Raw genomic sequence first — 57,671 nt, 5'->3', positions numbered from 1 at the left:
TTCGACGGCATCAAATCCCGCATCGATAACGGCGCCCACGTGCGCCAGCGCCTCTTCCGGCGTTATGCCGCGCAGAATTGCGATCAGCGGAAGCCTGGTTTGCCACTGCATATGCGATGCTCCTTATTTAGACAAAATCATTCAGAATGCGTCGGGACAACGAGCCCGGTCGCTGGCTAAATTCAGCGAGCAGGCGCGGCCAGTAAGGAGGCCGATTGAATGATGAACCGTATACCCGCCTGGAAAGCCGTATCGCCGGAAATAACCGTCGCCTGACGGCCAAATGCAGCCAGCGCCTGCTGATAGCGGTTCGCCAACGCCTCTCCGCCAACGATAGTAATCTGCTGGTCAATCACGCTTTCGCTCATGGTGGCAACCTCGGCGCCAATCAGCAGGCCGGATAAAAATTCGCTGACGTGCTCGCGCGGTAGCGTGCCCAGCACGTGCGAAGCGCGAACCTGAAAGAGCTGCGCTAAAACGGCGGGCGATGTCAGCCCGCGCTCGAGGCCGGCGGAAAATGCCTCCGCTGAGGTTTCCTGCTGCGGCAGGCCGGCGCCCACCAGCGAATGGTGCAGTAATAAATGGTGCAGTTCACCGGTCATCACGGTGCGAAAATCAAGAATTTGCTCGCGATCGGCCTGCACCCATTTGCAGTGGGTGCCGGGCATCACATAGACAGAGGAGGGAGCAATCGCGCGCGCGCCGAGCAGCTGCGTCTCTTCGCCGCGCATCACGTTGCGGTTATCGTCCCGGGAGACGCTAAGGCCGGGAACGATCCAGATATTGTCGCCAACGGCGGTTAACTGTTGGCAAATAGCCGAAAAACGAGCGGGAACCGGTAGGTAAGGGGCGATTTTCCAGCCCACGTTGCTGCCGACCATCCCCGCCATCACCGTTGGCGTGGCGTCATCGCGCCAGCTTTCGGTTATCTCACTAAACACCGCAGCCGGGGACCTGCCGTTGAGGCGGGTTACGCCAGCTTCCGACTGCCTGCTCTCCAGGCACCTGTCGCCCTGGAAAAGCCAGGCGCGCAGATTGGTCGATCCCCAGTCAATTGCGATGTAGCGAGATGTCATGTGATTTCCTTCAGCCTTCGTGTTGAGCTGGCGATCATGGTGAGCGCCGCCTGCTCCGCCGCTTCGCTATCCTGATGCCGGATGGCATCAAACAGCGCCTTATGTTCCTGGAGGGTTTTCGGCATGTTGCCTTCATCACCCATCCAGGTTCGTTCAAATACCGCTCTCTGCAGCGAGCTGATTGCCACGCTCAGCTGCTGTAACACCGGGTTATGTACCGACTGCAGCACCGCTTCGTGATAGCGAATGTCGGCTTCGTTAAAGGCATCCCGGTCCTGGTTATTGGCAATCATGTCGTTGAGCGCTTCTTCGATTTGCGCTAAATCGCTCGAGGTTGCGCGTTCAGCCGCCCAGCGGGCGATGGCCGGTTCCACCAGGTTTCGCACTTCGCTCATCGCGCCAATCAGGCGCGGGTCGTAATCATTCTCCAGCACCCACTGCAGCACCTCGGTATCAAGGTAGTTCCAGTGGTTACGCGGTGCGACGAAGGCGCCGCGATAACGCTTCATTTCTATCAGCCGCTTGGCCATCAGGGAGCGGAACACTTCGCGAATAATATTGCGCGAGGTTTCAAACTCTTCACACAGCTCCGCCTCCGCCGGCAGCGCCGAGCCGGGAACGTATTTGCCGCTGACGATCTGGTTGCCCAGCGTGATAACGATGCGATCGGTTTTATTGAGAGTCATGGAGAGTCCTTGTGCTCTGTATGTCCTGCTCTACTTTACCGTGACCGCCGGATTTCGCCTCAACTTTGTAGTACTAACGTGATAGCACTCATCATTACCGTGGCCTTAATGTAGTACAACGATATCGTGTTGTACTACAATTTAGATCACAAAAACGACAATTGATGATAAGAATATTGATGGCGGGGAAACGGCAGGCATAAAAAAACCCGCGAGGGTCGCGGGTTGGTTCCAGGGGAAGAGGGATTAATTCAGAACATACTTTTCAATGGCATACGCCACGCCATCTTCAAGGTTAGATTTAGTAATAAAGTTTGCCGCTTCTTTAACGGTCGGTATCGCATTATCCATCGCGACGCCAACGCCGGCGAACTCAATCATCGCAATATCGTTTTCCTGATCGCCAATCGCCATGATCTCTTCCTGCTTGATATTCAGCGCATCGGCCAGCGACTTCACGCCGGTACCTTTATTGACCCGCTTATCGAGGATCTCGAGGAAGTATGGCGCGCTTTTCAGCACGGTATACTTCTCTTTCACTTCTGCCGGGATGCGGGCGATCGCCTGGTCCAGAATCACCGGCTCATCAATCATCATGACCTTCAGCAGCTGGATGTTGGGATCCATATTTTCTGCTTCACAGAAGACCAGCGGGATGGTTGCAACGTAGGATTCATGCACCGTGTAGTAGCTCACATCGCGGTTGGCGGTATACAGGGTATTGCGGTCAAGCGCGTGAAAATGGGAGCCGACGTCGCGGGAAAGCTGTTCCAGATAGCGGTAGTCATCATAGCTCAGCGCAGTTTGCGCGACGGTGCTGCCGTCGCTTGCCTTCTGCACTAACGCACCGTTGTAGGTGATGCAGTAGTCTCCCGGCTGCTCCATGTGCAGTTCTTTCAGGTAGCTGTGCACGCCGGCATACGGCCGACCGGTGGTCAGCACCACGTTGACGCCGCGCGCGCGCGCCGCGGCAATCGCGGTTTTAACGGCAGGAGAGATGGTATGGTCTGGCAGCAGAAGCGTGCCGTCCATATCAATTGCAATCAGTTTAATGGCCATGAGATCCCCAGGTAAGATGAGTCCTGACTCATGCTAACGCGATTCCGCTCAAAAAACAGCAACAGAAGCCAGGGAAAACGAGGATAGGTTCGGCAGGGGCATTCCCCTTTTCCGGCTGAAAAAAAACCGGATGACGCCGTTGAGCGTGCGATCCGGGTTTATCAAACGGTTACCCCGGTCAGCGAAGCGCTATACCGGGGAATTCGCGGCTTAGATATCGATATTCGCCGCTTTCAGGGCGTTTTCTTCGATAAATGCGCGGCGCGGTTCAACGGCGTCGCCCATCAGGGTGGTGAACAGCTGGTCAGCGGCAATCGCATCCTTAACGGTGACGCGCAGCATACGGCGGCTATCCGGGTCCATTGTGGTTTCCCACAGCTGATCCGGGTTCATTTCACCCAGGCCTTTATAGCGCTGGATAGAGAGCCCGCGGCGGGACTCTTTCACCAGCCACTCCAGCGCCTGCTCAAAGCTGGCAACCGGCTGACGGCGTTCGCCGCGTTCGATAAACGCGTCGTCTTCAATCAGGCCGCGCAGCTTCTCGCCCAAGGCGCAGATACGACGATATTCGCCGCCGGTCACAAACTCATGATCCAGCGGATAGTCGGTATCGACACCATGAGTACGGACGCGAACAATCGGCTCGAACAGCTGCTGTTCCGTGTTTTCATGAATATCAAACTTCCACTGGCTGCCGTGCTGCTCATTTTCGTTCAGGTCGGTTACCAGCTTATTCACCCAGCGGGTTACGGCCTGTTCGTCCGCCAGTTCAGCTTCGCTGAGCGTTGGCTGGTAGATAAGCTCTTTCAGCATCGTTTTCGGGAAGCGACGCTCCATGCGGCCAATCATTTTCTGCGTTGCGTTGAACTCGGCAACCAGCTTCTCTAACGCTTCGCCAGCCAGGGCCGGGGCGCTGGCGTTGGTGTGCAGGGTGGCGCCATCGAGGGCGATGGAAATCTGGTACTGATCCATCGCTTCATCGTCTTTAATGTACTGTTCCTGCTTGCCTTTCTTCACTTTGTACAGCGGCGGCTGCGCAATGTAGACGTGACCACGTTCGACGATTTCCGGCATCTGACGGTAGAAGAAGGTCAGCAGCAGAGTACGAATGTGCGAACCATCGACGTCCGCATCGGTCATGATGATGATGCTGTGGTAGCGCAGCTTGTCCGGGTTGTACTCGTCGCGGCCAATGCCGCAGCCCAAGGCGGTGATAAGCGTAGCGACTTCCTGGGAGGAGAGCATCTTGTCAAAACGGGCTTTCTCAACGTTGAGGATTTTACCCTTCAGCGGCAGGATAGCCTGGTTTTTACGGTTACGGCCCTGCTTGGCAGAACCGCCCGCGGAGTCCCCTTCCACGAGGTACAGTTCGGACAGCGCCGGGTCGCGTTCCTGACAGTCAGCCAGCTTGCCCGGCAGGCCAGCCAGGTCCAGCGCGCCTTTACGACGGGTCATCTCACGGGCACGGCGTGCCGCTTCGCGCGCGCGCGCAGCATCGATAATTTTACCCACCACGATTTTGGCGTCTGACGGGTTTTCCAGCAGGTATTCGTTCAGCAGCTCGTTCATCTGCTGCTCTACCGCGGTTTTCACCTCGGAGGAGACCAGCTTGTCTTTGGTCTGCGAGGAGAACTTAGGATCCGGTACTTTCACGGAGACTACGGCAATCAGGCCTTCGCGGGCATCGTCGCCGGTCGCGCTGACTTTGGCCTTTTTGCTGTAGCCTTCTTTATCCATGTAGGCGTTCAGGGTACGGGTCATCGCCGCGCGGAAGCCCGCAAGGTGAGTCCCGCCGTCGCGCTGCGGAATGTTGTTGGTAAAGCAGTAGATATTTTCCTGGAAGCCGTCGTTCCACTGCAGCGCAACTTCGACGCCGATACCGTCTTTTTCGGTGGAGAAATAGAAGATATTCGGGTGAATTGGCGTTTTGTTCTTGTTGAGATACTCAACGAACGCCTTGATGCCGCCTTCGTAGTGGAAATGGTCTTCTTTGCCATCACGTTTATCGCGCAGGCGGATGGAGACGCCGGAGTTCAGGAACGACAGCTCGCGCAGGCGTTTTGCCAGAATCTCATATTCGAACTCGATCACGTTGGTGAAGGTTTCATAGCTCGGCCAGAAACGTACCATGGTGCCGGTTTTTTCGGTATCGCCGGTTACGGCCAGCGGCGCCTGCGGCACGCCGTGGGCGTACATCTGACGGTGAACTTTATTATCGCGCTGAATCACCAGCTCCAGCTTCTGCGACAGGGCGTTAACCACGGAAACGCCTACGCCGTGCAGGCCGCCGGAAACTTTATAGGAGTTATCATCAAACTTGCCGCCTGCGTGCAGTACGGTCATGATGACCTCTGCCGCCGATACGCCCTCTTCCGGGTGAATACCGGTCGGAATGCCGCGGCCATCATCCTGTACGGAGACGGAGTTATCGCTATGGATGGTGACAACGATGTCTTTACAGTACCCTGCGAGCGCTTCGTCGATAGCGTTATCCACAACCTCGAATACCATGTGGTGCAGACCGGTGCCGTCATCCGTGTCGCCGATATACATACCCGGGCGCTTACGCACCGCATCCAGCCCTTTCAGGACTTTGATACTGGAGGAGTCATAAGAATTCGACATCAACGTTTCTCGCTCATTTAATCTTGGGTTAATCCGTTATTTTACCCTTTTCCACGGTGAACATCTTCGAATTTTTGTCCGACATGTCCATTACGTGCTCAGCGCTTATTGCGCTGACGAAAACCTGCGACTGCGTGGCTTTTAAGCGGCTGGCAAGCAGCCCGCGCCGCGCGTCATCAAGTTCCGAGGCAAAATCATCTATCAGATACAGACAGCGTCTCCCGCTTTCGCGGGTTAAAAACTCTCCCTGTGCCAGCCGTAGCGCGCACATCAGGAGTTTGAGCTGCCCACGTGACAAAGTATCTTCGACCGGCGCACCATCGGCACGTATGCGGAAATCCGCTTTGTGCGGGCCGTGGGCGGTGTAGGTCAGCATGCGGTCACGCTCGAAGTTTCTCTCCAGTACCTCGGCGTAATCCGTGTCTTTTTCCCAGCCGCGCTGGAAGGAAAAGGTCAGAGAGAATTCAGGTAAAAACTGCTTACAGGTATCCGCCATGTCTTCGACGATAGCGGCGCTGTAATCGGCACGCCAGCGGCTAATTTGCTCCGCCAGCGGGATAAGCTCCAGATCCCAGGGCCGAATTTGAGCATAGCGGCCGACCTGACGCAGCGCGGCGTTGCGCTGCTTCAGCAGGCGCTTCAGGTTGCTCCAGGCGGTAAAAAACCCGCTCTCATTGTGAAAGCATCCCCAGTCAAGAAAGGCTCTTCTGTATTTGGGGCCGCCGTTGAGTAAAGTGAACCCTTCCGGCGTAATCAGCTGCATCGGCATTAAATGCGCCAGCTCAGCGACTTTGTGCCCATCGGTACCGTCAATACGGACCTTGCTGTCACCGAGCTTATCTTTAGTCAGGCCGATGGCGACCTCGCGCTCGTTATCCTGTAAGCGTCCGTGCAGGATAAACGACTCCTGCTCATGGCGGATAACGCGGCCAATTTGCAGGCTGCGAAACGCCCGGCCGTGACCGAGCGTATAGATGGCCTCGAGCACGCTGGTCTTGCCGCTGCCGTTGGCGCCAACCAGGAAGTTAAAGCCAGGAGATAAAGCGAGATCCGCATCTTCAATATTGCGGAAGTCTTTGATGAGTAATCGGGTCAGCGACATATCAACTCATAGCCAGGGCGTTATCGTCGCAGCCAGTTTCAACGCGGACTGCGCACAGGCACTGGAGCGTACACGAAGTACGTGACAGGGGCGAGCACAGCCCAGGTTGAAAATGGCAAGTAAGATAGCCCGATATTCTTTACAAGCGCATAGGCATGACAACGTAGGCTGCGGATTGCGACGCCGCATCCTCAATCTGCACGCTCGAAACCGAATCGGTCAGCAAAATACGCACGTTTTCGCACTTCAGCGCATTCAGCACGTCCAGCACGTAGCTGACGTTAAAGCCGATTTCCATTTCGCTGCCGGAGTAGGAAACGTCGAGGATCTCCTCCGCTTCTTCCTGCTCCGGGTTATTGGCGGTGATTTTCAGCTGATTTTCGCTCACGTACAGACGCACGCCGCGGAACTTCTCGTTCGACAAAATCGCCGCCCGGGCAAACGCCTGCTTGAGAATATCGCAGCCTGCATCCAGATGTTTATCCGGATTCTTCGGCAGCACGCGGCGGTAGTCAGGGAAGCGACCGTCAACCAGCTTCGAGGTAAAGATGAAGTCACCGACGTGGGCGCGGATATTATTGCTGCCAATCTGCACGCGCAGCGGCGTATCGCCGCCGTCGAGCATGCGCATCAGCTCAATCACCCCTTTACGCGGTACGATCACCGAATGGTCAGGCAGCGATTCCCCCAACGGCATAGAGCAGACCGCCAGGCGGTGCCCGTCGGTGGCGACGGTGCGCAGTTCGTCGCCTTCGGTTTCAAACAGCATACCGTTTAAGTAATAGCGGACGTCCTGATGGGCCATCGAAAACTGGGTGGCTTCAATCAGGCGCTTCATCGTCGCCTGCGGCAGCGTGAATTCAACTTCGCTCTGCCAGTCGTCGAGATTAGGGAAATCTGCGGCAGGGAGCGTCGATAGCGAGAAGCGGCTGCGCCCGGAGCGCACCAGCATCCGATCGCCTTCCAGCTGAACCGCGATCTCCGCCCCTTCAGGTAGGCCACGGCAGATATCAAAGAATTTACGTGCCGGAACCGTCGTTGCGCCCGTTTCATGCGGTTGCATCAGCGCAACGCGCGCCACCATTTCCATTTCCAGGTCCGTGCCGGTGAGCGACAGCGCGCCTTCCGAGACCTGAAGCAGCAGGTTACCGAGAATGGGCAGCGTCGGACGACCACCTAACGGGCCGCTTACCTGTTGCAGCGGTTTTAATAAATGTTCACGTTCTACGGTAAATTTCATAGCGTCACGAGGATAATGTTCTGATTAAATTGGAAAAATCTTCTTTGATATCGTGGCTTTCTTCACGCAGCTGCTCAATCTTACGGCAGGCGTGCAGCACGGTGGTATGGTCACGGCCGCCAAACGCATCGCCAATTTCCGGCAAACTATGGTTCGTCAGCTCTTTGGCCAGCGCCATCGCCATCTGACGAGGACGCGCCACCGAGCGGGAGCGGCGCTTGGAGAGCAGATCCGCTACCTTAATCTTATAATACTCCGCCACCGTCTTCTGAATATTGTCGATGGTGACCAGCTTTTCCTGAAGCGCCAGCAGATCGCGCAGCGCTTCGCGGACGAAATCGATGGTAATCGCCCGGCCGGTAAAGTTGGCGTTAGCGATAACGCGGTTCAGCGCCCCTTCCAGCTCACGTACGTTGGAACGTAAACGCTTGGCAATAAAGAAGGCCACTTCACCCGGCAGACGAATGTCGTTTTCGTCCGCTTTTTTCATCAGGATCGCCACGCGGGTTTCCAGCTCCGGCGGCTCGATCGCCACCGTCAGCCCCCAGCCGAAGCGTGATTTCAGACGATCCTCAACGCCGTTGATCTCTTTCGGATAGCGATCCGAGGTGAGAATGATCTGCTGATTACCTTCCAGCAGGGCGTTGAAGGTGTGGAAAAACTCTTCCTGCGAGCGCTCTTTATTCGCAAAGAACTGAATATCATCGATCAGCAGGGCGTCTACGGAGCGGTAGTAGCGCTTAAATTCTTCGATCGCGTTGTTCTGCAAGGCTTTCACCATGTCCTGAACGAAGCGCTCGGAGTGCATATAGACCACTTTGGCGTTCGGTTTGCGCGCAACAATGCCGTTACCGACCGCGTGCAAAAGGTGGGTTTTACCCAAACCGGTACCGCCATAAAGGAATAACGGGTTGTAGGCGCCACCCGGGTTATCCGCAACCTGACGCGCCGCAGCGCGGGCCAGCTGGTTAGACTTACCTTCGACAAAGTTATCAAAGGTATGCTTGACGTTGACGTTGGAGCGGTAGGTCGGTTCCGCCGGCGCCGGGACGTTATCCCAGCCCGGGCGCACGATCGTCGGCGCTACGCGCGTCATCTGAACCTGCGCGGCCGGGACGGTTGCCGCGACGTTATTTACCGCGCCGCGCTGCGGCTGTACTGCCGGTTTAGTGCCGACTTCAAACCGCAGCTGTGGGGCATCAGCACCGCAAAAATCATTGAGTAGTCCATTGATATTATTGAGGTATTTATCCCTTACCCAATCGAGCACAAAACGGTTTGGCGCATACAGTGCCAGCGTGTTATCGCTCAGTTCCGCCTGCAACGGGCGTATCCACATACTGAATTCTGTGGCTGGTAACTCATCCTGCAATCGGGCAAGACACTGCTGCCAAAGCGAAAGTGACACGGCGGACTCCACTCGAACGTAAAATCGATATAAAGAAAAAAAGAAACAATCGTGATTGTTGGCACACGTCGACAAGGCCCTGCATAAGCCGAAAGCCCCTGCACAAAAGGGGTGACGTGCGAACCGCTATCTGCGGTTTTTGTCCGATGCGGATCCGGGGATCGCGATCGGGACCGGGGATCATAGCCTAAACTGAAAAAGATATCTTGTGTTTCTCAACAGATTCTTCCCGTTTTATCCACAGGAAGGATCGAAGCCGGGTAAGTGTAATCGATCCAGGGAAAGGAGGGGCACGATTTCGCCCACATATTGGAAAAATTAATGAGCTATGCCAGTTTTGGGCCTAAACGATCTAACAAAGATCCCCTGCGATCCTTGCGCTTTACCCGTCAGGCCGTATAATCCTCCACCCGGTGCGTAATGCCCGTTTTCCGCAGCCTGTCTCAGCTCATTTTTTGTGCGACAAGGTGTGAGAAATAAGGAAAGAGAATTGACTCCGGAGTGTACAATTATTACAATCCGGCCTCTTTAATCACCATCGCTGAGGCGTTAGCCGTTCGAAGTTCGTTCGGGTATACGCAAAAGTCAGTGAAATTATTCAAGTTTAGGTAGAAACCGCCATGAAACGCACTTTTCAACCGTCTGTACTGAAGCGCAACCGTTCTCACGGCTTCCGTGCACGTATGGCTACTAAAAATGGTCGTCAGGTTCTGGCACGTCGTCGTGCTAAAAGCCGTGCTCGTCTGACCGTTTCCAAGTAATAAAGCTAACCCTGCGTGGTTAAGCTAGCATTTCCCAGGGAGTTACGTTTGTTAACTCCCAGTCATTTCACTTTCGTCTTCCAGCAGCCACAACGGGCTGGCACGCCGCAAATCACCATCCTCGGCCGCCTGAATTCGCTGGGGCATCCCCGCATCGGTCTTACTGTCGCCAAGAAAAATGTTAAACGCGCGCATGAACGCAATCGGATTAAACGTCTGACGCGTGAAAGCTTCCGTTTACGTCAGCATGAACTCCCGCCAATGGACTTCGTGGTGGTGGCAAAGAAAGGGGTTGCCGAACTCGATAACCGTGCTCTCTCGGAAGCGTTGGAAAAATTATGGCGCCGCCATTGTCGCCTGGCTCCCGGGTCCTGATAGGCCTTATACGGGTCTATCAGCGCCTGATTAGTCCGCTACTCGGGCCGCATTGTCGTTTCACTCCAACCTGCTCAAGCTACGGAATTGAGGCATTGCGCAGGTTTGGGGTGGTAAAAGGCAGTTGGTTGACAGTGAAACGCGTATTAAAATGCCACCCTTTACACCCTGGTGGTGACGATCCCGTCCCGCCTGGACCATTTGATACCAGAGAACACTAACGATGGATTCGCAACGCAATCTTCTTATCATCGCTTTGTTGTTCGTGTCTTTCATGATCTGGCAAGCCTGGGAGCAGGATAACAATCCGCAAGCCCAGCAACAGCAGACCACGCAGACAACGACCACAGCAGCGGGTAGCGCCGCCGACCAGGGCGTACCGGCCAGTGGCCAAGGGAAACTGATTACGGTTAAAACAGACGTGCTTGATCTGACCATCAACACCCGCGGTGGTGATGTTGAGCAAGCGTTGCTTCCGGCTTACCCGAAAGCGCTGAAGTCTACCGAACCGTTCCAGCTACTGGAGACCACTCCGCAGTTTATCTATCAGGCACAGAGCGGTTTAACCGGTCGTGATGGCCCGGATAACCCGGCGAATGGCTCTCGTCCGCTGTATAACGTCGATAAAGATGCGTTTGTGCTGGCCGACGGCCAGAACGAAATCGTCATTCCGCTGACGTACACCGACCAGGCCGGCAACGTATTCACCAAAACGTTCACCCTGAAACGTGGTGAGTATGCGGTGAACGTAGGCTATAACGTACAGAACGTCGGCGAAAAACCGTTGGAGATCTCCACCTTCGGTCAGCTGAAACAGTCTGCTAACCTGCCAACCGCCCGCGATACGCAAACCGGTGGCCTGTCTACGATGCACACCTTCCGCGGTGCCGCGTATTCAACTGCAGATGCCAAGTACGAAAAATACAAATTCGATACTATCGTCGATAACGAAAACCTGAACGTCAGCACCAAAGACGGTTGGGTCGCCATGCTGCAGCAGTACTTCACTACCGCATGGGTTCCGCATAACAGCGGCACCAACAGCTTCTACACCGCGAACCTCGGTAACGGTATTGTCGCTATTGGTTACAAATCTCAGCCGGTTCTGGTACAGCCGGGTCAAACCGATAAGCTGGAAAGCGTGCTGTGGGTCGGCCCGGCAATTCAGGACAAAATGGCTGCCGTTGCGCCGCACCTCGATCTGACCGTTGACTACGGCTGGCTGTGGTTTATTTCTCAGCCGCTGTTCAAGCTGCTGAAATGGATCCATAGCTTCCTCGGCAACTGGGGCTTCTCCATCATCGTTATTACCTTTATCGTTCGTGGCATCATGTACCCGCTGACTAAAGCGCAGTACACCTCCATGGCGAAGATGCGTATGCTGCAGCCGAAGATTCAGGCAATGCGTGAGCGTCTGGGCGATGATAAACAGCGTCAAAGCCAGGAAATGATGGCCCTGTATAAAGCGGAGAAGGTTAACCCGCTGGGCGGCTGCTTCCCGCTGATTATCCAGATGCCTATCTTCCTTGCGCTGTACTACATGCTGAGCGCCTCGGTTGAACTGCGTCATGCGCCGTTTATCCTGTGGATCCACGACCTGTCTGCACAAGACCCGTACTACATCCTGCCGATCATCATGGGCGCAACGATGTTCTTCATTCAGAAGATGTCGCCGACGACCGTGACCGACCCGATGCAGCAGAAGATCATGACCTTTATGCCGGTCATCTTCACGGTGTTCTTCCTGTGGTTCCCGTCTGGCCTGGTGGTTTACTATATCGTCAGCAACCTGGTCACCATTATTCAGCAGCAGCTGATTTATCGTGGTCTGGAGAAGCGTGGCCTGCATAGCCGCGAGAAGAAAAAAACCTGATTCTCTTCATTCTTCAAGCCGCAGATGCGTTGGCTTCGTTAGTTCGCCCCAGTCACTTACTTGAGTAAGCTCCTGGGGCCTCTCTAACTTGCCGCCTTCCTGCAACTTGAACTATTTCGAGAATATACGGTAAAGTTAATGCCAGAGAAGGCGGTCAATAGACCGCCTTTTTTACATTTACATAGAGAGTCATCATGAGCCATAACGACACTATCGTCGCCCAGGCAACCCCACCGGGACGCGGTGGTGTGGGCATCCTGCGCATCTCCGGCCTGAAGGCGCGCGAGGTCGCGCAGGCGGTGCTCGGCAAGCTGCCAAAGCCGCGCTATGCCGACTATCTACCGTTCAAGGACGTTAACGGAACGGCGCTGGATCAGGGCATCGCGCTGTGGTTCCCTGGGCCAAACTCCTTTACCGGCGAAGACGTCCTCGAGCTGCAGGGCCACGGCGGCCCGGTCATTCTCGATCTGCTGCTCAAACGCATCCTGACCCTTCCGGGCCTGCGCATTGCTAACCCGGGAGAGTTCTCCGAACGCGCGTTTCTCAACGATAAGCTCGACCTGGCTCAGGCCGAGGCGATTGCCGATCTGATTGACGCCAGCTCCGAGCAGGCGGCGCGTTCGGCGCTAAACTCGCTGCAGGGCGCCTTCTCCGCGCGCGTAAACCACCTTGTGGAAGCGCTGACCCACCTGCGTATCTACGTCGAAGCGGCAATCGACTTCCCGGACGAAGAAATCGACTTCCTGTCCGACGGCAAAATAGAGGCCCAGCTTAACGACGTGATCGCCGATCTCGACGCGGTTCGCGCTGAGGCCCGTCAGGGCAGCCTGCTGCGGGAAGGGATGAAGGTGGTGATTGCCGGGCGCCCCAACGCCGGGAAATCGAGCCTGCTGAACGCGCTGGCCGGGCGTGAAGCCGCGATTGTGACGGATATCGCCGGAACCACCCGCGACGTGCTCCGCGAGCATATCCACATCGACGGCATGCCGCTGCACATCATCGATACCGCCGGTCTGCGCGACGCCAACGATGAGGTTGAACGCATCGGTATCGAGCGCGCCTGGCAGGAAATCGCCCAGGCCGACCGGGTGCTGTTTATGGTGGATGGCACCACCACCGACGCCGTCGACCCTGCGGAGATCTGGCCGGACTTTATCGAACGCCTGCCGGCAAAACTGCCGATTACCGTGGTGCGCAATAAAGCCGACGTTACCGGCGAAACGCTGGGTCTGAGTGAAGTAAATGGTCACTCGCTTATTCGCCTGTCGGCGCGTACCGGAGAGGGCGTTGAGGCGCTGCGCAATCATCTTAAGCAGAGCATGGGCTTCGAGACCAATATGGAGGGCGGCTTCCTCGCCCGCCGCCGCCACCTGCAGGCGCTGGAAGCGGCAGCCAACCATCTGCAGCAGGGTAAGGCCCAGCTGCTTGGCGCATGGGCCGGCGAGCTTCTGGCAGAAGAGCTGCGGCTCTCGCAGCAGGCCTTAAGCGAAATTACCGGCGAATTTACCTCTGACGATCTGCTGGGGCGCATTTTCTCCAGCTTCTGTATTGGTAAATAACGTTTAGTCCGTAGTCGTGCGTAAACGTTCACTAACCCGCATTAACCGGCTGTTAATGCGGGTTTTTACTTATTAGCCCCCCGTTTTTCCTCCCAGGAAATCATTGTTGTCCAAATGGCAACTCGTACTGGCACGCATTCACCATTACTCTGTACGGCACTATTATCGCGAGGGGTTCTATGGCACGCTTTCTGATCTGTGGTTTTGCGCTGGTTTTGCTCTATCCATCCGGCATTGATATGTACCTGGTCGGTCTGCCGAGAATTGCGCAGGATCTGGGGGCCAGCGAGGCGCAGCTGCATATCGCGTTCTCGGTCTACCTGGCGGGTATGGCCACCGCAATGCTGTTTGCCGGGCGCATTGCCGATAAGTCCGGACGCAAACCGGTCGCCGTATTTGGTGCCTTTATCTTTATTCTGGCCTCCCTTCTTTGTTCGCTGGCGCATACCAGCACCCTTTTCCTGATCGGACGCTTTATTCAGGGCATCGGCGCCGGGAGCTGCTACGTGGTGGCCTTTGCGGTGCTGCGCGACACCCTCGATGACCGGCGGCGCGCCAAGGTGCTATCGCTCCTCAACGGCATTACCTGCATTATCCCGGTGCTGGCTCCGGTACTGGGTCATCTGATTATGCTTAGGTACCCGTGGCAAAGCCTGTTCTACACCATGACCGGCATGGGCGTGATGGTCGGTCTGCTTTCGATCTTCGTGCTGCGGGAGACGCGGCCGACCGCGCTGCCAGGCGAGTCGGCTCAGCAACCTGCCGGCTCCGAGTCGCTGCTGAACCGCTTTTTCCTCAGCCGGGTAGTCATTACCACCCTCAGCGTGACCGCCATCCTGACCTACGTGAACGTCTCGCCGGTTCTGATGATGGAGGAGATGGGCTTCGACCGCGGCAAATATTCGATGGCGATGGCCCTCATGGCGCTGATTAGCATGGCTGTGTCGTTCTCCACGCCCTTTGCGCTCACCCTGTTTAAGCCGCGCACCCTGATGCTAACCTCGCAGGTGATGTTCTTTATCGCCGGGGCGCTGCTCAGCCTCGCCACCAGCCAAACGGTGACCATGCTGGGCCTGGCGCTGATCTGCGCGGGCTTCTCCGTCGGCTTCGGCGTGGCAATGAGCCAGGCGCTGGGGCCGTTTACCCTGCGCGCCGGCGTCGCCAGCTCCGCGCTGGGTATCGCTCAGGTCTGCGGCTCTTCGCTATGGATTTGGCTGGCCGCTATCGTTGGCTTAAGCGCAATGAATATGCTGATCGGGATCCTCATTGGCTGTAGCATAGTCAGCATTGTGCTGATTGTGGCCGCTGCCCCCGCACGGGCCGCGCAAACTTATGAAGAAACCCCTGTCGAGTCTCGATCTTAATTTATTACTCTGCCTGCAGCTCTTAACCCAGGAGCTCAGCGTCACCCGCACGGCGAAACGAATGAACGTTTCGCCGTCGGCGGTGAGCAAGTCGCTGGCCAAACTCCGCGCCTGGTTCGACGATCCGCTATTCGTTAAAACGCCCCTCGGCCTGACGCCCACCCCGCTGATGACCAGCATGGAGCAGGATCTGGCGGACTGGATGCAGATGGGCAACCAGATCCTGGATAAGCCGCATCACGCCATGCCCAGCGGTCTGAAGTTCGAACTGGCGGCGGAAATGCCGCTCATGATGATCCTGTTTGATACCCTTGCCCGGCAGATCTACCAGCGCTATCCCCAGGCGCTGATCCGCCTGCGCAGCTGGGACTATGATTCGCTGGATGCCATTATTCGCGGCGAGGTTGATATTGGATTTTGCGGGCGGGAAACGCACCCGCGTTCACGCGAACAGCTGAGCCAGCTGCCGTGGTATATCGATTTTGAGGTGCTGTTTACCGATCTGCCGCAGGTGTGGCTGCGCGCGGATCATCCGGCCCTCAGCGAAGAGTGGAATCTGGAGACCTTTTTACGCTACCCGCATATCAATATCAGCTGGGAGCAGATCGATACCTGGGCGCTGGATGAGGTTCTGCACGATTTGGGACACAAGCGCACCGTCGCCCTGACCCTGCCTGGCTTTGAGCAATCGCTGTTTATGGCCGCTCAGCCGGATCACCACATGCTGGCGACGGCACCGCGCTACTGCCACCACTATAACCGCCAGCACCAGCTGCCGCTGGTGTCCCGCCTTCTCCCTCTGGAGCCCCAGCTGCTGGAAAAAGTCAGGGTGCCTTTCGTCCTGCTGTGGCATAAGCGCAACAGCTACAACCCAAAAATCGTCTGGCTCAGGGAAGCCCTGAAACGACTCTATACGGACCCGCTGTAGCGCTGTTATCCGTATCCCCCTCTCTTTGTTACGCAAGAATTTGTAAAATTCACATAATCCCCTTTTCAAGGGATGATTTCCGCATTAAAACCTATCAATTCCAGGCGATAATGTAATTCTCAATTTTTATCTCTGACCATTAATCACGGAGCGACGAATGGCAACGCATTTTGCAAGAGGGATACTGAGCGCAAGGGAGCCGCTATCGACACGCCTGTCGGCGGCCTGTCATCAAACCGCCCAAAGTTTGCCGGAGTACCGACAGACCCGCTACCGCGCATCGCGGTCGCTGCTCGCAGAGCTGCTGTTTATGCTGTACGGCATTAGCGAGCTCCCCGAAATCATCAGAGAAGCCGACGGCAGGCCCGTCTTTCGCGACCGCCATCTTCCCCGCTTTTCCATTTCGTATGCCGGAAATATCGTTGGCGTCACGCTGACAACGGAAGGCGACTGCGGCCTGGACATGGAGCTGCAGCACGCTTCGCGCGGCGTGCATCCGCTGCACGACGCCAATCGGTATGTTTTCAACAGCAACGAAAATCTATGGATTAACAACCAGCACGATCCTGATGAAGCACGCGCCCAGCTGGTCGCGCTGCGCCGCAGCGTCCTCAAGCTCACCGGCGAAGCGCCCGTGCGCCTGCAGCTGCTTCCAGGCTCAGGTCGGCTGCGTACCGCCAACATGCAGCCCATAGAGGCGCTCTGCGACGCCGAGACGGTGCTGGTCTGGTCCATCGCCGCCACTCCGGGTCTCGGCCAGCTTAAAGTCTGGGAGTACACGAGCAGCGACGGCTGGCGTAGCCTGCCGAACGCACAGGTACGCGCGAAAGAGCCCTCAGCCCGCCTGATGCGCTTTACCAGCCTGCCGGTGGAAAAAGCATTCTCCCTCAACTGACCGGTCCGTCCGGCCATCATGATGCAAAGGAGCAATCATGTCTGATACGTTGAAAGTTGTTACGTTACTCGGAAGTCTGCGCAAAGAGTCGTTTAATGGCATGGTCGCACGCACCCTGCCAGCTATCGCCCCTGCGGGCATGGCAATCTCGGCGCTGCCGTCGATTGGCAACATTCCGCTATACGATGCGGATCTCCAGCAGGAAGAGGGATTCCCACAAAGCGTGCAGGATATCGCGCGGCAGATTCGCGAAGCGGATGGCGTGGTCATCGTGACGCCGGAATATAACTACTCGGTTCCCGGCGGCCTGAAAAATGCGATTGACTGGCTATCTCGCCTGCCTGAACAGCCGCTCTCGGGTAAACCCGTATTGATCCAAACCAGCTCGATGGGCGCTATCGGCGGCGCGCGCTGCCAGTATCACCTGCGGCAGATTCTGGTGTTCCTCGACGCGATGGTGATGAACAAGCCTGAGTTTATGGGTGGGGTTATTCAGAACAAGGTGGACCCGCAGTCGGGAGTGGTGGTCGATCAAAGCACGCTCGATCATCTCAGCGGACAGCTGAGCGCCTTTGGCGATTATATTCAGCGCGTTAAAGCCTAAGTGACAGCCCTCTCCCTTTTGGGAGAGGGCTTCGTGCGGGCAAATCAGTGGGCGTCGATAAACACAATTTTCAGCACGAACAGCAGTGATACGATGATTACGCACGGGCTGAGGTCGCGCAGGCGGCCGGTACCAATCTTCATCACGCAGTAGGAGATAAAGCCGAGGGCGATACCTTCGGTGATAGAGAAGCTAAACGGCATCATGACCGCGGTAATGAACGCCGGTACCGCTTCCGTCAGATCGTCCCACTTCACCCGCGACAGGCTGGATGTCATCAGCACGCCGACGTAAATTAACGCGCCAGCGGCAGCGTAGGCTGGCACCATTCCCGCCAGCGGCGACAGGAAAATAACCAGCAGGAACAGAATGCCGACAACGACTGCCGTCAGGCCGGTACGTCCGCCGACGGAGACGCCGGAGGAGGATTCGATATAGGCCGTGACCGACGAGGTGCCGATAAAGGAACCCGCTACGGAGGAGATACTGTCCACAAACAGCGCCTGCTTCATGCGCGGGAATTTACCTTTCTCATCAGCAAGGCCGGCTTTATCCGTCACCCCAATCAAGGTGCCGGAGGAGTCAAACAGGTTTACCAGCATAAAGGAGAAGATAACGCCGGCCAGGCCAAGATTAAACGAACCGGCTAAATCGACATGACCCACAACCGTCATCACGCTCGGCGGCGCAGAAACAATGCCGGTGTAGTGAACATCACCCAGCATCCAGCCCAGCAGCGTTGTCACCACGATAGAAACCAGTACCGCCGCGTGGATGTTACGCGACGCCAGAATGGCGATGATAAAGAAGCCAAGGATCCCCAGCAGCACGCTGTGGGACGTCAGGTTACCGATGCTGACCAGCGTGTCCTGGTTGGCAACAATTACGCCCGCATTTTTCAGCCCCATCATACCGATGAACAGGCCAATCCCGCTGGTGATCCCCACGCGCAGGCTTACCGGAATATTGGCAATCATCCAGTAGCGTACGCGGAAAATCGTCAGCAGCAGCAGGCCAACGGCCCCCCAGAAAATAGCCCCCATCCCCACCTGCCACGGCAGGCCCATTGCCTGAACCACCACAAAAGCAAAGAAGGCGTTGAGGCCCATTGCCGGTGCCAGGGCGACGGGCAGGTTAGCAAACAGCCCCATCATAATACTGCCGAATGCCGCGATCAGACAGGTCGTCACAAACACAGCGCTGGTATCCATACCCGCCACGCCGAGAATTTGTGGGTTAACGAAAACAATGTAGACCATCGTCAGGAAGGTGGTGAAACCTGCGATCGCTTCGGTGCGTGCCGTCGTGCCATGTTCACGCAGCTTGAACACGCGCTCCAGCAGACCCTGGCCAGAAGACTGGCTGGTTTGTTGTTGACTCATTATCGGTTTCCGAACAAAGGAGGGAAAATTCGAGGCTATCCTATACCAAAATGCGACACCTGGTGCAGTTGTGTGTTAATTTTTTTTCATTGCTTTTGCTTATACGGCAACGATTGCGTCCCGCAAATCGGCATTACGAAAACGTTAAACTTGTTAAAATGGAAACAGCATGTCCCAAATAGAAGCCCTGTTTTTCGACTGTGACGGCACGCTGGTCGACAGTGAAGTGATCTGTTCCCGCGCCTATGTTCACATGTTCAAAGAGTTCGGCATTACGCTGGATTTAGAAGAGATCTTTAAGCGCTTCAAAGGCGTAAAGCTCTACGAGATCATCGATACCATAAATGAGGAGTACGGCGTCAGCCTGCAAAAGGCGATGCTTGAACCGGTCTATCGCGACGAGGTGGCGCGCCTGTTTGATTCAGAGCTGGAGGCTATCGCCGGCGCTGAAGCCCTGCTGGATGCGGTGACGGTTCCCCTGTGCGTGGTCTCGAACGGCCCGGTCAGCAAAATGCAGCACTCGCTCGGCAGAACCGGTATGTTGCACCATTTCCCCGACAGGCTGTACAGCGGCTACGATATTCAACGCTGGAAGCCCGATCCGGCGCTGATGTTCCACGCGGCGAAGGCCATGAACGTTAACGTCGAAAACTGCATTCTGATTGATGACTCCAGCGCCGGCGCCCGGTCGGGAATTGATGCCGGAATGGAGGTGTTCTACTTCTGCGCCGATCCGCATAACCTGCCGATCGTGCATCCGAAAGTGACGATGTTTACCGATTTGGCGCAGCTTCCGGCGCTGTGGAAAGCGCGGGGCTGGGAAATTACCCGCTAAGCTCCGGCATCGCTGCGCTCGGCCGGGCCTGGGTTGCGCAAGATCCTGTCACCCCGGCCAGCGTCGCGCGGCCGGGGAACGGTCGTTTACTCTTTCGGATCTTTACCCGCCAGCAGCTTGTCCAGCTCGTCGCCGCCAACGTGGCGGAAGTCCTGGCCTTTAACGAAGTAGAAAATATATTCGCAGATGTTCTGGCAGCGGTCGCCGATGCGCTCAATAGAGCGGGCGCAGAACAGGGCGGTCAGCACGCTAGGAATCGTACGTGAATCTTCCATCATATAAGTCATCAGCTGACGCACGATGCCTTCATACTCCTGATCCACTTTCTTATCTTCACGATAGATACGCACGGCTTCGTCCAGATCCATTCGCGCAAAGGCGTCCAGCACATCATGCAGCATCTGCACGGTGTGACGGCCGAGAGACTCCAGGCTCACCAGCAGCGGCTGATGCTGCTGGGAAAACTTCTCCAGCGCCGTGCGGCAAATTTTATCCGCGACATCACCGATACGTTCCAGCTCGGCGATGGTTTTGATAATCGCCATCACTAAGCGCAGGTCGCTGGCGGTAGGCTGACGTTTGGCGATGATGCGCACGCAGGCTTCATCAATGGCCACTTCCATCATATTGACCTGCTTATCACCATCGATAACGCGCTTTGCCAGCTCGCTGTCCTGGTTGTGCATCGCGGTGATCGCATCAGAAAGCTGCTGCTCCACCAGCCCACCCATCGTCATCACCTGGGTGCGGATATACTCCAGTTCAGCGTTGAACTGGCCGGAAATATGTTTATTAAGATTTAGGTTATCCATCGTTCCTCCAGATGCCCAAAAGATTTCTGGCCATAGCGAGGCGGCAACAGCGCAAATCCCCGGGTGCGTAGATATACAGCTACGTAACCGGGGTGAGCAAAGGCAGCCAGCGCGGGTACAGCCTGAAAGCTGAGGAGCATATCAACCGTAGCGGCCGGTAATGTAATCTTCAGTTTGCTTCTTAGCGGGCTTCGTAAACAGATCGTCCGTGTTGCTGAATTCAATCAGCTCGCCAAGATACATAAATGCCGTATGGTCAGAACAACGCGCAGCCTGCTGCATGTTGTGAGTAACGATAACGACGGTGTAGTCCTGCTTCAGCTCGGTGATCAGCTCTTCAATGCGCCCGGTCGAAATCGGGTCCAGCGCGGAGCACGGTTCATCAAGCAACAGCACTTCCGGGCGAATCGCGATACCGCGCGCAATGCACAAACGCTGCTGCTGACCGCCGGAGAGAGAGTAGCCGCTCTGATGCAGCTTATCTTTGGTTTCGTTCCATAATGCGGCCTTGGTCAGCGCCCACTGCACACGTTCATCCATATCGGTGCGCGACAGCTTTTCAAACAGACGAACGCCAAAGGCGATATTGTCATAAATCGACATCGGGAACGGCGTCGGCTTCTGGAAGACCATTCCGACCTTGGCACGCAGCAGGGCGATGTCCTGGGTGTTGGTCAGAATATTATCGCCATCCAGCAAAATTTCGCCTTCCGCACGCTGCTCCGGATACAGCTCAAACATTTTGTTGAACGTACGCAGCAGGGTCGACTTACCGCAGCCTGACGGGCCGATAAACGCCGTAACCTGGTTTTTGGTAATATCCAGGTTGATGTTTTTCAGGGCATGGAATTTTCCGTAGTAGAAGTTCAGGTTACGAACTGAAAGTTTACCCGGGATAGCATTCACCATACTCATCAATCTCTTCCTCATTCGGCGCCGCGTTTCGCCGCGCCGCAAAAAATTAACCGTGTTTATTCTTCGCGAAAACCACGCGCGCCAGAACGTTCAGCAGCAGTACGCACAGGGTGATAATCAATACCCCGGCCCATGCCAGTTGCTGCCACTCCGCAAACGGACTCATGGCAAATTTGAAAATCGTTACCGGCAGGTTGGCGATCGGCTGCATCATGTCGGTACTCCAGAACTGGTTGGAGAGCGCGGTAAACAGCAGCGGTGCCGTCTCCCCGGCGATACGCGCGATAGCCAGCAGGATGCCCGTCATAATGCCGGAAACCGAGGCTTTCAGGGTGATCGCGGAAATCATTCTCCATTTCGGCGTACCCAGCGCGTAGGCCGCTTCACGCAGGCTGTCCGGCACCAGCTTCAGCATATTCTCCGTGGTACGAATCACGATAGGCACCTGCAGCAGCGCCAGGGCAATAACTCCCGCCCAGCCGGAAAAGTGCTGCATCTGCGCGACCACGATGGTGTAAACGAACAGGCCAACCACGATAGAAGGAGCGGAGAGCAGGATATCGTTAATAAAACGAATCACTTCCGCTAGCGCGGATTTACGGCCATATTCCGCCAGATAAATCCCCGCCAAAATGCCCAGCGGCGTGCCGAAGATCGTTGACCACAGGATCAGCAGGCCGCTGCCCGCGAGGGCGTTAGCCAGGCCGCCGCCAGCGGTGTTCGGCGGCGGAGTCATTTCGGTAAACAACGCCAGGCTCATGCCGTCAATGCCGCGGGTCACGGTGGCCATCAGGATCCAGATAAGCCAGAACAGACCGAATACCATTGTTCCCATAGAGAGGCCCAGCGCGATCCGGTTTTTCAGGCGCCGCTTAGCCTGCATTTTACGGCGGGATTCCGCCAGCTCAGCGGTGGTTTGTAGTTCAATCGTCGCCATTAGCGTGCTCCCTCATTCTTCGCCAGGCGCATCACCATGAACTTAGATGCGGCCAGAACAATAAAGGTAATAACGAACAGAATCAGCCCCAGCTCCATCAGCGCGGCGACGTGCAGGCCAGACTCGGCTTCGGCAAACTCATTCGCCAGCGCAGAGGTGATACTGTTACCAGGCATATACAGCGAAGCGCTATCCAGCTGGTAGGTGTTACCGATAATAAAGGTCACCGCCATGGTTTCCCCCAGCGCACGCCCCAGACCGAGCATCACGCCGCCTATCACCCCGTTGCGGGTAAAGGGCAGCACAATGCGCCAGATAACCTCCCAGGTGGTGCAGCCGATGCCGTAGGCGGACTCTTTCATCATCACCGGCGTCTGCTCAAACACATCGCGCATAACCGCTGCGATATAAGGGATGATCATGATGGCCAGAATGACGCCGGCCGCCAGAATACCGATACCAAACGCCGGTCCCGCAAACAGGGCGCCAACGAAAGGAATTGTCGACATGATGTTGCCGACCGGCTCCTGGAAGTAGGTCGCGAACAGCGGCGCAAAGATAAACAGACCCCACATGCCGTAAACGATACTCGGGATAGCCGCCAGAAGTTCGATCGCAATACCGAGAGGACGCTTAAGCCAGGCAGGGGAGAGTTCGGTCAGGAACAGCGCAATACCGAAGCTCACAGGAACGGCGATCAGCAGCGCAATAAATGAGGTAACCAGCGTACCGTAGATCGGAACCAGCGCCCCGAAGACTTCGTTCGGCGCATCCCACTCTTTAGTCCACAAAAAGGAAAAACCAAACTTTTGAATGCTTGGCCACGAAGAGATAATCAGGGAAACGATGATGCCGCCCAGCATCAATAGCACAATCAGCGCCGCCAGTTTGACCAGCACGCCGAAAAATATGTCACCCTTTTTCCCCGGAGGGTTGAATGCCGGCTTGGTTGCAGCCATAGGTTACTCTTTAAGTTCGGGTCCGAAAGGCCGCTATATTACTGACCTGTTAGACAAAGGTAATGCTATACCCAAAATAATTCGCGCCGCAGCAAGATGGCCTGCAGCGCGAAGTATAACAAGTATTAGTACAGCGCTTTACCGCTGCTGTCTTTCACGTTGGTTTTCCATGCAGCGCGAACCTGCTCAACCACGCTTTCCGGCAGCGTTGCGTAATCCAGTGCGTTAGCTTCTTTACCGCCGTTTTTATATGCCCAGTCGAAGAACTTCAGCACTTCAGCCGTCTGCTCAGGCTTGCTGGAAGCTTTGTGTACCAGGATGAAGGTGGTTGAGGTGATCGGCCATGCATTTTCACCTTTCTGGTTAGTCAGGTCCTGTGCAAAGGACTTGCTCCAGTCGATACCTTTCGCGGCGTTAGCGAAGTTATCTTCCGTTGGGCTAACCGGCTTGCCGTCAGCAGACAGCAGTTTGGTGTAGGCGAGGTTGTTTTGTTTCGCATAGGCGTATTCAACGTAGCCAATTGAACCCGGCAGACGCTGAACGAAAGCGGCGATACCGTCGTTACCTTTACCGCCCAGACCGGTCGGCCAGTTAACGGTAGAGCCTGCGCCGATTTTGGATTTCCACTCTTCGTTCACTTTCGCCAGGTAGCTGGTGAAGACGAAGGAAGTACCGGAGCCATCAGCGCGACGAACTACGGCAATATTCTGTGCCGGCAGCTTCTTGCCTGGGTTGAGTTTGGCAATCGCTTCGTCATCCCATTTCTTAATTTTGCCCAGGTAGATATCACCCAGCGTTTTACCATCCAGCACCAGCTCGCCGGATTTCAGGCCTGGCAGGTTAACGGCCAGCACCACGCCGCCGATAACGGTTGGGAACTGGAACAGACCTTCCTGAGCCAGCTTGTCATCAGCCAGAGGAGCATCAGAAGCACCGAAATCAACGGTGTTGGCAATAATCTGTTTTACACCACCGGAAGAGCCGATGCCCTGGTAGTTCACTTTATTGCCGGTCTCTTTCTGATAAGTATCAGCCCATTTGGCATACACCGGCGCAGGGAAAGTTGCGCCTGCGCCTGTCAGACTTGCTGCTGCAAATGCAGAAAAAGCGCTCATAGATAAGGTCGCGGCGACAACTGTTGCGACGGTGGTACGCATAACGTTCATAATGTCTCCTGCTGGATTCGTAAATCGTTGTTTCGAGGCTATGGTGAGCAAAATAGGACAAAGAGGTGACAGTAAAATGTACGAATTATTACAGTTTTATGACAAGGAATTATGCGCAGAATAATGGTAAATAAAATCCATTTTAATCATTTAGTTAATCACAATAATGACAATGAGTTTACGGAAAAATTTTCTTTTTATGACAGGAAAATTTAGCGCTAAAGCGGGTCAGTTGTCATAAAAGCCAGGGGACGCGCCTTTTTACTTCATGCGGAAAAAGCGACCAGCGAACCGACAAAAAAGGCCGCCATCCGGCAGCCATTCATGCTTATTTAACCGCCATTCAAAGCGGGTCCGCGCTTTTCCGTCCGCAGACGGCAAGGGAAAAAAAATCCAGGGAGCTTCATCAGCCCCACCGGATGTTTTAACTGACTCGCGAGTTGCGAAAGCGCATCGCTTCAGCAAATTCGCCTTACTCTACGGTAACCGATTTTGCGAGGTTACGCGGCTGGTCAACGTCGGTGCCTTTAATCAGCGCGACGTGATAGGCCAGCAGCTGCAGCGGGACGGTGTAGAAGATTGGCGCAATCACCTCTTCAACATGCGGCATCTGGATGATGTGCATATTATCGCTGCTGTTAAAGCCAGCATCCCCATCGGCAAAGACGTACAGCTGGCCGCCGCGGGCGCGAACTTCTTCGATGTTGGATTTGAGCTTCTCCAGCAGTTCGTTGTTCGGTGCGACAACAATAACCGGCATCTCGGCGTCAATCAGGGCCAGAGGACCATGCTTCAGCTCGCCTGCAGCGTAGGCTTCCGCGTGGATATAAGAGATCTCTTTCAGCTTCAGCGCCCCTTCAAGAGCAATAGGGTACTGATCGCCACGGCCGAGGAACAGCGCGTGGTGCTTATCAGAGAAACTTTCCGCCAGCGCTTCAATACGCTTGTCCTGCGACAGCATCTGCTCGATTCGGCTCGGTAACGCCTGCAGACCATGCACGATATCGTGCTCAATCGCCGCATCCTGGCCCTTCAGGCGCGCCAGTTTCGCCACCAGCATCAGCAGCACGGTCAGCTGAGTGGTGAAGGCTTTGGTGGAAGCCACGCCGATTTCGGTGCCCGCTTTGGTCATCAGCGACAGATCGGACTCGCGAACCAGCGATGAGCCTGGCACGTTGCAAATAGCCAGAGATCCAAGATATCCCAGCTCTTTCGACAGGCGCAGGGCGGCCAGCGTATCCGCCGTTTCGCCGGACTGGGAAAGAGTGATCATCAGGCTGTTGCGGCGTACTGCCGATTTGCGATAGCGGAATTCAGAGGCGATTTCGACATCGCAAGGCACGCCGGCCAGCGCTTCAAACCAGTAGCGAGAAACCATCCCGGAGTTATACGAAGTGCCGCAGGCGACAATCTGAATATGCTCAACCTGAGACAGCATCTCGTTGGCGTTGGCGCCCAGTTCGCTCAGATCGACTTCTCCGTGGCTAATCCGCCCGGTCAGGGTGTTCTTGATAGCGTTCGGCTGCTCGTAGATCTCTTTTTGCATGTAGTGGCGGTAGATGCCCTTATCGCCCGCGTCGTATTGCAGGTTGGATTCGATATCCGGGCGTTTAACCTCCGCGCCTGACTTATCAAATACCACCACCGAGCGGCGGGAGACTTCCGCAATATCGCCCTCTTCGAGGAAGATAAAGCGGCGGGTCACCGGCAGCAGCGCCAGCTGATCGGAGGCGATGAAGTTCTCCCCCATCCCCAGACCAATAACCAGCGGGCTGCCTGAACGAGCGGCCAGCAGGGTGCCCGGATCGCGGGTATCCATGATGACGGTACCGTAGGCGCCGCGCAGCTGTGGGATGGCGCGCAGAACGGCTTCCCGCAGGGTTCCGCCCTGCTCCAGCTCCCAGTGCACCAGGTGAGCAATCACTTCCGTATCAGTCTCTGATACAAAAATATAGCCACGCGACTGCAGCAGCTCGCGCAGCGGTTCATGGTTTTCGATGATGCCGTTGTGGACCACCACAATATGTTCAGAAACATGCGGATGCGCATTGCTCTCTGACGGTTCGCCGTGGGTCGCCCAGCGGGTATGGGCAATCCCCGTACCGCCGTGCAACGGCTGTTCTTCTACCGCCTGAGCCAGCATCTGTACTTTACCGAGCCGACGAACGCGGGACATGTGTCCTTCGTTATCAACCACTGCCAGACCGGCAGAGTCATAGCCACGGTATTCCAGACGACGTAAACCTTCGAGAAGGATTTCAGCAATATCACGCTGCGCGACTGCGCCAACAATTCCACACATAGTTAAATTTCCTGATAATGGCGTTATGCCATGCGTTGTCGCTGACCTGTGTTTACCCAACGCATTTACGTTGGATAATGCCCTTTCCGGGCGCCCCGAGCCTTGTAGAGAGTGGGGTTATTTTTATGGTTACTGCTATGGGGGGAGGATTATTTTATCCTCTCACCCCGGCCCTCATCCCGGAAGGATGAGGGGTAAATGACCTACTTTTTCTTCACCGGACGCTGCCAGCCCTGCTTATGGACCTGCGGCACGCGGCTTAATACTAATTCATTATCAGCAATATCGCGGGTAACCGTGGTGCCGGCGGCGATCGTCACGCCGTTGCCAACGGTTACGGGCGCCACCAGCTGGCTATCCGACCCGACAAACACGTCGTTGCCGATAATGGTTTTAAATTTATTGGCGCCGTCATAGTTACAGGTGATGGTACCTGCACCGATATTCACGTTATCGCCGATTTCCGCATCCCCCAGATAGGAGAGATGCCCCGCCTTCGAGCCTTTGCCCAGGCGCGCTTTTTTCATTTCGACAAAGTTGCCGACGTGCGCGCCTTCCAGCAGCTCCGCCCCTGGGCGCAGACGAGCGAAAGGTCCGATGGTGCAGGCCGCCTGCAGATGGGCATCCTCCACCACGGAGTACGGGCTGATTTCACAGTCATCACCGATGGTGCTGTTTTTAATCACGCAGCCGGCGCCAATTTTCACCCGTTCGCCCAGTACCACGTTCCCTTCAAGGATAACGTTAGTATCAATCTCAACATCGCGCCCATGCGCCAGCGTGCCGCGGAGATCAAAACGCGCCGGATCGCGCAGCATAACGCCCGCCAGCAGCAGTTTTTCCGCCTGTTCAGACTGATAGACGCGCTCGAGGCGGGATAGCTGCAGGCGGTTGTTGACGCCTTCAACTTCGCTTAAACGCTGAGGGTGGACGGCGACGATTTCCCGGCCTTCCTGATACGCCATCGCGATAATATCGGTAATGTAGTATTCGCCCTGGACGTTGTTATTCGTCAGCTTCGCCAGCCAGCGTTTTAAATCCGCGCCGCCGGCGATCAGGATCCCGGTGTTGATTTCCTGAATTTGACGCTGCGCTTCGCTGGCATCTTTATGCTCAACAATGCCGCTAACCCGGCCGTTATCACGCGTAATGCGCCCATAGCCGCTCGGATCGTCCAGCTTCACCGTCAGCAGGCCAATGCCGCCCTGCAGTTTGGCGGCGCGCAGGCGCTGCAGGGTATCGACGGAGATCAGCGGGACGTCGCCGTACAGCATCATGATATCTTCATCATCGGCGAAGAATGGCGCCGCCTGCTGCATCGCATGGCCGGTACCCAGCTGTTCCGCCTGCAGAACCCAGTTAAGATTGTCTTCATGCAGCGCCTGACGCAGCAGATCGCCGCCGTGCCCGTACACAAGGTGTACGGAAGAAGCGCCTAAATCTTTAGTCGCATCAATGACATGTTGCACCATTGGCTTCCCAGCCAAGGAGTGCAGCACCTTGGGAAGATCGGAATACATGCGGGTCCCTTTGCCTGCGGCAAGGACAACCACGCTCATCGCACTGTTTGACATACGCATCCTGACAGCTGTTAGAACGAAAAGTAAAAGCCTTTCACGTTGAAATTACTACATATTTTTCATCATGAAACGAGACGAGGATAAAACGCTCAGGCTCAACGCTATACACCATTTTATGGCGCTATTTTTAGTCACTGCAAATCAGTTTATCTCCGAAAAAACCTGATAAGAGAGATGAATATCTGCTATCCCACTGCTTTTCCTGTTTTTTCGACGCCTGAATAAAGCGAAAACACAAAATGAAACATGATTTTAATATTCATTTATTGTGACGCGGTAAATAGAAACACCGTTTCATTCCGATGATAATGCTGCTCATTATTTACTCTGGAGAAAAAAATGAATAAAAAAATCCCTTTGGCATTAGCCCTTTGTAGCTCAATTATCGCATTGCCGCTGCACGCTGGCGAGGCTCGTGTCTGGCGAGGTATCGCTTTTGGTCAATCAACCGATGTGAATTTCTCCTCCAACGTACTGCCGGAAAAAATCGGGGTTAATGACGTCACCATCGCAGGCAAAAAGCTGACTCCCCAGGATACCGCCGATCTCAGCGCCCCCGTAACCATCGAGAGTCGGGGAGGCAAGATCGCGAATTCGCATGATGGCCTGACCTTCTTTTATACCACGCTGCCGGTTAGCCAAAATTTTATCCTGCAGGCAACGGTAACGGTGGATCAGTTCGGCCCGGAGAACGGCGCCCGTCCGGCAGCGCAGGAAGGCGCGGGACTGCTGGTTCGTGATGTTATCGGTCTGCCACGTCAGCAGCCTTTAAAGGTGGGCTATGAAGAGTTTCCGGCAGCATCGAATATGCTCATGAACGCGATCGTGACCCAGGATAAGAAAGATCATGCGCATATAAAACTGCAGGCGATTGGCCGGGAAGGGATTTCCCAGCCCTGGGGCAATGCCGGTTCTTCTATTACCAGGCAGAGCTACAAAGAGAATATCGATCTCCAGCAAACCCCAGCCTTTCAGCTCAAGCTGGAACGCACTAACGACGGTTTCATCACCTCATGGGCGCCGACGGGCAGCAGCGAATGGGTAAGCAAGAAGGTTCCCCGCAGCGACACGATTGCCCAGCAGGATAAAGACCATTACTACGTCGGCTTTTTCGCCTCGCGTAATGCCAAAATCACCATCAGCAACGCCTCGCTGACGACTTCAGCAGCCAGGACGCAGGCTTCTCCGCCCTATATTGCGAAAGCCTGGCCGGTTGTGATGCAGATTGCCTCTGGCGCCACAAGCCAAAGCGCGGAGTACATTCTGCAGGCGCGGGCTAACTATGACGGGCGTTTTACCGTCCGCCAGGACGAAGTCATCATCGGCAAGGACATAGCCGTCAAAGCCGGGGAGATGTTTACTCAACCCGCCACGCTCAAAGACAGGAACACCTTCGAGGTTCAGTTTACTCCGGCCACCAGCGGCAAGCCGGTAGCGCAAACGCTAACGGTTGAACGCAGCGCCGGCGTAGAAGGCCGTACCCTCTACGTCTCTGCGCAAGGGCAGGCAAACGCCAGCGGAACGGCTGACGCTCCGCTCACTCTCTCCCGCGGCGTGGAGCTACTGCCGGCTGGCGGCACGCTTATCTTAGCCGCCGGAGACTATCCGCAAACGCAGATCCCGCTCAGCGCCAGCGGGCTCAAAGGGCAACCCAAGACGCTGCGGGCCGACGGAAAGGCGGTCATTCACGGCCTGCAGCTCGACGCCAGCTACTGGCATATCAAGGGGATCGCCGTCACCGATAAAAGCCTGCGCGTGCAGGGCAGTCATAATCTGATTGAGAACGTCACCGCTTATCGCAACGATGATACCGGGATTCAAATTTCCTCTCCGCCGGACGTGGGGCGCCCGCTGTGGGCCAGCTACAACCGGGTGGTCAACTCCGAATCGTTCAGTAATGAAGATCCGGGCAAGATCAACGCCGATGGTTTTGCGGTAAAAATGCGGGTGGGTGAGGGAAACCGGCTCGAAGGGTGCTACTCCTACGATAATATCGACGACGGATTTGACCTGTTCAACAAGATTGAAGATGGCGCCAATGGCGTTGTGGTGATCGAGAATTCAATTGCCCGTAATAACACCAGCAATGGTTTTAAGCTGGGTGGGGAAGGGCAGCCGGTGGCGCATGAAGTGCGCAACAGCATTGCGATTGGCAATCACCTGGACGGTTTTACGGATAACTTCAACCCCGGCAGGCTGGTGGTGGTCAACAACGTGGCGGTGGATAATCAGCGCTTTAACTACATCTTCCGCGCCAGCCCGTACGGTAAACCCGAGACTCAGGGCTCGTTTAGCGACAATATCTCCCTGCGCAGCCAGCCTGGAAAATATGATGATGCCGTGGTCGGCAATATCGACGACAGCAACTATTTTATCCACGACGGTAAGAGCATCAACGCCCAGGGAAAGAGCATTAAGAGCGACGACTATCAAACGCTGGCGCTGCCGGACCCGCTGCTGCGCCATGCGGATGGCCGTTTCAATACCGGCGATTTCCTCAGCCGTAGCCAGCCTCGTTCCTGATACTGGCCCTAAAATACAAAGGTCGCCCGCGGGCGACCTTTTACTTTCTTTCCTGCTTCACACCGCATGTGTTGTCGTTTTAGTTAGCGGTACAGCGCAAATGCAGGCCGGAGAGCGGGCTTCTTAGTTATTGAAGGTACCGAAGGTCACGTTCATAGTGCTGAAGAAGGCGATGATTTTATTGAGCAGTTTCATGATGACTTCCTGAATAGAGAGACGTTTTGATAAATTATTTTTTGTGATGCACATCACAAAAAGAAGTCTACGCCTCATTTTTTGAGCGATCAACAAAAATGAGATTATCATCACAAAATTTTTAAAATGTCTTTTTAGTTTTGAAATTACTGAAACGAAACCATAAAAAAAGCCAGCCTGGAAACCAGACTGGCTTTTAACTTTCAAGCCGGTGTTACATCGCTTTTTTGGTCAATTCGATAACGCGCAGTTTGGCGATCGCTTTGGCCAGTTCCGCAGACGCCTGAGCGTAATCTACGTCGCCGTGAGAGCTGTTAATGTGCTCTTCCGCTTTACGCTTCGATTCCAGGGCTCGTGCTTCGTCGAGATCCTGGCCACGAATTGCCGTATCAGCCAGTACGGTCACGCTGCCAGGCTGCACTTCAAGAATGCCGCCGGACAGATAGATAAACTCTTCATGACCGTGCTGTTTAACGATGCGAATCATACCAGGCTTAATGGCGGTGAGCAGCGGGGCGTGACCCGGGAAAATACCCAGCTCACCTTCACTACCCGTTACCTGGATTTTCTCGACCAGACCAGAGAACATTTGCTTCTCTGCGCTGACGACGTCCAGGTGGTAAGTCATTGCCATATCACCCTCCGATTAAGGCGTTAAAGTTTTTTGGCTTTTTCCACGGCTTCGTCGATGGAACCAACCATGTAGAACGCCTGCTCCGGCAGGTGATCGTATTCGCCTTCCATGATGCCTTTAAAGCCACGGATGGTGTCTTTCAGGGAGACGTATTTGCCCGGTGAACCGGTAAATACTTCTGCCACGAAGAACGGCTGGGACAGGAAGCGCTGGATCTTACGCGCGCGAGCTACCACCAGTTTATCTTCTTCAGACAGCTCATCCATACCGAGGATGGCGATGATGTCTTTCAGTTCCTGATAACGTTGCAGCAGAGACTGTACGCCACGCGCGGTGTCGTAGTGTTCCTGACCAACAACCAGCGGATCCAGCTGACGGCTGGTGGAGTCCAGCGGGTCAACGGCCGGGTAGATACCCAGAGACGCGATCTGACGGCTCAGTACCACGGTTGCATCTAAGTGAGCAAAGGTGGTTGCTGGGGATGGGTCAGTCAAGTCATCCGCAGGGACGTATACCGCCTGCACGGAAGTGATAGAACCGGTTTTGGTGGAGGTGATACGTTCCTGCAGAACGCCCATCTCTTCCGCCAGAGTCGGCTGATAACCTACCGCTGAAGGCATACGGCCCAGCAGTGCGGATACTTCCGTACCGGCCAGGGTATAACGATAGATGTTATCGACGAACAGCAGTACGTCACGACCTTCGTCACGGAATTTCTCAGCCATGGTCAGACCGGTCAGCGCAACGCGCAGACGGTTTCCCGGCGGCTCGTTCATCTGGCCGTAAACCAAGGATACTTTATCCAGAACGTTGGAGTCGGTCATCTCGTGGTAGAAGTCGTTACCCTCACGAGTACGTTCACCTACGCCCGCAAACACGGAGTAACCGGAGTGCTCGATCGCGATGTTACGGATCAGCTCCATCATGTTTACGGTTTTACCCACGCCCGCACCGCCGAACAGACCGACTTTACCGCCCTTAGCGAACGGACACATCAGGTCGATTACTTTGATGCCGGTTTCCAGCAGTTCCTGAGAGCTGGAGAGCTCTTCGTAGGAAGGTGCCGCGCGGTGGATAGCCCAACGGTCTTCTTCACCGATGTCGCCTTTCATATCGATCGGCTGACCCAGCACGTTCATGATACGACCCAGCGTTGCTTTACCAACCGGGACTTCGATCGGGTGCTCGAGGTCTTTAACTTCCAGACCACGACGCAGACCGTCGGAAGAACCCATGGCGATAGCACGTACGATACCACCGCCGAGCTGCTGCTGAACTTCCAGCACCAGACTCTCGTTACCATTTTGTACCTCAAGAGCATCGTACACGCGCGGTACGGCATCCTGAGGGAATTCGACGTCAACCACGGCGCCGATTACCTGGACAATTTTTCCAGTAGCCATCTTGAATCCTCTACGAATTAACCTGGTTATACCGCGGATGCACCACCGACGATTTCGGTGAGTTCCTGAGTAATGCTGGCCTGACGAGCTTTGTTGTATACCAACTGCAGCTCTTTAATCAGGCTGCCGCCATTATCGGTAGCGGCTTTCATCGCCACCATACGTGCGGCCTGCTCGCTGGCCAGGTTTTCTACCACGCCCTGATAAACCTGAGACTCAACGTAGCGACGCAGGAGGGTATCCAGCAGCGCTTTTGGATCTGGCTCATACAGGTAATCCCAGGATTTACGCTTCAGATCAGCATCGTCTGACGCCGGTAGCGGCAGCAGCTGAGTAATGGTCGGAGCCTGAGACATGGTATTAATAAATTTGTTGCTGACAACGTACAGCTTGTCCAGACGGCCTTCATCATAGGCCTGCAACATCACTTTTACCGTACCGATCAGTTCGGACAGGGACGGGTTATCACCCATGCCGGTCACCTGAGCGACAATATTGCCGCCTACGGAATTAAAGAAAGAAACGCCTTTAGAGCCGATCATTGCGATATCGCACTGAACGCCTTTATCGGACCAGACTTTCATATCCGCCAGCAGCTTTTTGAACAGGTTAATGTTCAAGCCACCGCACAGACCACGGTCGGTCGACACCACCAGGTAGCCTACGCGCTTAACGTCGCGTTCTTCCAGGTAAGGGTGCTTATATTCCAGATTACCGTTCGCAAGGTGACCAATCACTTTGCGCATGGTTTCTGCATAAGGACGGCTGGCCGCCATGCGATCCTGCGATTTACGCATTTTGGAAGCGGCGACCATTTCCATCGCTTTAGTGATCTTCTGCGTGTTCTGGACGCTTGCGATCTTACTACGTATCTCTTTTGCGCCGGCCATGAACTTCTCCTCAATGCCGTGCGGCTTGCCCTAAGACAAGCCGCCAGACTTTACCAGGACTGGGTTGCTTTGAAGGAGTCGAGGATGCCTTTCAGCTTGCCTTCGATCTCGTCGTTATAGCCACCGGTCTGGTTAATCTCTTGCATCAGCGGAGCGTGGTCACGGTCAACGTAAGCCAGCAGAGCGGCTTCGAAGCTACCGATTTTCGCCAGTTCCACATCTTCGAGGTAACCGCGTTCAGCAGCAAACAGGACCAGGCCCTGCTGTGCTACAGACATCGGCGCATACTGTTTCTGTTTCAGCAGCTCGGTTACTTTCTGACCATGGCTCAGCTGTTTACGGGTTGCTTCGTCCAGATCGGATGCGAACTGAGAGAACGCAGCCAGTTCACGATACTGTGCCAGAGCGGTACGAATACCACCGGACAGTTTCTTGATGATCTTGGTCTGAGCAGCACCACCAACACGGGATACGGAGATACCCGGGTTGACCGCCGGACGAATACCGGAGTTAAACAGGTTGGTTTCCAGGAAGATCTGACCATCGGTAATGGAAATTACGTTAGTCGGAACGAATGCGGAAACGTCACCAGCCTGCGTTTCGATAATCGGCAGCGCGGTCAGGGAACCCGTTTTACCTTTCACTTCACCTTTGGTGAAGTTCTCAACGTATTCAGCGTTAACGCGGGATGCGCGCTCCAGCAGACGGGAGTGGAGGTAGAACACGTCGCCCGGGAATGCTTCACGTCCTGGCGGACGGCGGAGCAGCAGGGACACCTGACGGTAAGCAACGGCCTGTTTAGACAGGTCATCGTATACGATCAGCGCATCTTCGCCACGGTCGCGGAAGTATTCGCCCATTGCGCAACCGGCATACGGAGCCAGGTATTGCAGCGCTGCGGATTCAGAAGCGGTCGCCACAACAACGATGGTGTTGGACAGCGCGCCGTGTTCTTCCAGTTTACGTACCACGTTAGAGATGGTGGACGCTTTCTGGCCGATAGCCACGTAGACGCACTTAATACCGGAATCACGCTGGTTGATGATCGCATCGATTGCCATCGCGGTTTTACCGGTCTGACGGTCACCGATGATCAGCTCACGCTGGCCACGGCCGATTGGGATCATGGCATCGACGGATTTATAACCGGTCTGTACCGGCTGGTCGACGGACTGACGTTCGATTACGCCCGGTGCGATAACTTCGATTGGCGAGAAGCCATCGTGTTCAACCGGACCTTTACCGTCAATGGGTGCACCCAGGGTGTTCACCACGCGGCCCAGCAGGCCACGACCGACAGGAACTTCCAGGATACGGCCAGTACATTTAACCTTCATGCCTTCGGCCAGGTCAGCGTACGGACCCATCACCACCGCACCTACGGAGTCGCGCTCCAGGTTCAGTGCGATAGCGAAGCGGTTACCCGGCAGGGAGATCATCTCGCCCTGCATACAATCGGCCAGGCCGTGGATGCGGATAACACCGTCACTGACGGAAACGATAGTACCTTCGTTGTGAGCCTCGCTCACAACATTGAACTGAGCAATGCGCTGCTTGATCAGTTCGCTGATTTCGGTGGAATTCAGTTGCATGCTCCAGTCCCCTTAAGACTGCAAGACGTCTGCAAGGCGATCAAGACGGCCGCGTACGCTGCCATCAATGACCATATCACCCGCACGGATGATAACACCTGCCAGTACAGACTTATCGATTTTGCAATTCAGCTTAACTTTGCGTGACAAACGTTTTTCCATCGCGTCGGCAATCTTCGCGAGCTGTTCTTCACTCAGTTGGGTGGCAGAAATAACATCTACCTCTGCGGTTGCCTCACTGGCAGCGCGCAGGTGAATGAACTGCTCAAGAACATCCGGGAGCACCTTCAGACGACCGTTTTCAGCCATAACCCGAATCAGGTTCTGGCCGCTGTCGTCCAGCTGCTCGCCGCAGACCGCGATGAACGCTTCAGAGAGCGTTTCCGGCGCCAGGGCACCGGACAGAAGCTCTGCCATTTGTTCGTTTTTAGTCACTTCAGCGGCAAACGCCAGCATATCCTGCCAGCGCTCAACACCTTTGTGTTCGACGGCAAAGTCAAAAGCTGCTTTGGCGTAGGGGCGAGCTACCGTTACAAATTCAGACATCAGCCCCTCCCTCCTTACAGTTCAGCGACAAGTTTATCCACGATGTCGCTGTTAGCAGCTTCATCCACGGAACGTTCGATGATCTTCTCGGCGCCAGCAACAGCCAGGATTGCGACCTGCTTACGCAGCTCCTCACGAGCACGTTTACGTTCGGCATCAATTTCAGCCTGCGCCTGTGCGACGATTTTGGTGCGTTCCTGTTCTGCTTCAGCTTTAGTTTCATCCAGAATCTGAGCGCGACGCTTGTTCGCCTGCTCGATGATTACCTGGGCTTCCGCTTTCGCTTTTTTCAGCTGGTCGGTCGCGTTGGCCTGTGCAAGGTCCAAATCCTTCTTAGCGCGTTCTGCAGAAGCTAAGCCGTCAGAAATCTCTTTCTGCCGCTTTTCGATGGCAGCCATTAAAGGCGGCCATACGTACTTCATGCAGAACCATACGAAAAGAACAAACGCGATGGCCTGGCCGAGGATTGTTGCGTTCATGTTCACAGCACAATACCTCTTAAATTAACTCTGTGGCTTAGGTTTCTTACGTACAACTTACTACGCGACAGCAAACATCACGTACAGACCCAGACCTACAGCGATCATCGGGATTGCATCCACCAGACCCATAACGATAAAGAACTGAGTACGCAGCAGAGGAATCAGATCCGGTTGACGCGCTGCGCCTTCCAGGAATTTGCCCCCGAGGATGCCGATACCGATCGCAGCACCGATCGCCGCCAGACCCATCATCACAGCGGCAGCCATGTACAGCAGATCCATATTCAGGTTTTCCATGACAGTCTCCAGTTTATTTCAGTAAAAACGTAGTATGTTGGTAAAAATCAATGCTCTTCGGATGCCATCGACAGATAGACGATCGTCAGAACCATGAAGATGAAGGCTTGCAGCGTAATAATCAGGATGTGGAAAATGGCCCACGGCACATTCAGAATCCACTGTGACCACCACGGCAACAGACCAGCAATCAGAATGAAAATCAGCTCACCGGCATACATGTTGCCGAACAGTCGCAGACCCAGTGAAACAGGTTTGGACAGCAGGCTTACCCCTTCAAGGATTAAGTTGACAGGAATGAACGCCCAGTGATTGAACGGCTGCAGCGTCAGTTCTTTAACGAACCCACCCACGCCTTTCATTTTGATGCTGTAGAAAAGAATCAGGATAAACACGCCAAGCGCCATCGACAGGGTGATGTTTACGTCCGCAGACGGAACCACGCGCAGTGCAGGCAGGCCGAAAATGTGTTCACCGATATAAGGAATCAGGTCGATTGGCAGCAGATCCATCAGGTTCATCAGGAATACCCAGACGAACACGGTGAGGGCCAGCGGAGCAATCAGCTTGCTCTTGCCATGATACATATCTTTAACGCTGCCATGGACGAAGCCGATGGTCATCTCGATAGCCGTCTGGAGTTTACCCGGTACTCCGCTGGTCGCTTTCTTCGCAACGCTACGGAAAATGGTAAGGAACAACAGACCGAGCACCACTGAGAAGAACATGGAGTCAATGTTGAGCGTCCAGAAGGTGGCCGGGGGGTTGTGCGGATCCACCAGCGAGAAAGTACGCAGGTCCAGCTGAAGGTTATTCAGATGGTGTCCTATGTATTCCTGCGGCGTCATATTTTCTGCAGCCATGATGCCTTTTACCCTTTGTTGTTAATTACAGCTGGTGCCAGAATTTGTACCACCAGCACCAAAACCCACGTCACTATCAGCGGTAAAAATACCGCTTTGAAAACGGCCAGCGCCATCACGAGGAGGGCGAAGGTCAGCAACACCTTGGAGGCTTCGCCGATAGCGAAGGTCCAGGCCATTCGGCCTCTGGCTGGTGTATGCGCCTGATGACGCCAGGCAAAAATCATAAACATTATGTTTGGCACAACGACCGCCAAACCACCGCATATCGCGGATACGCCCCAGAAGGGGTCTTTGAGGCTGAACAGCAGTCCACTTGCTATTACTGCCAGTAACTGAATAAACAGAAGCTTACGAGCAACGTTTCGACTCAAGAGCGACACAGACATCACGTTTTTACTCCTGCTCCCTTCGAGGTATGTCGCGTGTCGTATAAAACGTCCTTTGAGGCGAAGAGTCAAGCATCAAAAAGCGGACAAATTATACGGTGACGCCCCGTGAATTCAAACAATAAGTAGCAAAATAGTGAATAAATGTTTAATTATTTTCCGACAGGCAACTTTTCCTGCATTTTGCCAATCTGTGAGCGATCATGCAAAACTGCAAATACCGAGAAAATACGGCCTATAAAGCGTGCATTAGATCACATTATAAACATTTAAGGTTTTAGTGAATTAATTCTGTTCATAAATCATGACTTTTCATCCTTTTGATATTCAAGATAAAAAGTAGGGACTTTTTACAAAACAACCCAACATACATTAAAAACCTTTTATTGACATTTATAATAAATATTTAACAACTATATGCCTGTTCAGCGCCTTGATTTGTAGCGGACTGATATTTTCAAAGTTGACTATTGTGCTGGTAAATGAATCGACAAAAGTTAATCATCAGAAAAGGCATAGTGAACATATGGTTAAATGTCACCCGATAATACCCCGACGTTACATTCATTTTTGTAACATGCGCAGGTGACATTTTTTCCACATTTTTTGGTAAAAATTAAATCATTTTTGATTTAATCACCACCAGGTGGCGCTCCCCTTCCAGCTGAGGAACATGCAGTTTAATCACCTCGCTCACCGCGTATCCGACTGGCAAATCGGTGATTTCCTCTTCCTGAGCAACGCCCTTGAGCGCGTAAAAACACCCTTCTTCCGCCGGCAAATGGTGACACCAGCTCACCATATCACTCAGCGAAGCGAACGCGCGGCTGATCACGCCATCAAACGGCGGCTCGGCCGGGAACGCTTCTACCCGGCTCTGTACCGGCGTCACGTTCTCAAGCTTCAGCTCATGCTGAACCTGGCGAAGAAAGCGTACGCGCTTGCCCAGGCTATCCAGCAGGGTGAAATGTGATTCAGGGCGTACGATGGCCAGCGGAATACCGGGCAGTCCGGGACCGGTGCCGACATCAATAAAACGGCTTCCTTGAAGATAGGGGGCAACGACAATGCTGTCGAGAATATGCCGCACCAGCATCTCATTCGGGTCGCGAACGGAGGTCAGGTTATAGGCTTTGTTCCACTTATCCAGCAGTCCAACATACGCCACCAGCTGATTTTTCTGATGATCGGTGAGCGTAATAGCCGCTTCATCCAGGAGACGAGAAAGTTTGTTGAGCACGGTCGGTACCTGTCTAAAAATAATGAGCCCGGAGGCGAAAACGCTTACCGGGCTGATGAACAACAAGGCGGAGAACGGGAAGCTATCCGCCAAAAAACCTGCCTGAGGATCAGGCGCTGCGGCGCAGCATCCCCTGCTTTTTCAACCAGACCAGCAAAATGGAGATTGCCGCCGGGGTGATCCCCGAAATGCGCGATGCCTGGCCGATTGAAGACGGCTTGTGATCGTTCAGCTTGGCAATCACCTCATTGGAGAGCCCAATGACCTGGCGGTAATCAAGCGTAGCAGGCAGCAGGGTATTCTCATTGCGCTGCTGTCTTTCGATCTCATCCTGCTGGCGAGCGATATAGCCTTCATACTTCACCTGGATCTCAACCTGTTCAGCCGCCTGCGCATCCTGCAGACCCGGAGCGAAAGGCGACAGCTGCACCAGCTGTTGATAGGTCATTTCCGGACGACGAAGCAGATCCTCGCCGCTGGCTTCGCGTGAGAGCGGCGCGGTGAGGTGAGCGTTCACTTCTTCAGCGCTTTCGGCCTGCGGGTTCACCCAGCTCGATTTCAGCCGCTGACGTTCAAGTTCAATGCTTTCCAGCTTCTGATTGAAGCGCGCCCAGCGTTCATCATCGACCAGACCCAGCTCGCGGCCCTGTTCGGTCAGTCGCAGATCGGCGTTATCTTCGCGCAGCATCAGGCGGTACTCAGCGCGGGACGTGAACATGCGGTACGGTTCTTTGGTACCGAGCGTGCACAGATCGTCCACCAGCACGCCAAGGTAGGCCTGAGAACGACCCGGCGCCCAGCCCTCTTTTTCTGCGGAGAAGCGACCGGCGTTCAGACCGGCAAGCAGGCCCTGGGCAGCGGCTTCTTCGTAGCCGGTGGTGCCGTTAATCTGGCCGGCAAAAAACAGACCCTGAATATATTTGCTTTCCAGCGTCGGTTTCAGGTCGCGCGGATCGAAGAAATCATACTCAATAGCGTAGCCCGGGCGAACGATTTTGGCGTTCTCCATACCCTGCATTGAGCGAACAATCTGCATCTGCACATCGAACGGCAGGCTGGTGGAGATACCGTTCGGATAAATTTCGTTAGAGGTCAGCCCTTCCGGCTCGAGGAAGATCTGGTGCTGGTTGCGATCGGCAAAGCGCATCACTTTATCTTCGATCGACGGGCAGTAGCGCGGACCGATCCCCTCAATCACCCCGGCGTACATCGGGCTGCGATCGAGGTTATTGCGGATGACGTCGTGCGTTTTCTCGTTGGTGTGGGTGATGTAACACGGAACCTGGCGCGGATGCTGATCCGCAGATCCCATGAACGAGAACACCGGCATCGGGTCATCGCCGTGCTGCTGTGCCAGTACGCTGAAATCGATGGTGCGCGCGTCAATACGCGGCGGAGTACCGGTTTTCAAACGGCTGACGCGCAGCGGCAGTTCACGTAAGCGGCGGGAAAGCGAGATAGCCGGCGGATCGCCTGCACGACCGCCGCTGTAGTTATCCAGCCCGATGTGGATCTTGCCGTCGAGGAAGGTTCCGACGGTCAGGACAACCGCTTTGGCGCGAAACTTCAGCCCCATCTGGGTCACTGCGCCGACAACGCGATCGTTTTCGACAATCAGATCCTCAACCGCCTGCTGGAAGATCATCAGGTTGGGCTGGTTTTCCAGCGCCGTACGTACCGCCTGGCGGTAGAGCACGCGGTCTGCCTGAGCACGAGTGGCGCGTACCGCCGGGCCTTTGCTTGCGTTTAGTATCCTAAACTGAATGCCCGCATGGTCGATCGCTTTCGCCATCAGGCCGCCAAGAGCATCCACTTCTTTTACCAGGTGTCCTTTCCCAATGCCGCCAATCGCCGGGTTGCAGCTCATCTGCCCCAACGTGTCGATATTGTGTGTCAAAAGCAGGGTCTGCTGACCCATTCGCGCTGCGGCCATTGCGGCCTCAGTGCCTGCATGACCCCCGCCAATGATGATGACGTCAAAAGGATCCTGATAAAACATGGTGGTATGCCTCGCATAAAGCGGTTTGAAAATGGATTGAAGCCCGGGCCGTGGATTCTACTCAACTTTCGACTTCCGAGAAAGCTCCGGGATCTTGAGTATTTAAAAGAAGATCTTTTATTTAGAGATCTGTTTTATTGTGATCTCTTATTAGGATCGGACCTTTCTGTGGATAAGCCGGATCCGCGTTTTAAGATCAATCGGTTAAGGAGGATCACTTTCTGTGAATGATCGGTGATCCTGTTCCGTATAAGCTGGGATCAAAATGAAGGGTTATGCACAGCTCAAAAAGCAGTCAACGGTTATGCTTTGGATAACTACCGGTTGATCAATGGTTTTAAGCATAGTTATCCACAGATAATCGAACGATCTTTACAAAAATCAGAGCAAATTTTTCCAGGATCCCAGCCAAATTTCCGCCGGATCTTCCGGAATCTCATGATCGAGGACGTTAATCTTCAGCGTTTCGCCGATCTGTTTTGCCCCGCATGCCCTTAATGCATCGTCAATCTTGTCGATTGCGCCACAGAAAGTGTCATATTCGCGGCTGCCGATCCCGATTAAGCCAAAGCGTATGCCCGAAAGGTCCGCTTCCTTCTCCTGCAGAGCCTCATAGAAAGGCACCAGGTTGTCAGGAATATCGCCGGCACCGTGAGTTGAGGAGATAACCAGCCAGATCCCGTCCGTCGGCAGATCCTCAATCAGTGGGCCATGCTGGATTTCGCTGCTGTAACCCGCTTCTTCCAGCTTTTCCGCCAGATGCTCTGCTACATATTCCGCACTGCCTAAGGTGCTGCCGCTGATAAGAGTAATGTCTGCCATGATCGTCCGCTCATTTATTCAGTGTGGCACATTGTACGCTGTGTGTGAGCTGGGATCTACCTGTGGAAAATGTGGGATTAAAAAAGCCCGATTACGGGCGGATGGTGCGCATAATCGGGTTTTGCAGGGAGATCAGCGTCTCGGTGGACTGAATTTCATCGATTGTTTGGATCTTGTTGATAAGTACCTGCTGGAGAGCATCGATCGAGCGGCACATTACCTTAATAAAGATGCTGTAGTGGCCGGTGGTGTAGTAGGCCTCGGTGACCTCATCCAGGCTCTCCAGCCTGGCCAGCGCGGAAGGGTAGTCTTTGGCGCTTTTCAGAATAATGCCGATAAAGCAGCACACGTCATAGCCGAGCTGCTTCGGATTCACGTCGATTCGCGCGCCGGTAATGATGCCTGCCTGCTTCATCTTCTCCACGCGCACGTGGATAGTCCCCGGGCTGACGCCAAACTGTTTGGCCAGTTCGGCGTAGGCGGTGCGCGCATTGGCCATTAACGCTTCAAGGATGCCGCGGTCCAGATTGTCGATCTGATAATTTTCCATAGGTTTTTCTTATGATGTTTGAAGATTCTTTCTATATTAGCTTTATATTTTAATGAATCAAAAGTGTATGAGCCTTTTTGTTGTTTGATTATTGAATTGACGGCCTGTTTTGTTGCTTAATCAATAGCAACAGGACGCAGGAGTCATAAAAATGAAAACCGCATATATCGCAAAACAACGCCAGATCAGCTTCGTTAAGTCTCACTTTTCCCGCCAGCTGGAAGATAAACTGGGCCTGATCGAAGTCCAGGCTCCCATTTTAAGCCGCGTAGGAGACGGGACTCAGGACAACCTGTCTGGTTGCGAGAAGGCGGTTCAGGTAAAAGTGAAAACGCTGCCGGATGCCCAGTTTGAAGTCGTTCATTCCCTGGCTAAATGGAAGCGTCAAACGCTGGGACAACACGACTTCAGTGCGGGAGAAGGGCTGTACACGCACATGAAGGCTCTTCGCCCCGATGAAGACCGGCTGACCGCCATTCATTCTGTTTACGTTGACCAGTGGGACTGGGAGCGCGTGATGGGCGACGACGAACGCCACGACGGGACGCTGAAATCCACCGTAGAAGCCATCTATGCCGGGATCAAAGCGACCGAAGCGGCCGTCAGCAAAGAGTTTGGCCTGACGCCGTTCCTGCCGGAGCAGATCCAGTTTGTTCATAGCCAGGAGCTGCTCAGTCGTTACCCGGATCTCGACGCTAAAGGACGCGAGCGGGCGATCGCCAAAGAGCTGGGCGCCGTATTCCTCATCGGGATTGGCGGCAAGCTCACCGATGGTCAACGCCACGACGTTCGTGCGCCGGATTATGATGACTGGAGCACCGAGGTTGCCGAAGGCTTTGCCGGCCTGAACGGCGATATTCTGGTGTGGAACCCGGTTCTGCAAGATGCTTTCGAGCTTTCTTCTATGGGCATCCGCGTTGATGCCGACGCCCTGAAGCGTCAGCTGGCGATCACCGGTGATGAGGATCGCCTGAAGCTGGAGTGGCACCAGGCGCTGCTGCGCGGCGAAATGCCGCAGACCATCGGCGGCGGTATTGGTCAGTCGCGTTTGACGATGCTGCTGCTGCAGCTCGATCACATCGGACAGGTCCAGTGTGGCGTATGGCCTGCCCAGGTCCGTGAAAGCGTCGCTTCCCTTCTTTAATCCGCTCTTTAACGCCGCCAGCGTCTCAGCAGGCGGCTGCGCAGCCCGGTATCAAAGCGCCAGATATGATCGAAGATGCGCATGATCCCGGGTTTGCCATGCACCGACATCGCCACCGCGTGAAAGCGATGCTGGTGACTGCGCTGAAGTTCTCCCACCTTATTGATCACCTCATCCGGCAGGCGCTGGGCGATAAAATCAGAAATGACCACCGCATCGGCATCCACCCACTGCGGGTTTTGCATGCGCTCAATAATGGCCCGAAAACAGCTGGCCAGATCGGTACCGCCGCGAAAGCGCTGGCTGAGGAAACGAATTGCCTGCTCCAGCCCCTGTGGACCGGTGAGCTCGTAATGCACCACTTCGCTGGAAAACAGCATAATAAAGCAGCGCCGGTTGTCCGCCAGGGCGATCCGCATTAACGCCAGGCAAAACGCCTTGGCGCACTGTTCGTTAAAACCGCCCATTGAGCCTGAAGTATCGACGCAGACAATAAATGGCCCGCGCGGCTGTTCGTCAAAATCCTGCCGGGTAACCGGTCGTTCGGTAATTTTTTCCCGCCATGCGTCGCCGTGCAGCCGGTAGGTCAGCAGCTGTTTTTCCACCAGCTTGCGGTAGAACTCGAACTCCAGTTCGGTGATCCCGAGGGTGGCCAGCTCCGGCGGAAGAAGGCGCAGAATATCATCGCTTTGCTGCAGGCCATCAACCTGTTCCGGTACCGTTGCCGGTTCACGAACGAGGCTGCGAAAGGCCTCCATCGGCGCATCCTTTTTCGGAACCGATTTTGCTTCCCGCGATCGCCCTAGCTGTTCAGCCAGCTGTATCAGCTCCGGCTGCTGCGTAAGAAAATCGCCATAGCGAACGATCAGCTGATAATCGCCGCGCTTCAGCTCGCCTGCGCTCATATCCCACAGGCGTCCTGCGGAGTTATCGTTTTCCACCAGCACCGGATCGAGCTGGCCGCTGAGGGTCATCCGCTCCTGCATCGTGCTGAGCAGCCGATCGCGTTCTTCATCCAGCAGCTGCTGGTTGAGGGTGGTGGCCTGCACCACCAGGCTCAGGCGCCAGCGCTGCAGGAACAGGGTGTGCAACGCGGGCGTAAAGAGCGGGTTATCATCCGCCAGCTGCTGGGCCTGGGCGGCAAAAGGGGACTCGAGCTTGTGCAGCTGCGTAAGAATTTGCGGCAGCTGAACGATAAACTGCGAAGTCGAAAGAAGCTGAGACTGCTGATAATTCTGCACTTCAGCATCGAGCTCGGGCGGGATATGCGTCTCTTTTAGCCTGGCTCTGACGGCTTCGCGCCAGCGCGGGATATCGGCGGCGATAATGTTCTTCAGCCGCGGGAATTTTTCAAAGAAAACGGCAAGCTGCGGGGAGGCCAGCAGCGCCAGCAGCATCTCTTCGATCATCCCCTCTTCGCTGACTGCCAGCATGACATTCAGCATATCCAGCGTCATGGCTGACGGGCCTGTTTGATCTGCGCCCCGACGTCCTGCAGGCTGGCTTCAATACGTCCCAGCCAGTCACCGGGAATAAACAGACATTTTTGCTGTTCGCTGAAACGGTTGTGCTGCTGATGCCACTCGTCATCGAGGGCTTCCAGCTGCTGCCTGATTTCCGCTGGCATATTTTCCTGCGATTCGCTGCCGGGAAGGGCCAGGCGCGAGCCCTGCAGGCTGACGTCGCGAACCACCAGATGCTGGCTGGTATCGACATCCATATTTAACGGCTGGGCAAAACCAATGCCGTTGAGTTTGCCGCGGATCTCGCCGCCCTTCTCCAGCCAGTGGGAGAGCTCCTCACGGGTAAACGTAATATGGATAACCTCCATATCGTGCAGCTTGAGCGGCTGCTGCAGCAGCAGAAGGAGCGTCGTTCCTTCTACGTCGGCGGGAAGTTCATAATGCGCTTTTCGGCTGAACATACCGCCGAGACGCGTGACCTTCAGCGCGGTTTTGTCGCTGTGCTGCTGCTGGATCTGAATACGCCTTTGGGTAATCGCCCCGAGGCGCGTCAGCATCGTCTGCTGCTGCCATGCGTGGTTGGTCATCAGGGTTTCCAGCAGCTGCGCCATCAGGTTCATGCTTTCGATGTCGTGCCACAGGCAGTCTTTCAGCAGGATCAGGTCGATGGGCGCGATGGTATCGCGGCCGCTGAAGAAGGCGCTGGCCTGCAGCAGGCGAATGGCCTTTTTCCAGCGGCGGTCCGAAACATAGGGCGCTTTGGGCTGCGTCTCCAGCTGCTGGCGCAGCTGATAGATCAGTTCGAATACGCTATCCGTCAGCTTCACGCCGCTGATATCCTGCTGCCATTGCGTAAACTCTTCGCTACTAATCTGCAGGGATGTCGGGACGGGATTGCTGTTTTCATCCTGCTGGCTGAGCAGCATGGAGCGGAAGTTGGTTTTATCCTGTACCTTGTCGAGCCACAGGCGGATCAGCATTCGGTCATACAGCGCTTCCAGGCTGCTATCCGCTTCCGGGAGCTCGTTGGACGCCGCCACCAGCAGGCGCATCGGGATTTTCACTTCGCTGGCGCCGTTGCGGAAATGGCGTTCGTTTATGGCTGTCAGCAGGGTATTAAGGATTGCCGGGCCAGCTTTCCAGATCTCATCGAGGAAGACGATCTCCGCTTCCGGCAGGTAGCCTGCGGTTAAGCGCTCGTAACGGCCTTCATCCTTCAGGGCCTGGATCGACAGCGGACCAAAAACCTCTTCCGGGGTAGAGAAGCGGGTCATCAGGTATTCAAAGGCGCGAGCCTGCTGGAAGGCGAATTTGAGACGGCGGGCGATCAGACTCTTGGCGATGCCCGGCGGACCCAGCAAAAAAACGCTCTCGCCGCTGAGCGCGGCCAGCAGACAGAGTCGTATCGCGTGACTGCGTTCAAACAAACCTTTTTCCAGCGCCGCGCTTAGCCGGGAAATTCTTTCTGCCAGTAAATGTGATTGAGCCATAATTGAGTTGCGTGCTTTTTCATGTGTCGTTATTGAGTCGAGTATAGATGTTTGATTAGGTGTGGTAATAGCCTGAAGATTCGATTTATTTTCTTTGAGCCAGGTTAATATGGTGTCTGTTAGGGGTACGATTCAGCAAATAATCGTGCATACTGTGCGCTTTTTGTGAGCCTGAGGACCGGGAACACATTTGTTTTATATACACAAAAACATTCAAGATGCGGCAAGGCAGCAAGGGATGAAATCCCCTGGCGCACGGCTATGTGACCGGGATTTCTGGACGCCAGCAGCGCAGAAGCAGCTTGAAAAATGATATGTATAAACGAAAAGACTAGTCTATGAGCTCTGATAATAAGCAATCGCTTCCGGCAGTAACGCTGGCGGCAATCGGCGTGGTGTACGGCGATATTGGTACCAGCCCGCTGTATACACTGCGTGAATGTCTGTCAGGTCAGTTTGGGTTTGGCGTTGAACGTGATGCTGTTTTTGGCTTTCTTTCGCTAATTTTCTGGCTGTTAATTTTTACCGTATCACTCAAATATATTACCTTCGTTATGCGGGCGGATAACGCCGGCGAGGGGGGGATCCTGACGCTGATGTCGCTGGCGGGGCGCAATACGTCCGCGCGAATGACGTCGGTGCTGGTTATCCTCGGGCTGATTGGCGGTAGCTTCTTCTATGGCGAGGTGGTCATCACCCCGGCGATTTCGGTGATGTCGGCGATTGAGGGGCTGGAAATTATCGCGCCCAATCTGGATACCTGGGTTGTCCCTATATCCATCATTGTGCTGACGCTGCTGTTTGCTATCCAGAAGCACGGCACCAGTATGGTGGGTAAGCTGTTTGCGCCGATTATGCTGATTTGGTTCCTGCTGCTGGCGGTGCTTGGCGCGCGCAGCATCATTGCGAATCCGGAAGTGTTGCAGGCGCTGAACCCGTACTGGGCGGTGCACTTCTTCCTCGAATATAAAACCGTCTCTTTTGTCGCTCTCGGGGCGGTAGTGCTGTCCATTACCGGCGTTGAGGCGCTGTATGCCGATATGGGACACTTCGGCAAATTACCTATTCGCCTGGCCTGGTTCTCCGTGGTGCTGCCTTCGCTGGTGCTGAACTACTTCGGCCAGGGGGCTCTGCTGCTCAAACATCCTGAGGCGATTAAAAACCCGTTCTTCCTGCTGGCTCCTGAATGGGCGCTGATCCCGATGCTGATTATCGCCGCTCTGGCGACGGTGATTGCCTCCCAGGCGGTTATTTCCGGGGTCTTCTCGTTGACCCGCCAGGCGGTGCGCCTGGGGTATCTGTCGCCAATGCGCATCATCCATACCTCCGAAATGGAATCCGGGCAGATTTATATCCCGTTCATCAACTGGCTGCTGTACGTTTCGGTGGTCATTGTGATTATCAGCTTCGAGCACTCCTCCAACCTGGCGGCGGCGTACGGTATTGCGGTGACGGGAACCATGGTGCTGACCACTATCCTGTTCACCACCGTGGCGCGTCAAAACTGGCACTGGAATAAATTTCTCGTGGCGCTGCTGTTTATTGCCTTTATGTGCATCGACCTGCCGCTGTTCTCGGCCAACCTGGATAAGATCGTCTCCGGCGGCTGGCTGCCGCTGACCCTCGGCCTGGTGATGTTCACCGTGATGACCACCTGGAAGAGCGAGCGTTTCCGCCTGCTGCGCCGGATGCATGAACACGGCAACTCGCTGGAAGCGATGATCTCTTCGCTGGAGAAATCGCCGCCGGTTCGCGTTCCGGGTACTGCGGTCTATATGTCCCGCGCCCTGAACGTCATCCCGTTTGCCCTGCTGCACAACCTCAAGCACAACAAGGTGCTGCATGAGCGGGTGATCCTGCTGACGCTGCGTACCGAAGATGCGCCTTATGTGCATAACGTTCGCCGGGTGCAGATCGAGCAAATCTCACCGTCGTTCTGGCGCGTGGTGGCGAGCTACGGCTGGCGCGAAACGCCGAATGTGGAAGAAGTTTTCCACCGCTGCGGGCTGGAAGGGCTGAGCTGTCGGATGATGGAAACCTCGTTCTTTATGTCGCATGAATCGCTGATTATCGGCAAACGGCCGTGGTATCTGCGGCTGCGCGGCAAGCTGTATCTCCTGCTGCAGCGCAACGCCCTGCGGGCGCCGGATCAGTTTGAGATCCCGCCTAACCGGGTCATTGAACTGGGTACTCAGGTCGAAATTTGATATTCCGAAGCCCTTCCTTGCGAAGGGCTTTTCACGGTTATTTGGCTCCGCTCACTTTTCTCTTCTCCCGCTTGCGAAACGTTTCGATGGCGATCACATTTCTCTCTTCTGAAGATGGTTTTCTGCGCGCATTTTGACAATAATTTCTTCAGCGAAACGTTTCGCTAATGGAGCAGAAGAGAAAAATGAAAAAAGGCACCGTACTTAACGCTGATATTTCCTCGGTTATCTCCCGCCTGGGTCATACCGATACGCTGGTGGTCTGCGATGCCGGATTGCCGGTTCCCCGCAGCAGCGCGCGTATTGATATGGCGTTAACCCAAGGCGTTCCCTCCTTTATGCAGGTTCTGGAGGTGGTAACGGCGGAAATGCAGGTTGAGGCGGCGATCCTTGCGGAAGAGATTAAAACTCATAATCCGCAGCTCCATGCGACGTTGCTCACTCACCTTGAGCTGCTGCAGCAATACCAGGGAAACACCATTGAAATTCGTTACACCAGTCATGAGCAGTTTAAAAAACAAACCGCGGATAGTCAGGCGGTGATTCGCAGCGGGGAGTGTTCCCCGTTTGCGAACGTCATTCTCTGTGCCGGCGTGACGTTCTGAGGTCGCCGATATGGAAGCCTTATTGCAATTAAAAGGGATCGATAAAGCGTTCCCAGGCGTCAAAGCGCTCTCCGGCGCCGCGCTCAACGTCTATGCCGGCCGGGTGATGGCGCTGGTAGGAGAAAACGGTGCCGGTAAGTCCACCATGATGAAGGTGCTGACCGGGATCTACGCCCGCGACGCCGGCTCCTTAACGTGGTTAGGAAAAGAGACCACCTTCAACGGACCGAAATCCTCTCAGGAAGCCGGGATCGGCATTATTCACCAGGAACTTAACCTGATCCCCCAGCTGACGATCGCGGAGAATATTTTCCTCGGCCGTGAGTTCGTGAACCGGTTTGGCAAAATCGACTGGAAAACGATGTATGCCGAAGCGGACAAGCTGCTGGCGAAGCTGAATTTACGTTTTAACAGCCAAAAGCTGGTGGGCGATCTGTCGATCGGCGACCAGCAGATGGTTGAAATTGCCAAGGTACTGAGCTTTGAGTCGAAGGTCATCATCATGGATGAGCCGACGGACGCCCTGACCGACACCGAAACGGCCTCCCTGTTCCGCGTCATCCGCGAGCTGAAATCTCAGGGGCGCGGGATTGTCTATATCTCCCACCGTATGAAAGAGATCTTCGAGATTTGCGACGACGTTACCGTCTTTCGCGACGGGCAGTTTATCGCCGAGCGCGAGGTGGCGAGCCTGGATGAAGACCAGCTGATCGAGATGATGGTCGGCCGTAAGCTGGAAGACCAGTATCCGCGCCTGGATAAAGCGCCGGGCGCCGTGCGCCTGAAGGTCGATAACCTGTGCGGGCCGGGCGTGGAAAATGTCTCCTTCACCCTGCGTCAGGGGGAAATTCTGGGCGTCGCCGGGCTGATGGGCGCCGGGCGCACGGAGCTGATGAAGGTCCTGTACGGCGCGCTGCCGCGCAGCAGCGGTTCCGTCACCCTTGATGGACACGAGGTAGTCACCCGCTCCCCGCAGGATGGCCTGGCAAACGGCATCGTTTATATCTCCGAAGACCGTAAGCGCGATGGCTTAGTCCTCGGCATGTCGGTAAAGGAAAACATGTCGTTGACCGCGCTGCGCTATTTCAGCCGCGCCGGCGGCCGGCTGAAGCATAAAGATGAACAGCAGGCGGTGAGCGATTTCATCCGCCTGTTCAATGTCAAAACGCCATCGATGGAGCAGGCGATCGGCCTGCTCTCCGGCGGTAACCAGCAGAAGGTGGCCATCGCCCGCGGGCTGATGACCCGCCCGAAGGTCCTGATCCTTGATGAGCCTACCCGCGGCGTGGACGTTGGGGCGAAGAAAGAGATCTACCAGCTGATTAACCAGTTTAAGGCCGATGGTCTGAGCATCATTCTGGTCTCTTCGGAGATGCCGGAAGTGTTAGGCATGAGCGATCGCATCATTGTGATGCATGAAGGGCATCTCGGCGGTGAATTTACACGCGAGCAGGCCACCCAGGAAGTATTGATGGCTGCCGCTGTGGGCAAGCTTAACCGTGTGAATCAGGAGTAAAAAAGATGACAACCCAGGCTGTTGCTGGTCGCCGCTATTTCACAAAGGCATGGCTGATGGAGCAAAAATCGCTGATTGCCCTGCTGGTGCTGATAGCGATTGTCTCGACCATGAGCCCCAACTTTTTTACCGTCAATAACCTGTTCAATATCCTGCAGCAGACGTCGGTTAACGCCATTATGGCGGTGGGAATGACGCTGGTTATTCTCACTTCGGGGATCGACCTGTCCGTGGGTTCCCTGCTGGCGCTGACCGGTGCGGTAGCGGCGTCGATTGTCGGCCTTGAGGTTAATGCGCTGGTGGCGATTGCCGGAGCGCTGGCGCTGGGTGCGGCCATCGGTGCGGTGACCGGAGTTATTGTGGCTAAGGGGCGCGTGCAGGCCTTTATCGCCACTCTGGTGATGATGCTGCTGCTGCGCGGCGTGACGATGGTCTACACCAACGGCAGCCCGGTAAATACCGGGTTTACGGATAATGCCGATCTGTTTGGCTGGTTTGGTATCGGCCGCCCGCTGGGGATCCCAACGCCAGTGTGGATTATGGCTATCGTCTTCCTTGCTGCCTGGTACATGCTGCACCACACGCGCCTGGGCCGCTATATCTACGCGCTGGGCGGCAACGAAGCGGCCACGCGTCTGTCCGGTATCAGCGTGAATAAAGTCAAAATCATCGTCTATTCTCTGTGCGGCCTGCTGGCTTCGCTGGCGGGAATTATCGAGGTGGCGCGCCTCTCTTCCGCGCAGCCGACGGCGGGGACCGGCTATGAACTGGATGCCATTGCGGCGGTGGTGCTGGGCGGTACCAGCCTGGCCGGCGGCAAGGGCCGTATCGTCGGTACCCTGATCGGCGCGCTGATCCTCGGCTTCCTGAATAACGGTTTGAACCTATTAGGCGTTTCTTCCTATTACCAGATGATCGTAAAAGCGGTGGTAATTTTGCTGGCGGTGCTGGTAGATAACAAAAAGCAGTAACTAAGAACTCTACAGGACATCTTAACTATGAATATGAAAAAACTGGCGACCCTGGTATCTGCTGTTGCTTTAAGCGCGACCGTGAGCGCAAACGCGATGGCGAAAGATACCATTGCCCTGGTTATCTCGACCCTTAACAACCCGTTCTTTGTCTCCCTGAAAGATGGCGCCCAGAAAGAAGCCGACAAGCTGGGCTACAACCTGGTGGTGCTGGATTCACAAAATAACCCGGCGAAAGAGCTGGCCAACGTGCAGGATTTGACGGTGCGCGGCGCTAAGCTGCTGCTGATCAACCCGACCGACTCTGATGCGGTAGGTAACGCCGTGAAGATGGCTAATCAGGCGAAGATACCGGTTATTACCCTTGACCGTCAGGCGGCGAAAGGCGACGTGATTAGCCATATTGCGTCTGATAACGTGCTCGGCGGTAAAATGGCCGGCGACTATATTGCGAAGAAAGCGGGTGAGAACGCTAAGGTTATTGAGCTGCAGGGTATCGCAGGGACATCCGCGGCGCGCGAGCGTGGCGAAGGCTTTAAGCAGGCCGTAGCGGCTCATAAATTTAACGTGCTGGCGAGCCAGCCGGCAGATTTTGACCGTACCAAAGGCCTGAACGTCATGCAGAACCTGCTGACGGCGCATCCGGACGTGCAGGCGGTATTTGCTCAGAACGACGAAATGGCGCTGGGCGCACTGCGTGCTTTACAAACAGCGGGGAAATCCGATGTGATGGTGGTTGGATTTGACGGCACTCCGGATGGCGAAAAAGCGGTAAATAGTGGCAAACTAGCTGCGACAATCGCCCAGCTGCCTGAGCAGATCGGCGTGAAAGGCGTCGAGACTGCCGATAAAGTGCTGAAGGGTGAAAAAGTGGATGCCAGCTATCCGGTTGAGCTGAAACTGGTCATTAAGCAGTAGTAATATGCGATTCGGACCGGCAACGGTCCGAGGGACAACATAAAAAAGAAAAGCAGGGCATGCGCCACCGGAGTCCGGTGGCGCGCTTTACCGGGAACTCAAATGATGAAAACCGCAGGCAAACTTGTCGTCCTTGGCAGCATCAATGCCGATCACATTCTTAACCTTAAATCTTTCCCGACGCCGGGCGAAACCGTCACCGGCAACCACTATCAGGTGGCTTTCGGCGGTAAAGGCGCCAACCAGGCCGTTGCCGCCGGGCGCAGCGGGGCAAATATTGCGTTTATCGCCTGTACCGGCGATGACGATACCGGCGAGCGCGTTCGCCGCCAGCTGGCGAGCGATAACATCGACATCGCGCCGGTTCGCGCGGTAAAAGATGAATCGACCGGCGTAGCGCTAATCTTTGTTAACGGTGAAGGTGAGAATGTGATCGGCATTCATGCCGGCGCCAATGCCGCTCTTTCTGTCGCCCAGGTTGAGGCTGAGAAGGCGCGGATTGCCGACGCCCAGGCGCTGCTGATGCAGCTGGAGTCGCCGCTGGAGAGCGTGCTGGCTGCGGCTAAAATCGCCCATCAGCATCAAACAAGCGTGGTGCTGAATCCGGCGCCGGCGCGCGAGTTGTCGGATGAGCTGCTGGCGCTGGTGGATATCATCACGCCTAACGAAACGGAAGCGGAGAAGCTGACCGGTATTCGCGTAGAAAACGATGACGATGCGGCCAAAGCGGCTAACGCGCTCCATAAGAAAGGCATCGGTACCGTTATTATTACGCTGGGTAGCCGCGGCGTCTGGGTGAGCCACGATGGCGAAGGCCGCCGGGTCCCGGGCTTTAAGGTTCAGGCCATCGATACCATTGCCGCGGGCGATACCTTTAACGGCGCCCTAGTGACCGCCTTACTGGAGGGCACCGGGCTGGCAGAAGCTATCCGCTTTGCCCATGCCGCCGCCGCCATTGCCGTTACCCGCAAAGGCGCTCAGCCTTCAGTGCCGTGGCGAAAAGAAATCGACGAATTTTTACGTCAACAGGGGTAACGCTTGGCTACCATGAAGGATGTGGCCCGCGAGGCGGGCGTTTCCACCTCGACGGTTTCCCACGTCATTAATAAAGATCGTTTCGTCAGCGAGGCGATTACCGCCAAAGTGGACGCGGCGATCAAAAATCTTAACTACGCGCCGTCCGCTTTGGCGCGTAGCCTCAAGTTAAACCAAACCCGTACCATCGGTATGCTCATCACTGCCAGTACCAACCCGTTTTATTCTGAGCTGGTGCGCGGCGTGGAGCGTAGCTGTTTTGAACGCGGCTATAGCCTGGTGCTGTGCAATACGGAAGGTGATGAGCAGCGCATGAACAGTAATCTGGAAACGCTAATGCAAAAGCGCGTCGATGGTTTACTGCTGCTCTGTACCGAGACGCATCAGCCTTCGCCAGAAATTATGCAGCGCTATCCTTCGGTTCCAACGGTGATGATGGACTGGGCGCCGTTTGATGGCGACAGCGATCTGATTCAGGATAACTCGCTGCTGGGGGGCGATATGGCGACCCAGTACCTGATAGACCAGGGGTATACCCGGATTGCCTGTATCGCCGGCCCGCTGGATAAAACGCCGTCGCGGCTGCGCCTGGAGGGCTATCACGCCGCGATGTCCCGCGCCGGGCTGGAAGTGGCTGAGGGATACGTGATTACCAGCGACTTTGAATTTGGCGGTGGATTCAGCGCGATGCAGGAGCTGCTGACCTTATCGGAACGCCCGCAGGCGGTATTTGTCGGCAACGACGCTATGGCCTTTGGGGCGTATCAGTCGCTCTATCAGGCCGGGCTGCGAATTCCGCAGGATATGGCGCTGGTGGGCTATGACGATATTGAGCTGGCCCGCTATATGACGCCACCGCTGACGACTATCCATCAGCCGAAGGATGAGCTGGGTGAGCTGGCGATTGATGTGCTGATCCACCGGATGGCCGATCCCGGACAGCAGCAGCAGCGCGTGCAGCTCACGCCCGAGCTTATCGTTCGCGGTTCAGCTTAACGTTTGTGCCGTTCCTTTATCAGGTTACGGCCATCCTTCGCCTTTAACAGCATAAACACCAGCGCGGACACGACGGTGATCGCGCCCATCGTAATAAAGGTGTAGTGAAACTGCTCCACGGTATTGGCGCTGTCAAACCCTTCATAAAAGCGCAGTACCGCAGCGCTAATCGCCACCCCGAGGCTGATCGATAGCTGCTGAGTGACCGCCAGCAGGCTGTTGCCGCTGCTGGCATTATCATCGGTCAGATCGGCAAGCGTAATGGTGTTCATTGAGGTGAACTGAGTGGACATCGCCATCCCCAGAACAAACAGCGGCAGCGGCAGCAGCAGCATCCAGACGGGCATCGCGGGCGACTGGAACGAGAACTGGGCGATCATCAGGCCGATAAATATCGTTATCCCTACCAGCGTTTTCCGGTAGCCGAGCCAGCGTAGAATCTGCGTGACGGTGGATTTTGCGATAATAGAGCCGACGGCGGTCGGCGCAATCATGCAGCCGGCGATAATCGCCGGATAGCCAAAACCGACCTGCAGCATCAGCGGCATCAGGAACGGCACGCACCCCGTACCCAGACGCGTTGCCAGATTGCCGGCGATACCCACTGAAAAGGTTCGAGTCTTAAATAAAGAAAGCGAGATCAGCGGGGTTGGATGGCGGCGGGCATGGCGGATATAGGCCAGCAGCAAAAGGACGCTAAGGGCGATAATCGTCAGCGCGATCCAGGTGGCGACGATTTTCTCGCCAAACAGTTCGATGCCGCTGGAAAACAGTACCAGGCTCAACCCAAAGAGCAAAAATCCGCTGGTATCGAAGCGACGGCGTGGGGTAGTGAAATCCGGCATGCATTTACGCGCGTAAAGGATGCCAATAATGCCAATGGGAATATTGATCAGGAAAATCCAGTGCCAGCTGGCCCAGGTAACCAGCACGCCGCCGAGAACGGGCCCAAGAATAGGGCCGACCAGCCCCGGCATCGTCACGAAGTTCAGCACCGGCAGCAGCTCGCTGCGCGGATAGGCTCGCAATAATGCCAGCCGCGCGACCGGCATCATCATCGCGCCGCCAATCCCCTGAATGACGCGAAAGATGACCAGCTCCATCAGGGAGCTGGAAAGCGCGCAGGCGAGGGAGCCGAGCGTAAACAGGCCAACGGCAATAATAAACACTTTACGCGTGCCGAAGCGGTCGGCTAGCCACCCGCTGACCGGAATGAGCATCGCCACCGTTAGCGTATAGCTGATGATCGCGGATTGCATTGCCAGCGGCGAACGGTTGAGGCTATGGGCTATTGCCGGAAGGGCGGTATTCAGAATGGTGGCGTCCAGCGCCTGCATAAAAAAGGCCATTGCCGCAATCCACGGCAGTCCGGCCATACTACGCCCTTTCTTCTCGGTCATGCGGAGCCCTTTATTTACCTGAATGGTTTGGTGCGCTCAGCAGAGCCTGGCAGGCGCTGAGCGCTTGCGGGCCGTCGCTGTTCAGAATCGCGTCGACAATTGCCTGATGGAGATCCAGCTTCACCACTTCATTCTGGGTAATAGAAGTGAAGTACGTGTGATAGACCGAATGGAATAGCGAGGCGAAAGAGATAAGGAAGGGATTACCGCTCATTTCATAGATGTGTTCATGCCAGGCCATATCGACTTCAATCCAGCGTTCACGCTGGAAGCGCCTTTTCAGCTCGCCCATCTCTTCCATTAAGCTATTGAGCTGCGCTTTCTGCTCCGCGCTGCCCAGGGTGGCGGCCAGGAAGCAGGCCTGCGGCTCGAGGCTGCTGCGCATGACGAGGAAATGGGTCACCACCTCTTCGAAGTTATCTTCCGTTAACCACCAGGAGAGCAGCTCTTTATCGAGAAAGTTCCAGCTACTGCGTGGCATAACCCGGGTACCGATGCGCGGGCGCGGCAACAGCATACCTTTCGCTGTCAGCGTCTTGACCGCCTCTCGTACCGCCGTTCGGCTCACGCCGAATTGCTCGCCCAGCTCCATTTCACCGGGGAGAATGCTTTCCGGCTGATATTCGCCGGTCAGAATTTTTTGGGCCAGTTTCTCCGCCAATACCCAGGAGATGTTTTTTTGTGCCGCTAGTTGCTGTGCGCTTAAAGACATAAATGCCGTTCCTTTCTCTTTTTTACTCTATCAGTATGCCACCTGGTGGGGCGTTTCGTTGTTTAAAACGGCAAATCGCCGGTTTTTTGCCACTCCCTGGCCCGTTTTGGTGAAAAAAGAGACGGTTGAAAAGTTTTTTGAAAACAGGACTTGTCAACGTCAGAGAACTCCCTATAATGCGCCTCCACTGACACGGAACAACGGCCAGCACGCCGCCGGGTCAGCAGGCTTCAGCGCTGAATATCAGCCGCGAAAGCCGACGGAGAAAAGCAAAATAAACGCTTGACTCTGAATGAGGAAAACGTAATATACGTGACCTCGCAACGCTGAGCGAAAGCCGCGTTGT

The 57,671-nt window shown here is 55.2% G+C and carries 53 protein-coding genes (1 of these 53 only partly in view); 20 read left to right on the top strand and 33 right to left on the bottom strand.

The features are described from left to right. The 8 genes from GO007_RS18400 to dnaA form a co-directional block, all read right to left on the bottom strand. A protein-coding gene (locus tag GO007_RS18400) for a 2-dehydro-3-deoxy-6-phosphogalactonate aldolase (protein ID WP_095102407.1) crosses the window boundary here: on the bottom strand, positions 1–111 show its 5' portion. It extends 507 nt beyond the left edge of the window; 111 of the gene's 618 nt are visible here — the first part of the coding sequence; it begins with the start codon at positions 109–111; the stop codon falls past the left edge of the window. A gap of 71 nt (positions 112–182) precedes the next feature. Next, complete coding sequence (locus tag GO007_RS18395) at positions 183–1,076, bottom strand: 2-dehydro-3-deoxygalactonokinase (protein ID WP_095102402.1); 894 nt, start codon at positions 1,074–1,076, stop codon at positions 183–185. Beyond that, the gene (gene dgoR / locus GO007_RS18390) at positions 1,073–1,762 is read right to left on the bottom strand and encodes a D-galactonate utilization transcriptional regulator DgoR (protein ID WP_095102397.1); all 690 of its coding nucleotides are present in this window, start codon (positions 1,760–1,762) and stop codon (positions 1,073–1,075) included. The genes GO007_RS18395 and dgoR overlap by 4 nt, the downstream gene beginning before the upstream one ends. Before the next feature lie 246 nt (positions 1,763–2,008). After that, positions 2,009–2,821: a sugar-phosphatase gene (gene yidA, locus GO007_RS18385; RefSeq protein ID WP_045853748.1), complete on the bottom strand. Its 813-nt coding sequence runs from the start codon at positions 2,819–2,821 to the stop codon at positions 2,009–2,011. A 210-nt stretch (positions 2,822–3,031) separates the two neighbouring features. Continuing rightward, positions 3,032–5,446: a DNA topoisomerase (ATP-hydrolyzing) subunit B gene (gene gyrB, locus GO007_RS18380; protein WP_095102394.1), complete on the bottom strand. Its 2,415-nt coding sequence runs from the start codon at positions 5,444–5,446 to the stop codon at positions 3,032–3,034. Between the two features lie 28 nt (positions 5,447–5,474). Further along, on the bottom strand, positions 5,475–6,548 hold the full coding sequence (gene recF, locus GO007_RS18375) for a DNA replication/repair protein RecF (RefSeq protein ID WP_095102390.1): 1,074 nt from the start codon (positions 6,546–6,548) through the stop codon (positions 5,475–5,477). Positions 6,549–6,687: 139 nt separating this feature from the next. Continuing rightward, entirely contained in the window at positions 6,688–7,788 is a 1,101-nt protein-coding gene (gene dnaN, locus GO007_RS18370) for a DNA polymerase III subunit beta (RefSeq protein ID WP_095102386.1), read from the bottom strand. A gap of 4 nt (positions 7,789–7,792) precedes the next feature. Continuing rightward, a complete protein-coding gene (gene dnaA / locus GO007_RS18365; protein WP_095102383.1) occupies positions 7,793–9,196 on the bottom strand; it encodes a chromosomal replication initiator protein DnaA in 1,404 nt (467 codons plus the stop codon). Between the two features lie 321 nt (positions 9,197–9,517). On the opposite strand from dnaA, the gene GO007_RS29730 reads away from it, so the two are divergent. From GO007_RS29730 to GO007_RS18320, 10 genes are all read left to right on the top strand, one after another. Beyond that, positions 9,518–9,598 (top strand): hypothetical protein, encoded by an 81-nt coding sequence (locus tag GO007_RS29730; protein WP_463351420.1) that lies wholly within the window; start codon positions 9,518–9,520, stop codon positions 9,596–9,598. Positions 9,599–9,816: 218 nt separating this feature from the next. Beyond that, positions 9,817–9,957 (top strand): 50S ribosomal protein L34, encoded by a 141-nt coding sequence (rpmH, locus tag GO007_RS18360; RefSeq protein ID WP_004871828.1) that lies wholly within the window; start codon positions 9,817–9,819, stop codon positions 9,955–9,957. Between the two features lie 15 nt (positions 9,958–9,972). Then, entirely contained in the window at positions 9,973–10,332 is a 360-nt protein-coding gene (gene rnpA, locus GO007_RS18355; protein ID WP_071844868.1) for a ribonuclease P protein component, read from the top strand. Continuing rightward, positions 10,296–10,553, top strand: coding sequence for a membrane protein insertion efficiency factor YidD (gene yidD / locus GO007_RS18350; RefSeq protein WP_071844869.1), 258 nt, complete (start codon positions 10,296–10,298; stop codon positions 10,551–10,553). The genes rnpA and yidD overlap by 37 nt, the downstream gene beginning before the upstream one ends. A 2-nt stretch (positions 10,554–10,555) precedes the next feature. After that, on the top strand, positions 10,556–12,205 hold the full coding sequence (gene yidC / locus GO007_RS18345) for a membrane protein insertase YidC (RefSeq protein WP_095102380.1): 1,650 nt from the start codon (positions 10,556–10,558) through the stop codon (positions 12,203–12,205). A 194-nt stretch (positions 12,206–12,399) separates the two neighbouring features. After that, the gene (gene mnmE, locus GO007_RS18340; protein ID WP_095102377.1) at positions 12,400–13,764 is read left to right on the top strand and encodes a tRNA uridine-5-carboxymethylaminomethyl(34) synthesis GTPase MnmE; all 1,365 of its coding nucleotides are present in this window, start codon (positions 12,400–12,402) and stop codon (positions 13,762–13,764) included. A gap of 179 nt (positions 13,765–13,943) precedes the next feature. Beyond that, a complete protein-coding gene (locus tag GO007_RS18335) occupies positions 13,944–15,128 on the top strand; it encodes an MFS transporter (RefSeq protein ID WP_095102374.1) in 1,185 nt (394 codons plus the stop codon). Then, positions 15,097–16,056: an HTH-type transcriptional regulator YidZ gene (yidZ, locus tag GO007_RS18330; protein WP_095102371.1), complete on the top strand. Its 960-nt coding sequence runs from the start codon at positions 15,097–15,099 to the stop codon at positions 16,054–16,056. The genes GO007_RS18335 and yidZ overlap by 32 nt, the downstream gene beginning before the upstream one ends. A gap of 157 nt (positions 16,057–16,213) precedes the next feature. After that, on the top strand, positions 16,214–16,951 hold the full coding sequence (locus GO007_RS18325) for a 4'-phosphopantetheinyl transferase family protein (RefSeq protein ID WP_095102368.1): 738 nt from the start codon (positions 16,214–16,216) through the stop codon (positions 16,949–16,951). A 37-nt stretch (positions 16,952–16,988) separates the two neighbouring features. Next, on the top strand, positions 16,989–17,555 hold the full coding sequence (locus GO007_RS18320) for an NADPH-dependent FMN reductase (protein WP_095102365.1): 567 nt from the start codon (positions 16,989–16,991) through the stop codon (positions 17,553–17,555). Between the two features lie 44 nt (positions 17,556–17,599). Here the strand turns inward: GO007_RS18320 and adeP are convergent, their stop codons facing one another. Further along, the gene (gene adeP / locus GO007_RS18315; protein WP_095102362.1) at positions 17,600–18,937 is read right to left on the bottom strand and encodes an adenine permease AdeP; all 1,338 of its coding nucleotides are present in this window, start codon (positions 18,935–18,937) and stop codon (positions 17,600–17,602) included. Positions 18,938–19,106: 169 nt separating this feature from the next. On the opposite strand from adeP, the gene yieH reads away from it, so the two are divergent. Then, positions 19,107–19,772, top strand: a complete 666-nt coding sequence (gene yieH, locus GO007_RS18310; RefSeq protein ID WP_095102356.1) for a 6-phosphogluconate phosphatase — start codon at positions 19,107–19,109, stop codon at positions 19,770–19,772. Positions 19,773–19,858: 86 nt separating this feature from the next. Here the strand turns inward: yieH and phoU are convergent, their stop codons facing one another. The 7 genes from phoU to glmU all read right to left on the bottom strand — a co-directional run bounded on the left by phoU (position 19,859) and on the right by glmU (position 28,437). After that, positions 19,859–20,584 carry a phosphate signaling complex protein PhoU gene (gene phoU, locus GO007_RS18305; protein ID WP_004107251.1) on the bottom strand — a complete coding sequence of 242 codons (726 nt, stop codon included), beginning with the start codon at positions 20,582–20,584 and terminating at the stop codon, positions 19,859–19,861. A gap of 141 nt (positions 20,585–20,725) precedes the next feature. Further along, on the bottom strand, positions 20,726–21,499 hold the full coding sequence (pstB, locus tag GO007_RS18300; RefSeq protein WP_095102353.1) for a phosphate ABC transporter ATP-binding protein PstB: 774 nt from the start codon (positions 21,497–21,499) through the stop codon (positions 20,726–20,728). Positions 21,500–21,545: 46 nt separating this feature from the next. Beyond that, a complete protein-coding gene (pstA, locus tag GO007_RS18295) occupies positions 21,546–22,436 on the bottom strand; it encodes a phosphate ABC transporter permease PstA (RefSeq protein WP_095102351.1) in 891 nt (296 codons plus the stop codon). Continuing rightward, a complete protein-coding gene (gene pstC, locus GO007_RS18290; protein ID WP_095102349.1) occupies positions 22,436–23,395 on the bottom strand; it encodes a phosphate ABC transporter permease PstC in 960 nt (319 codons plus the stop codon). The genes pstA and pstC overlap by 1 nt, the downstream gene beginning before the upstream one ends. Before the next feature lie 125 nt (positions 23,396–23,520). Further along, on the bottom strand, positions 23,521–24,561 hold the full coding sequence (gene pstS, locus GO007_RS18285) for a phosphate ABC transporter substrate-binding protein PstS (protein ID WP_095102348.1): 1,041 nt from the start codon (positions 24,559–24,561) through the stop codon (positions 23,521–23,523). Positions 24,562–25,033: 472 nt separating this feature from the next. Continuing rightward, positions 25,034–26,863 carry a glutamine--fructose-6-phosphate transaminase (isomerizing) gene (gene glmS / locus GO007_RS18280; RefSeq protein ID WP_095102346.1) on the bottom strand — a complete coding sequence of 610 codons (1,830 nt, stop codon included), beginning with the start codon at positions 26,861–26,863 and terminating at the stop codon, positions 25,034–25,036. A 203-nt stretch (positions 26,864–27,066) separates the two neighbouring features. Then, the gene (gene glmU / locus GO007_RS18275; RefSeq protein WP_095102344.1) at positions 27,067–28,437 is read right to left on the bottom strand and encodes a bifunctional UDP-N-acetylglucosamine diphosphorylase/glucosamine-1-phosphate N-acetyltransferase GlmU; all 1,371 of its coding nucleotides are present in this window, start codon (positions 28,435–28,437) and stop codon (positions 27,067–27,069) included. A 345-nt stretch (positions 28,438–28,782) separates the two neighbouring features. On the opposite strand from glmU, the gene GO007_RS18270 reads away from it, so the two are divergent. After that, the gene (locus tag GO007_RS18270; protein ID WP_095102342.1) at positions 28,783–30,966 is read left to right on the top strand and encodes a right-handed parallel beta-helix repeat-containing protein; all 2,184 of its coding nucleotides are present in this window, start codon (positions 28,783–28,785) and stop codon (positions 30,964–30,966) included. A 409-nt stretch (positions 30,967–31,375) separates the two neighbouring features. On the opposite strand, the gene GO007_RS18265 is transcribed toward GO007_RS18270, so the two are convergent. From GO007_RS18265 to asnC, 13 genes are all read right to left on the bottom strand, one after another. Continuing rightward, positions 31,376–31,795 (bottom strand): F0F1 ATP synthase subunit epsilon, encoded by a 420-nt coding sequence (locus GO007_RS18265; protein ID WP_041143353.1) that lies wholly within the window; start codon positions 31,793–31,795, stop codon positions 31,376–31,378. 20 nt (positions 31,796–31,815) lie between these two features. After that, on the bottom strand, positions 31,816–33,198 hold the full coding sequence (gene atpD, locus GO007_RS18260) for a F0F1 ATP synthase subunit beta (RefSeq protein WP_041143354.1): 1,383 nt from the start codon (positions 33,196–33,198) through the stop codon (positions 31,816–31,818). 26 nt (positions 33,199–33,224) lie between these two features. After that, entirely contained in the window at positions 33,225–34,088 is an 864-nt protein-coding gene (gene atpG, locus GO007_RS18255; RefSeq protein ID WP_095102340.1) for a F0F1 ATP synthase subunit gamma, read from the bottom strand. 50 nt (positions 34,089–34,138) lie between these two features. Next, a complete protein-coding gene (gene atpA / locus GO007_RS18250) occupies positions 34,139–35,680 on the bottom strand; it encodes a F0F1 ATP synthase subunit alpha (protein ID WP_041143356.1) in 1,542 nt (513 codons plus the stop codon). Between the two features lie 12 nt (positions 35,681–35,692). Continuing rightward, positions 35,693–36,226 carry a F0F1 ATP synthase subunit delta gene (gene atpH / locus GO007_RS18245; RefSeq protein ID WP_045853731.1) on the bottom strand — a complete coding sequence of 178 codons (534 nt, stop codon included), beginning with the start codon at positions 36,224–36,226 and terminating at the stop codon, positions 35,693–35,695. Between the two features lie 14 nt (positions 36,227–36,240). Then, positions 36,241–36,711 carry a F0F1 ATP synthase subunit B gene (gene atpF, locus GO007_RS18240; RefSeq protein ID WP_041143358.1) on the bottom strand — a complete coding sequence of 157 codons (471 nt, stop codon included), beginning with the start codon at positions 36,709–36,711 and terminating at the stop codon, positions 36,241–36,243. 54 nt (positions 36,712–36,765) lie between these two features. Further along, the gene (gene atpE, locus GO007_RS18235) at positions 36,766–37,005 is read right to left on the bottom strand and encodes a F0F1 ATP synthase subunit C (protein WP_000429386.1); all 240 of its coding nucleotides are present in this window, start codon (positions 37,003–37,005) and stop codon (positions 36,766–36,768) included. Between the two features lie 47 nt (positions 37,006–37,052). Further along, complete coding sequence (gene atpB / locus GO007_RS18230; RefSeq protein ID WP_041143359.1) at positions 37,053–37,868, bottom strand: F0F1 ATP synthase subunit A; 816 nt, start codon at positions 37,866–37,868, stop codon at positions 37,053–37,055. Positions 37,869–37,876: 8 nt separating this feature from the next. After that, complete coding sequence (gene atpI, locus GO007_RS18225; RefSeq protein ID WP_095102338.1) at positions 37,877–38,257, bottom strand: F0F1 ATP synthase subunit I; 381 nt, start codon at positions 38,255–38,257, stop codon at positions 37,877–37,879. Positions 38,258–38,873: 616 nt separating this feature from the next. After that, positions 38,874–39,497 carry a 16S rRNA (guanine(527)-N(7))-methyltransferase RsmG gene (gene rsmG, locus GO007_RS18220; protein ID WP_095102974.1) on the bottom strand — a complete coding sequence of 208 codons (624 nt, stop codon included), beginning with the start codon at positions 39,495–39,497 and terminating at the stop codon, positions 38,874–38,876. Between the two features lie 109 nt (positions 39,498–39,606). Continuing rightward, entirely contained in the window at positions 39,607–41,496 is a 1,890-nt protein-coding gene (gene mnmG / locus GO007_RS18215) for a tRNA uridine-5-carboxymethylaminomethyl(34) synthesis enzyme MnmG (RefSeq protein WP_095102336.1), read from the bottom strand. 381 nt (positions 41,497–41,877) lie between these two features. Beyond that, positions 41,878–42,318 carry an FMN-binding protein MioC gene (gene mioC, locus GO007_RS18210; RefSeq protein WP_095102334.1) on the bottom strand — a complete coding sequence of 147 codons (441 nt, stop codon included), beginning with the start codon at positions 42,316–42,318 and terminating at the stop codon, positions 41,878–41,880. Positions 42,319–42,409: 91 nt separating this feature from the next. Further along, positions 42,410–42,868, bottom strand: a complete 459-nt coding sequence (asnC, locus tag GO007_RS18205; RefSeq protein ID WP_045853727.1) for a transcriptional regulator AsnC — start codon at positions 42,866–42,868, stop codon at positions 42,410–42,412. Between the two features lie 151 nt (positions 42,869–43,019). Between asnC and asnA the strand changes: the two genes are divergently transcribed. Then, complete coding sequence (asnA, locus tag GO007_RS18200) at positions 43,020–44,012, top strand: aspartate--ammonia ligase (protein WP_095102332.1); 993 nt, start codon at positions 43,020–43,022, stop codon at positions 44,010–44,012. 8 nt (positions 44,013–44,020) lie between these two features. Here asnA and viaA read toward each other — a convergent pair whose 3' ends face one another. Both viaA and ravA read right to left on the bottom strand, forming a co-directional pair. Further along, entirely contained in the window at positions 44,021–45,469 is a 1,449-nt protein-coding gene (viaA, locus tag GO007_RS18195; RefSeq protein WP_095102330.1) for an ATPase RavA stimulator ViaA, read from the bottom strand. Beyond that, positions 45,466–46,965, bottom strand: a complete 1,500-nt coding sequence (gene ravA / locus GO007_RS18190) for an ATPase RavA (protein ID WP_095102328.1) — start codon at positions 46,963–46,965, stop codon at positions 45,466–45,468. Before ravA ends, viaA begins: the two co-directional genes overlap by 4 nt. A 338-nt stretch (positions 46,966–47,303) precedes the next feature. Between ravA and kup the strand changes: the two genes are divergently transcribed. The 7 genes from kup to rbsR all read left to right on the top strand — a co-directional run bounded on the left by kup (position 47,304) and on the right by rbsR (position 55,213). Further along, entirely contained in the window at positions 47,304–49,172 is a 1,869-nt protein-coding gene (gene kup, locus GO007_RS18185; protein WP_095102326.1) for a low affinity potassium transporter Kup, read from the top strand. Positions 49,173–49,357: 185 nt separating this feature from the next. Further along, positions 49,358–49,777, top strand: coding sequence for a D-ribose pyranase (gene rbsD, locus GO007_RS18180; RefSeq protein ID WP_045853722.1), 420 nt, complete (start codon positions 49,358–49,360; stop codon positions 49,775–49,777). A 10-nt stretch (positions 49,778–49,787) separates the two neighbouring features. Then, a complete protein-coding gene (rbsA, locus tag GO007_RS18175) occupies positions 49,788–51,293 on the top strand; it encodes a ribose ABC transporter ATP-binding protein RbsA (protein WP_095102324.1) in 1,506 nt (501 codons plus the stop codon). 5 nt (positions 51,294–51,298) lie between these two features. Further along, entirely contained in the window at positions 51,299–52,264 is a 966-nt protein-coding gene (gene rbsC, locus GO007_RS18170) for a ribose ABC transporter permease (RefSeq protein WP_095102322.1), read from the top strand. Between the two features lie 27 nt (positions 52,265–52,291). Beyond that, a complete protein-coding gene (rbsB, locus tag GO007_RS18165) occupies positions 52,292–53,182 on the top strand; it encodes a ribose ABC transporter substrate-binding protein RbsB (RefSeq protein WP_095102320.1) in 891 nt (296 codons plus the stop codon). A gap of 102 nt (positions 53,183–53,284) precedes the next feature. Then, entirely contained in the window at positions 53,285–54,217 is a 933-nt protein-coding gene (rbsK, locus tag GO007_RS18160) for a ribokinase (RefSeq protein WP_189339892.1), read from the top strand. Between the two features lie 12 nt (positions 54,218–54,229). Next, positions 54,230–55,213: a ribose operon transcriptional repressor RbsR gene (rbsR, locus tag GO007_RS18155; protein WP_189339897.1), complete on the top strand. Its 984-nt coding sequence runs from the start codon at positions 54,230–54,232 to the stop codon at positions 55,211–55,213. On the opposite strand, the gene mdtD is transcribed toward rbsR, so the two are convergent. Continuing rightward, positions 55,210–56,613, bottom strand: coding sequence for a multidrug transporter subunit MdtD (mdtD, locus tag GO007_RS18150; RefSeq protein ID WP_095102316.1), 1,404 nt, complete (start codon positions 56,611–56,613; stop codon positions 55,210–55,212). The two genes, rbsR and mdtD, sit on opposite strands and share 4 nt — an antisense overlap. 10 nt (positions 56,614–56,623) lie before the next feature. Continuing rightward, complete coding sequence (locus GO007_RS18145) at positions 56,624–57,325, bottom strand: FadR/GntR family transcriptional regulator (protein ID WP_095102314.1); 702 nt, start codon at positions 57,323–57,325, stop codon at positions 56,624–56,626. Between the last annotated feature and the right edge of the window lie 346 nt (positions 57,326–57,671).

The sequence above is a fragment of the Klebsiella sp. 10-1 genome (genome assembly GCF_009758445.1).
Taxonomy (GTDB): Bacteria; Pseudomonadota; Gammaproteobacteria; order Enterobacterales; family Enterobacteriaceae; genus Klebsiella; species Klebsiella scottii.
Note: the sequence above shows the minus strand (reverse complement) of the source record. Positions and strands in the feature narration are given on the sequence as shown.

What these genes read in the sequence shown, in the direction of transcription:
- GO007_RS18395 (WP_095102402.1), bottom strand. Translation starts at nt 1,076, where the DNA reads ATGACATCTCGCTACATCGCAATTGACTGGGGATCGACCAATCTGCGC.
- dgoR (WP_095102397.1), bottom strand. Translation starts at nt 1,762, where the DNA reads ATGACTCTCAATAAAACCGATCGCATCGTTATCACGCTGGGCAACCAG.
- yidA (WP_045853748.1), bottom strand. Translation starts at nt 2,821, where the DNA reads ATGGCCATTAAACTGATTGCAATTGATATGGACGGCACGCTTCTGCTG.
- gyrB (WP_095102394.1), bottom strand. Translation starts at nt 5,446, where the DNA reads ATGTCGAATTCTTATGACTCCTCCAGTATCAAAGTCCTGAAAGGGCTG.
- recF (WP_095102390.1), bottom strand. Translation starts at nt 6,548, where the DNA reads ATGTCGCTGACCCGATTACTCATCAAAGACTTCCGCAATATTGAAGAT.
- dnaN (WP_095102386.1), bottom strand. Translation starts at nt 7,788, where the DNA reads ATGAAATTTACCGTAGAACGTGAACATTTATTAAAACCGCTGCAACAG.
- GO007_RS29730 (WP_463351420.1), top strand. Translation starts at nt 9,518, where the DNA reads ATGAGCTATGCCAGTTTTGGGCCTAAACGATCTAACAAAGATCCCCTG.
- rpmH (WP_004871828.1), top strand. Translation starts at nt 9,817, where the DNA reads ATGAAACGCACTTTTCAACCGTCTGTACTGAAGCGCAACCGTTCTCAC.
- yidD (WP_071844869.1), top strand. Translation starts at nt 10,296, where the DNA reads ATGGCGCCGCCATTGTCGCCTGGCTCCCGGGTCCTGATAGGCCTTATA.
- yidC (WP_095102380.1), top strand. Translation starts at nt 10,556, where the DNA reads ATGGATTCGCAACGCAATCTTCTTATCATCGCTTTGTTGTTCGTGTCT.
- mnmE (WP_095102377.1), top strand. Translation starts at nt 12,400, where the DNA reads ATGAGCCATAACGACACTATCGTCGCCCAGGCAACCCCACCGGGACGC.
- GO007_RS18335 (WP_095102374.1), top strand. Translation starts at nt 13,944, where the DNA reads ATGGCACGCTTTCTGATCTGTGGTTTTGCGCTGGTTTTGCTCTATCCA.
- yidZ (WP_095102371.1), top strand. Translation starts at nt 15,097, where the DNA reads ATGAAGAAACCCCTGTCGAGTCTCGATCTTAATTTATTACTCTGCCTG.
- GO007_RS18325 (WP_095102368.1), top strand. Translation starts at nt 16,214, where the DNA reads ATGGCAACGCATTTTGCAAGAGGGATACTGAGCGCAAGGGAGCCGCTA.
- GO007_RS18320 (WP_095102365.1), top strand. Translation starts at nt 16,989, where the DNA reads ATGTCTGATACGTTGAAAGTTGTTACGTTACTCGGAAGTCTGCGCAAA.
- adeP (WP_095102362.1), bottom strand. Translation starts at nt 18,937, where the DNA reads ATGAGTCAACAACAAACCAGCCAGTCTTCTGGCCAGGGTCTGCTGGAG.
- yieH (WP_095102356.1), top strand. Translation starts at nt 19,107, where the DNA reads ATGTCCCAAATAGAAGCCCTGTTTTTCGACTGTGACGGCACGCTGGTC.
- phoU (WP_004107251.1), bottom strand. Translation starts at nt 20,584, where the DNA reads ATGGATAACCTAAATCTTAATAAACATATTTCCGGCCAGTTCAACGCT.
- pstB (WP_095102353.1), bottom strand. Translation starts at nt 21,499, where the DNA reads ATGAGTATGGTGAATGCTATCCCGGGTAAACTTTCAGTTCGTAACCTG.
- pstA (WP_095102351.1), bottom strand. Translation starts at nt 22,436, where the DNA reads ATGGCGACGATTGAACTACAAACCACCGCTGAGCTGGCGGAATCCCGC.
- pstC (WP_095102349.1), bottom strand. Translation starts at nt 23,395, where the DNA reads ATGGCTGCAACCAAGCCGGCATTCAACCCTCCGGGGAAAAAGGGTGAC.
- pstS (WP_095102348.1), bottom strand. Translation starts at nt 24,561, where the DNA reads ATGAACGTTATGCGTACCACCGTCGCAACAGTTGTCGCCGCGACCTTA.
- glmS (WP_095102346.1), bottom strand. Translation starts at nt 26,863, where the DNA reads ATGTGTGGAATTGTTGGCGCAGTCGCGCAGCGTGATATTGCTGAAATC.
- glmU (WP_095102344.1), bottom strand. Translation starts at nt 28,437, where the DNA reads ATGTCAAACAGTGCGATGAGCGTGGTTGTCCTTGCCGCAGGCAAAGGG.
- GO007_RS18270 (WP_095102342.1), top strand. Translation starts at nt 28,783, where the DNA reads ATGAATAAAAAAATCCCTTTGGCATTAGCCCTTTGTAGCTCAATTATC.
- GO007_RS18265 (WP_041143353.1), bottom strand. Translation starts at nt 31,795, where the DNA reads ATGGCAATGACTTACCACCTGGACGTCGTCAGCGCAGAGAAGCAAATG.
- atpD (WP_041143354.1), bottom strand. Translation starts at nt 33,198, where the DNA reads ATGGCTACTGGAAAAATTGTCCAGGTAATCGGCGCCGTGGTTGACGTC.
- atpG (WP_095102340.1), bottom strand. Translation starts at nt 34,088, where the DNA reads ATGGCCGGCGCAAAAGAGATACGTAGTAAGATCGCAAGCGTCCAGAAC.
- atpA (WP_041143356.1), bottom strand. Translation starts at nt 35,680, where the DNA reads ATGCAACTGAATTCCACCGAAATCAGCGAACTGATCAAGCAGCGCATT.
- atpH (WP_045853731.1), bottom strand. Translation starts at nt 36,226, where the DNA reads ATGTCTGAATTTGTAACGGTAGCTCGCCCCTACGCCAAAGCAGCTTTT.
- atpE (WP_000429386.1), bottom strand. Translation starts at nt 37,005, where the DNA reads ATGGAAAACCTGAATATGGATCTGCTGTACATGGCTGCCGCTGTGATG.
- atpB (WP_041143359.1), bottom strand. Translation starts at nt 37,868, where the DNA reads ATGGCTGCAGAAAATATGACGCCGCAGGAATACATAGGACACCATCTG.
- atpI (WP_095102338.1), bottom strand. Translation starts at nt 38,257, where the DNA reads ATGTCTGTGTCGCTCTTGAGTCGAAACGTTGCTCGTAAGCTTCTGTTT.
- mnmG (WP_095102336.1), bottom strand. Translation starts at nt 41,496, where the DNA reads ATGTTTTATCAGGATCCTTTTGACGTCATCATCATTGGCGGGGGTCAT.
- mioC (WP_095102334.1), bottom strand. Translation starts at nt 42,318, where the DNA reads ATGGCAGACATTACTCTTATCAGCGGCAGCACCTTAGGCAGTGCGGAA.
- asnC (WP_045853727.1), bottom strand. Translation starts at nt 42,868, where the DNA reads ATGGAAAATTATCAGATCGACAATCTGGACCGCGGCATCCTTGAAGCG.
- asnA (WP_095102332.1), top strand. Translation starts at nt 43,020, where the DNA reads ATGAAAACCGCATATATCGCAAAACAACGCCAGATCAGCTTCGTTAAG.
- viaA (WP_095102330.1), bottom strand. Translation starts at nt 45,469, where the DNA reads ATGACGCTGGATATGCTGAATGTCATGCTGGCAGTCAGCGAAGAGGGG.
- ravA (WP_095102328.1), bottom strand. Translation starts at nt 46,965, where the DNA reads ATGGCTCAATCACATTTACTGGCAGAAAGAATTTCCCGGCTAAGCGCG.
- kup (WP_095102326.1), top strand. Translation starts at nt 47,304, where the DNA reads ATGAGCTCTGATAATAAGCAATCGCTTCCGGCAGTAACGCTGGCGGCA.
- rbsD (WP_045853722.1), top strand. Translation starts at nt 49,358, where the DNA reads ATGAAAAAAGGCACCGTACTTAACGCTGATATTTCCTCGGTTATCTCC.
- rbsA (WP_095102324.1), top strand. Translation starts at nt 49,788, where the DNA reads ATGGAAGCCTTATTGCAATTAAAAGGGATCGATAAAGCGTTCCCAGGC.
- rbsC (WP_095102322.1), top strand. Translation starts at nt 51,299, where the DNA reads ATGACAACCCAGGCTGTTGCTGGTCGCCGCTATTTCACAAAGGCATGG.
- rbsB (WP_095102320.1), top strand. Translation starts at nt 52,292, where the DNA reads ATGAATATGAAAAAACTGGCGACCCTGGTATCTGCTGTTGCTTTAAGC.
- rbsK (WP_189339892.1), top strand. Translation starts at nt 53,285, where the DNA reads ATGATGAAAACCGCAGGCAAACTTGTCGTCCTTGGCAGCATCAATGCC.
- rbsR (WP_189339897.1), top strand. Translation starts at nt 54,230, where the DNA reads ATGAAGGATGTGGCCCGCGAGGCGGGCGTTTCCACCTCGACGGTTTCC.
- mdtD (WP_095102316.1), bottom strand. Translation starts at nt 56,613, where the DNA reads ATGACCGAGAAGAAAGGGCGTAGTATGGCCGGACTGCCGTGGATTGCG.
- GO007_RS18145 (WP_095102314.1), bottom strand. Translation starts at nt 57,325, where the DNA reads ATGTCTTTAAGCGCACAGCAACTAGCGGCACAAAAAAACATCTCCTGG.